The following is a 43,903-nucleotide window of genomic DNA, read 5'->3' as shown; positions in this document are numbered from 1 at the left end:
CGGCGAGAAGATGAAGGCGCAGGGCTACGGGCGCATCATCGCGATGTCCTCCGTCGCCGGTGAGCGGGTCAAGCGAGCCAACTTCGTGTACGGCTCCGCGAAGGCCGGGCTCGACGGCTTCTACCTGGGCCTCGGGGAGGCCCTGGCGCCGTTCGGTCCGCGGGTGACGGTGGTGCGTCCCGGACAGGTGCGCACCAAGTTCAGCGCCCACGTCGAGGAAGCGCCGCTGACGGTCGACAAGGAGGACGTCGCCGCGCTGGCCGTCGCCGCGTCCGCGAAGGGCAAGGAGATCGTCTGGGCTCCGGGCGCCTTCCGGTACGTGATGATGGTGCTGCGGCACATCCCGCGCGCGATCTTCCGGAAGCTGCCGATCTAGGCTGCGGGGGTGTCCGACCCAGTCGTATCCTCTTCCGACGTGGCCCCCTTCCGGCGAGCCCTCCGCACCGCCGGCGAGGGGGCCGCTGCGGTTGTCGTCGCGACGATCGTCGCCGCCGTGGGGCTGTTCGCGTTCGCGCGCGTGCAGTGGCCCGCATTCAACTCCTCGAACGTCACGCAGGCCGTCACGACGGTGCTGCAGGTGGGGGCGCTCGCCGTGCTCGCCGGCTCGGTCGTGCTGCTGCGCCGGAGGCGGTGGACGGCGTTCGCGCGGGTGCTGTCGTGGGCGGGTCTGTCGGGTCTGGTCACCGTCACCCTCGGGATGCCGTTGGCGGCGACGAAGCTCTATCTGCACGGCATCTCCGTCGACCAGGAGTTCCGCACCGAGTACCTGACGCGGCTCACCGACTCCCCCGCGCTGCGGGACATGACGTACGCGGACCTGCCGCCGTTCTACCCCGCCGGCTGGTTCTGGATGGGCGGCCGCTTCGCGAGCCTGCTCGGCCTGGACGGCTGGGAGGCGTTCAAGCCGTGGTCGATCGTGTCGCTGGCCGTCGCCGCCGTCGTCGGGCTCGTGCTGTGGACCGCGTTGGTGCGGGTCGACCTGGCCGTGCTGGTCGCCACCGCCACCACCGCCGTCGTCCTCGCCTACGGCTCTCCGGAGCCGTACGGCGCGTTCGTCGCGCTGCTGATCGCGCCTGCCCTCGTCATGGCGTGGGGGGCGCTGTCGCGCCCGGTGCGTCCTTTGGGCTGCCCCAGCCGCCCAAAGGACACACCGGGCGGCGGAGCCGTCGTCGGGACCGGGCTCTTCCTGGGCCTGGCCGCGACGTTCTACTCCCTCTACCTCGGGATCGCGGCGTTCGCGGTGACGGTGATGGCCGTCGTCGCCGCGGTACTCGCGCGACGCGCGGCGGGCACCTGGCGCGCCGCGCTCCCCGTGCTGGTACGGCTGGGCGTGATCGCGGGGATCGCCGTCGCCGTCGCGCTGCTCGTGTGGGCGCCGTTCGTGCTCGAGGTGCTGCGGGGCGGGTCCACCGCCGGATCCGGCACGGCGACGCACTACCTGCCCGAGACCGGGGCGCGGCTGCCCCTGCCGATGTTCCACGGTTCCCTGATCGGGCTGCTGTGCCTGCTCGGCACGGTGTGGCTGGTCGGGCGGGCCACGTCGTCGCGGCGTGCGCAGGCCCTCGGGCTCGGCGTGGTGTCCGTGTACCTGTGGTACCTGGCGTCGATGGCGCTGACCGCGCTGGGCAACACTTTGCTGGCCTTCCGCCTCGAGGTGATCCTGCTCGTGCTGCTCGCGGCGGCCGGCACGTTCGCGTTCGTCGACTTCACCCGCTGGATCGTGCTGGCCACCAGCGAGAACCAGCGGGTGCGGTGGTCGCTCATCGCGGTCGGCGTGCTGGGTGCGCTCGCGTTCACCCAGAACATCCCCCAGGTCCTCGCGAACGAGATCACCGTCGCCTACACCGACACCGACGGCAACGGTGAACGCGCCGATCAGCGTCCGCCCGGCGCGGGCGCCTACTACGCCGAGCTGGACGAGACGATCACCGTGGCGCTGGGCCGGCCGCGCGACGAGATCGTCGTCCTCACCGCCGACACCGCCTTCCTCGCCTACTACCCGTATCTCGGGTTCCAGGCGCTGACGTCGCACTACGCGAACCCGTTGGCGGACTTCGAGGGACGCGCCGCCGCGATCGAGGACTGGGCGTCGGTCGAGACGACCGACGAGCTGCTCGCCGCGTGGGACGAGTCCCCGTGGCGGGGACCCGATGCGATCGTGTTCCGGCAGGGCGCCGAGGGTTACACCCTCCGGCTCGCCGAGGACGTGTACCCCAACGACCCCAACGTCCGTCGCTACACGGTGACGTATCCGAAGTCGCTGTTCGACGATCCGCGGTTCACGGTCTCGGAGATCGGACCGTTCGTCGTCGTCGCCCGCACGGGATAGCGGGCACGCGACGGTCCGCGAACACCGTTCGCGGACCGTCGTGACGTGGGCGTGCTATCCGCGGCGCAGCGGCATCACCGACCGCACCACCGGATCACGCAGATACAGTCCGGCCCAGACGAACACACCGACGTAGACCGGGAACAGGATGGTGCTGAAGAGCGGCATCTCGTTGAGCATGTTGGTGGCCACGGCGCCGCCGAGATACCCGGTCAGCAGCACCGCCCCGAGGATCGAGGTGGCCGGGACCAGGTACAGCGCCAGGCACACGAGCATGACGACGCCGATGACGTAGTTGAGGTTCGGATCGAAGCCCAGATCGATCATCGCCTGCCGCGCCTGGTCGACGTTGAGGACGTGGATCGCGGCGTCGAACAGCAGGAACAGCACGACGAGGCCGGTGATCACCAGGCCGGCGATGCGGAATTTCCGGTCGGTGGGACGCTCGGCGGGGCGGGTGGTGGTCGAGATCATGGCAGGCTCCTCGGTCGGGGTGGCGGTCTCGCTACGGACTGACCAGCCGGCCCCGGAAAACTCATCGCACCGCACCGCACCGCACCGCACCGCACCGTGCCGATCCGGCGACCCGAGCCCGGCCCGGCCCGGTCCCGACACCCGGAACCGAGCCCCGGCTCACAACCGGGACGCCAGCAACTCGGCGAGGTGGACGCCGCGACGCTCGGTGAGATCGGCGATCTGGGTGCGGCAGGAGTAGCCGTCGGCGAGCACGACGTCGTCGGGACCCGCCGCGGCGATCGCGGGCAACAGCTGGTGCCCGGCGACGGCGACCGAGACGTCGTAGTGCGCCGGCACCACCCCGAAGTTGCCGGCGAGACCGCAGCATCCGCCGAGCCGGGTGACCGTTGCACCGGCCCGGCGCAGCAGCGCGGCGTCGGCGCCCCAGCCCATCACGGCGTGGTGGTGGCAGTGCGGCTGGGCCACCACCGACGTCCCGGACAGTGACGGCGGTTCCCAGTCGCCGAGCAGTTCGGCCAGCGTCACCGTCGAGTCGGCGACGGCGCGTGCCGGTTCGAACCCGAGCAGCTCCACGGCGTCGGAGCGCAGGACCGCCGTGCACGACGGCTCGAGGCCCACGATCGGCATGCCGGCCGGGAACAGTGCGGAGATGGTGCGGCCCAGGATCTTCCGGGCCGTATCCAGCTGGCCGGTGGTGATCCACGTCAGCCCGCAGCACTGTTGCTTTTCGGTCACGCACACCCGTCGGCCGGCCGCCTCGAGGACCCGCACCGCGGCGATCGCCACCTCCGGCGTGAAGTACTCGGTGAAGGTGTCGACGAACAGCAGGACGGGCTCGCCGTCCGTACGACGTTCGGCCGCCGTGTCCGCGAACCAGCGACGGAACGTGCGGGGCGCGAACTCGGGCACGCGGCGACGCCGGTCGACGCCGGCGAGGGTCAGTCCGGCGGACGCCACCCCCGGCAGCTTGGCGAGGGTGTTCACGACGCGTGGTGCGCGACCGGCCAGCGCCGCCCAGCGCGGGAGCCGTCCCAGCGTGTAGTGCGTGGCGGGACGGAGCCGACCCTGGTAACTCTGGTGCAGCACTTCGGATTTGAACGTCGCCATGTCTACACCGGTCGGACAGTCGGAGGCACAGCCCTTGCATGCCAGGCACAGTTCGAGGGCCTCGTGCACCTCCGGTGAGCGCCAGGACCCGGTGACGAGCGTGCCGTTGAGCATCTCCTGCAGGACCCGGGCCCGGCCGCGGGTGGAGTCCTTCTCCTCCCGGGTCGCCAGGTAGGACGGGCACATCACCCCGCCGAGGCCGGCGGTGTCGGCGCGGCACTTGCCGACGCCGGTGCAGCGGTGCACGGCCTGCCTGAAGTCGCCGTCGTCGCCCGCGTACCGGAAGGCGAGCAGGTCCCGGACCCGGTGCGCGGCCGGGATCCGAAGGTCCCGGTCCACGGGAGCCGGGTCGACGAGCACACCGGGATTGAGCAGGCCCTCGGGGTCGAACACCGCCTTGACGGCGCCGAACAGTCGCAGCGCGGTCGGCGAGTACATCAGGGGCAGCAGTTCGCTTCGCACCCGGCCGTCGCCGTGCTCGCCCGACATCGACCCCCCGAACGACGCCACGAGTTCCCCTGCTGCGAAAAGGAATTCACGGAACATTCCGGGCATCTCGAGCGGCACGTCGAGGCGGATGTGGATGCAGCCGTCGGCGAAGTGACCGTACGGATAGCCGGTCACGCCGTACCGGGACAGCAGCGACTCGAACTCGCGCAGGTACTCCCCCATCCGTTCCGGCGGGACGGCGGCGTCCTCCCAGCCGGAGTGGGCGGGCCGCCCGGCGGGGCTGCGCCCGGCCAGTCCCGCCCCGTCCTCGCGGATGCGCCACAGCTGCGCGGCCTTGCCGGGGTCGGTCACGATCAGTGAATCCACCGCCACCGCAGCGTGTTCGACGGATCGCGCCCGTGCCAGGACCTCGTCGGCGTCGTCGCCGGACAGTTCGACGAACAACCACGCCGCCCCCCGCGGCAGCGGAGGCACCGCCGCCGCGCCGCGCCGCGCGCGCACGACGTCGACGATCCGCGAGTCGAGCCCCTCGCACGCGGTCGGACCGAAGCCGAGCAACGTGTGCGCGGCGTCGCCCGCCGTCGCGATGTCGGGGTAGCCGAGGGCCACCAGGACGCGGACCGCGGGGTCGGCGACGAGCCGCACCGTCGCCTCGGTGACGACACCGAGCGTGCCCTCGCTGCCGACGAAGAAGCGCAGGACGTCGAACCCGTTCTCGGGCAACAGGTGTTCGAGGGCGTAGCCGGAAGCCTGTCGGCCGAACCGCCCGAACTCGGTGCGGATGGTGGCGAGGTGGTCGAGGGTGATCCGGCGCAGTGATTCGAGAACGGGCGCGTCGTCGGGCAGCGACAGGTGCCGGCCCGCGCCGGTGAGCACCTCGAGACCGAGAACGTTGTCGGATGTGCGTCCGTAGCCGAGGGTGCGGGCACCGCAGGCGTTGTTGCCGATCATCCCGCCGACGGTGCAGCGGTTGTGGGTGGACGGGTCGGGTCCGAAGCGCAGTCCGTACGGGGCGGCGGCGCGCTTCAGTTCGGACTGGACGACGCCGGGCTGCACGGTCGCCGTGCACGCCTCGGGGTCGATCCGCAGGACCCGGCCGAGGTGGCGGGCGAAGTCGAGTACGACGCCGGGCCCGACGGCGTTGCCGGCGACGGAGGTCCCGCCGCCGCGTGAGGTGAGCGGAACGCCGTGCCGGCGGCACACCTCGAGCACGGTGCCGACCTCGTCGATCTCGCGGGGCCGCACCACCGCCTGCGGGGGCACCCGGTAGAGCGAGGCGTCGGACGAGTAGAGCGCGCGGGTGGTGGTGTCGTCGAACACCTCGGAGATGCCCGCGTCGCGCAGGGCCTCGCCGATCGTCCTCGCCCGGGCCATAGGCCGATGCTAGTGCCTGCAGGGGTCGCTTCGTCGCAGGTCGGACCGGCACGGCCGGGGTCGATGCGCCGTCAGCGGGAGGTGAGGACGACCGGTCCGTCCTCGGTGATCGCGACGGTGTGCTCACAGTGCGCGGCCCGGCTGCCGTCGGCGGTGCGCAGCGTCCATCCGTCCGGGTCGTGCCGGTAGGCGTCGCCGCCGCCGGCGTGCAGCATCGGCTCGACGGCCAGCACCAGTCCCGGCCGCAGCCGCATCCCCCGCCCCACCCGGCCCTCGTTGGGCACGTGCGGGTCCTCGTGCATGCGGCGGCCGATGCCGTGACCGCCGTGGTCGGCGAGCATGCCGTAGCCGCGGGAGCGGACGTATCCGCCGATCGCCGCGCCGATGTCGCCGAGACGGTTTCCCGGCACGGCCGCGGCGACGCCGCGCGCGAGGGCGTCCTCCGCCGCGGCGATCAGGGCGAGGTCCTCGGGGTCGGCGGTCCCGACGGTGAAGCTCACGGCGGCGTCCCCGCACCAGCCGTCGAGCACCGCCCCGCAGTCGATGCTCACCAGGTCACCGTCACGGAGCCGGTAGCTGCCGGGAATGCCGTGGACGACGGCGTCGCCGACGCTCGCGCACACGACACCGGGGAACGGCGACGGCGCCCAGTCGGGGTGGTAGCCCAGGAACGGGGAGGTCGCGCCGGCGGCTCGGAGGACCTCGGCGGCGACGTCGTCGAGGTCCTTCAGGCAGACCCCGATTCCCGCGTGGGCCCGCACGGTTGCCAGCGCCTCCGCGACCACGGCACCGGCGGCGCGCATCGCCTCGACCTCGCCGGGCGTCTTCAACTCGACCATCACACCTCCAATAGAAATACCGGTATTACTATACGGGAATGGTGCGCGAACCACTTACTCCGGCCCAACTCGAGCGAGGACGACGCCTGGGCGAACGCCTCCGCGCGGCACGCGGCGCCGCCGGGATGGCGACGGTCGCCGCCGAGGCCGGCATCTCCGTCGAGACCCTCCGGAAGATCGAGACCGGACGCATCGCCACGCCCGCCTTCTTCACCGTCACCGCGCTCGCCCGGGTCCTCGGACTCTCCCTCGACGACCTGGCCGGCGACCCGACGGACGATCCCGCCGAGCACGAGGCCGCCTCCTGACCGGAGGAGGCCACCCCCGCCTCCCCCGTCCCTCGCCTAGCATCGATCCTTGTGCCCGTCGATGTCCTTTCGCCCGAAACGCCCGCTTACGCCGATACGAAGGCGCGCGTGCGCACGGCCAGGATCGTCGCGACGGTCAGCGGACTGCTCGGCATGCTGCTCGCCCTGGCCGTGCCGTTCCTGCCGGTCCGGCAGGAGGCCGCCACCGTCAGCTGGCCGCAGGGCAGCGACCTGACCAACATCGAGGCGCCCCTCGTCTCCTACGCCCCCCTCGAACTGCGCGCGAGCGTGCCTTGCTCGGCCTTCCCGCTGCTCGGCGACGAGGGTGGCACCCTGATCTCGACCGTGCCGCCGGACGCCCCCGACGCCACCGAGAACGCCCTCGTGATCCGCACGGTCCCCGGCACCGACGGTGGGCCCGCCGCCATGGAGGTGGTGCTGCGCAACTCGGTGGTCGTGTCGGCACCGATCGACGACGAGCACCGCTGCACAGCCGTCACCGTCGCCACCAACGCCGACCGCACCGCCGCCGAGATCGTCGGCCTCGGGCAACACGACGACGGGCACCACATCGCCACGCTCGACGGCGATCATCGGCCGCAGATGGTCGGCGTCTACTCCGACCTGCAGGGATCGGCGCAGGCCCTCACCTCCGGCCCGGACGCCGAGCGGCTGTCCGTCCGTGCCGCCCTCGACTCGCGGTTCACCTCCACCCCGACGCTGGTCAAGTTCGTCGCGATGCTCGTGTGCATCCTCGCGACCCTGCTGTCACTCGTGGCGCTGCACCGCCTCGACGGCGTCGACAACCGCCGCGCCCGCCGGATCCTGCCCGCCCACTGGTGGCGGTTCACCGCGGTGGACGCGGTCGTCGTGGGCACACTGCTGCTGTGGCACGTCATCGGCGCCAATACCTCCGACGACGGCTACATCCTCACCATGGCCCGCGCCTCCGACGAGGCCGGCTACATGGCCAACTACTACCGGTGGTTCGGTGTCCCCGAGGCCCCGTTCGGCTGGTACTACGACGTGCTCGTCCTGCTCGCGAAGGTCTCCACCGCCAGCGTGTGGATGCGGCTGCCCGCCCTGCTCGCCGCGATCGCCTGCTGGATGGTCATCAGCCGCGAGGTCATTCCCCGGCTCGGTGTCGCCGTCCGCCGCAACCGCATCGCGCTGTGGACCGCGGGGCTGGTGTTCCTCGCCTTCTGGCTGCCGTACGACAACGGCCTGCGCCCCGAGCCCGTCATCGCGCTCGGCGCCCTGCTCACCTGGTGCTCGATCGAACGCGCCGTCGCCACCGGCCGGATGCTGCCCGCCGCGATCGCCGTGCTGCTCGCCGCCTTCTCCCTCGCCGCCGGACCCACGGGACTCATCGCGGTCGCCGCGCTCGTCGCCGGGGCGCGGCCCGTCCTCGTCCGGTTGGTCGGCCGCCGCCGGCTCGTCGGGGTGGTCCCGCCCCTCGCCGCCATCCTCGCCGCGGGCACCGTCGTCCTCGTCGTCGTCTTCGCCGACCAGACCCTCGCGTCGGTGCTCGAGGCGACCCGGGTGCGCTCGGCGGTCGGACCCAACGTGCCGTGGTTCGACGAACGGCTGCGCTGGGACGCCCTGCTGACCGTCTCCCCCGACGGCTCCCTCAGCCGCCGGTTCGGCGTGTTCGTCATGCTGCTGTGCCTGGTCGTGTGCGTGATGCTGATCCTGCGCAAGGGCCGCATCCCCGGCACGGCCCTCGGGCCGTCGCGCCGCATCCTCGGCATCGTCTTCGCGTCCCTGCTGCTGATGATGCTCACCCCGACCAAGTGGACCCACCACTTCGGCGTGTACGCCGGACTGGCCGGATCCGTCGCCGCACTCGCCGCGGTCGGGGTCGGCGCCGTCGGCATCCGCTCGGCCCGCAACCGCGCGCTCTTCACCGCCGGGGTGCTGTTCGTGCTGGCGCTGGCATTCACCGGCTCCAACGGCTGGTGGTACGTCTCGAGCTACGGGATTCCCTGGTGGGACAAGCCGCCGTCGATCTCCGGACGCGCCTTCTCCACCGGCCTGCTGGCGCTGGCCCTCGTCGCGCTGGGCGTCGCCGCCTGGTTCCACCTGCGCGAACCGTTCGCCACCCCGAGACCCGACCGCAACGGCCGCGTGAAGGCGATCGCCTCGGCGCCGCTGACCGTCGTCGCCGCGGGCGTCGTCCTGTTCGAGGTGCTCTCGCTCGTCAAGGGCGCGGTCGCGCAGTACCCGGCGTACTCGATCGCCCGGTCCAACGCCGCCGCCCTGACCGGCGGCAGCTGCGGCCTCGCCGACGACGTCCTCGTCGAGACCGACCCGAACGCCACCGCGCTGGCCCCCGTCGACGGCGACGTCGCCGGGGCCCTCGGCGCCGGCACCGCCGACGGCTTCACCCCGAACGGCGTCGCCCTCGACCTCACCGCCGACGAGGAGATCTCCACCACGGGCGGCGCCAACACGGTCGACACCGAGGAGGGCGGCACCACCACCTCCACGGGCGCCGGCACCGGCGGCGGCCGCGGTGCCGCCGGCATCAACGACAGCACCGTCGCGCTGCCGTTCGGCCTGGACCCCGCCCGCACCCCCGTGCTCGGCAGCTACCGCGCCGGCGCGCAGCAGGAAGCCGTGCTCGAGTCCGGCTGGTATGCGCTGCCCGACCGCACCGACGCCACGCCGCTGCTGGTGGTCACCGTCGCCGGCCGCGTGCACTACGTCGACCCCGACGGCGTCCTCATCCCCGGTGCGGACGTGCTGCTCGAGTTCGGCCGGACCGGCGACGGTTCGAGCGTCGAGCCGCTGACCCGCGTCGCGCCCATCGACATCGGACCGTCTCCGTCGTGGCGCAACCTGCGGGTGCCGGGCGACCGGATCCCCGCCGACGCCGACACCGTCCGCCTGGTGGTGACCGACGGCAACCTGGCCCCCGACCAGTGGGTGGCGGTCACGCCGCCGCGGATGCCGCGCCTCGAGACCCTGAACACCGTCGTCGGCTCCACGGCACCGGTCCTGCTCGACTGGTCGGTGGGGTTGGCGTTCCCCTGCCAGCGTCCGTTCGACCATCGCTACGGTGTCGCCGAGGTCCCCGAGTTCCGGATCCTGCCCGACCGGGTCGGGGCCGACTCCACCAACGGCTGGCAGGACGACATCGGGGGCGGCCCGCTCGGCTGGATACCGCTGCTGCTCACCGCCGAGACCGTTCCCACCTATCTGAACCACGACTGGGACCGCGACTGGGGCTCGCTGGAGCGATACTCACCCATCGATCCGAGCGCGAGGACTGCCGAGATCACCACCGAGGACGTCGTCCGCTGGGGCTGGTGGACACCCGGCCCGATCCGCGACGGTGTGCCCGTAATGCGTGAATGAGGTCCTACGCGTCGGTAGGGACGGTGCGTCCGCTCATCTGCGCCCGATACCATCGACAATCGTGCCCGACGACGTGACCACAGTTCCCGCCCCCTCCGCAGCCGTGCCCCGGCCGCCGGTTGCCCGGGATCTGCGGGCGCAGTACCGCACCGCCCGGCTCGTCGCCACGGTGGCGGGCCTGCTCGGTGTGCTCCTCGCCGTCGCGACCCCGTTCCTGCCCGTCAAGGTCACCGAAGCCACCGTCACCTGGCCGCAGAACGGCTCGACCGGGCCGGTCGAGGTGCCGCTCATGTCGCAGGTGCCGCTGCAGCTGAGCGCGACCGTGCCGTGCACCGCCGTCGCGAGCATGCCGCCCGGCGGTGGCATGCTCCTCGCGACCGCACCACCGAGCGGTGAGGGCGCCGCACTCAACGCGATGTTCGTGCGGGTGGGCGCCGCGAACGTGGACGTTCTCGACCGCAACGTCGTCGTGGCCACCGCCCCGCGCAGCGACGTCGAATCCGCCGCGTGCACCGAGATCAGCATCTTCTCCGACGTCGACCGCACGACCGCGGAGTTCGTCGGCCTGAGCGACGAGAACGGCAACCCGCGCGCCGGTGAGCTGACCGGCGACCTGCGCCCCCTCGTCGTCGGCGTGTTCAGCGACCTGGACACCACGGTGCCCGGCATGTCGGTGACCGTCGACGTCGACTCCCGGTTCTCGTCGTCGCCGACGGTGGTCAAGCTCCTCGCGATGATCCTGGCGGCCCTGTCGACCGCGCTGGCGATCGGTGCGCTCGCCAAACTCGACGGCACCGACGGCCGGGGGCATCGCCGCTTCCTGCCGTCGCACTGGTGGAAGTTCACCGGCGTCGACGCGGTCGTCGTCGGCACCCTCCTCGGGTGGCACTTCTTCGGGGCGAACACCTCCGACGACGGCTACCTGCTGACCATGGCCAGGGTCTCCGAGCACTCGGGCTACATGGCCAACTACTTCCGCTGGTTCGGCGTCCCCGAGGCCCCCTTCGGCTGGTACTACGACATGCTCGCCGCGTTCGCCGAGGTCTCCACCGCCAGCGTCTGGATGCGGCTGCCCGCCCTGCTCGCCGGCATCACCTGCTGGATGGTGATCAGCCGCGAGGTGGTGCCCCGCCTCGGCCGCGCCGTCCGGCACAACACCGTCGCGCTGTGGACCGGCGGCCTGGTGTTCCTCGCCTTCTGGCTGCCCTACAACAACGGCCTGCGCCCCGAGCCGATCGTCGCGCTCGGCGCCCTGCTGACCTGGTGCTCGATCGAACGGGCGATCGCCACGGGCCGGCTGCTGCCGGCCGCGACGGCGGTGGTGATCGGCGCGTTCACCCTCGCCGCCGCCCCCACCGGCCTGATGTGCGTCGCCGCCCTGCTCGCCGGCATCCGGCCCATGACCCGCATCGTGGTGCGCCGCCACCGCGAGGTCGGGACGCTGCCGCTGCTCGCCCCGATCGCCGCCGCCGGCACCCTCGTGCTCGTCGTCGTGTTCTCCGACCAGACCCTCGCCGCCGTGCTCGAGGCCACCCGCGTGCGCACGATCATCGGCCCGAACGAGGAGTGGTGGAACGACTTCCTCCGCTACTACTACCTGTTCGTGCAGACCGTCGACGGCTCGCTCGCCCGCCGGTTCGCGTTCCTCGTCATGCTGCTGTGCCTGTTCACGTCGCTGCTGGTGCTGCTGCGCCGGCGCCGGATCCCCGGCGTCGCGACGGGCCCGTCGTGGCGGCTGATCGGCATCGTCTTCGGCACGATCTTCTTCATGATGTTCAACCCCACGAAGTGGACCCACCACTTCGGGGCGTACGCGGGCATCGCGGGGTCCCTCGCCGCCCTCACCGCGGTCATCGTCTCCGCGAGCGCGCTGCGGTCGCGGCGCAACCGCACGATCTTCCTCGCCGGACTGCTGTTCGTGCTCGCAGTGTCGTTCGCAGGTATCAACGGCTGGTGGTACGTGTCGAGCTACGGCATCCCGTGGTTCGACAAGACCGTCTCCTTCAACGGCAACCAGTCCAGCTCGCTGTTCCTGATCCTCTTCGGGCTCGCCCTCGGGCTCGTCGCGTGGCAGTACCTGCGTGAGGGCTACGCGCCGCCGCAACCCAGACCCACGACCCGCAAGGGCCGCCGGATCCGCAAGTTCGCCGCGGCGCCCCTGACCGTCGTCGCCGGAGCAATGGTGCTCTTCGAGGTGCTGTCGCTGCTCAAGGGCGCGGTGTCGCAGTATCCGGCGTATTCGCTCGCCCGGTCCAACGTCGGCGCACTCGCAGGCCAGACCTGCGGGCTGGCCGACGACGTCCTCGTCGAATCCGACCCGAACTCCGGTCGGCTCGCACCCATCGTCGACCCGGACAACCCGCCCCGTGACGGTGACGCCCTCGCCGGCGCCGCCCCCGTGGGCTTCGGTCCCAACGGCATCCCGTCGGACCTGACGGCCGACTACGTCGAGGTCAAGCCCGGCCAGGGCAACACCGACAACCAGAGCGTCGGGCCGACGTTCGAGACCGGTGCCGGCGGCGGCACCACCGGCGGCACCGGGGCGCGCACCGTCAACGGCTCGGACGCCAAGCTGCCGTTCGGCCTCGACCCGGCCGTGACCCCCGTGCTCGGCAGCTACCAGGAGGGCGTGCAGGAACCGGCGTTGCTCACGTCGAGCTGGTACGGGTTACCCGAGCGCACCGACGACGCGCCGCTCGTCGTCATCTCGGCGGCCGGTCGCATCTGGTCCGTCGACGACACCGGCGCCACCACCTACGGCCAGTCGCTGCTTGTCGAGTACGGCAGGCGCCTGCCCGACGGCACCGTCGAACCGCAGGGCACCTACCTGCCGCGCGACATCGGGCCCGCGCCGTCGTGGCGGAACCTGCGCATCCCGCTGTCGGAGCTGCCCGCCGACACCGACGCCGTCCGCATCGTCGCCAACGACCCCAACCTCACGGGCGACCAGTGGCTGGCGTTCACACCGCCGCGCGTGCCGAAACTCGAGACGCTCGACACCGTGGTCGGCTCGGAGCAGCCGGTGCTGCTCGACTGGGCGGTGGGCCTGCAGTTCCCGTGCCAGCGTCCGTTCGACCACCGCTACGGCATCGCCGAGATGCCGAACTACCGCATCCTGCCGGACCGACCCCTGGCCGTGTCCTCCACCGATACGTGGCAGTCCGCGGACAACGGCGGACCGCTGGGCTTCACCGAGGCCCTCGCGCGCCCCGAGCAGATCCCCACGTACCTGAAGGACGACTGGGCCCGCGACTGGGGCTCGCTCGAGCGGTACGTGCGGTTCTACCCGGACGCGGTGCCGGCCGAGCCGCAGACCGAGACGGTCACCCGCTCCGGGCTGTGGAACCCGGGCACGCTGCGCGTGTACGAGTAGGCCATCCCGCTGCGGCCGCATGCGGTCCTCTCGCGCCTTTCGGACCGAATGTCACACCGGTTCGGCTCCATCGACCGAATGTGACATTCGGCCAGTCGCGCCGCCGGTAACGTCGTCCGTTTCGGGCGCGATGTCACGAATGTTCGATTCTGCTCGATCGCGAACTGTTCATCGGGCCAGCGGGGGTGGGCCGGCTACGGAAGGAACTGTATGTCGAAGAAGCGTGCATTCGGACTCGCGGCGGTTACCGCCGCGGTTCTCGGCGCCGGAGTGGCGACTGCCCCGGTAGCCGTCGCCGCTCCCGAAAATGCCACCACGCTCACGCGTGTCATCGGATCGGGCGAGTCCGGCTCGTTCGGTTACGGCGGAGCCTTGGTGAACGAGGCGGTCACGGTGCGCGTCGACCCCGACGAGCCCGGCATCAGCTGGTTCGGCGGCAGCATGTGGTGCTACTGCAAGATCTCCTGGACCAACATCACCACCGGGGCCAGCGGAACCAACGAACTCCCGTCCCGGCCGGTGCTCGGCGGAGGAATGACCGGTACGCCCCGCGCCGAGACCGGCTCCGGCCGAATCGTCGCCACCGTCACCGTCCCGAACGGCTTCACGTACCTGCCGGGAGTCGGGACCTGGGTCGTCCCCTGACCGTCCGGACCGAATGTCACATCGCTTCGATTGCATCGAACCCATGTGACATTCGGTCCGTCCGTCGGTCCGCCTCGGTCCGCCCGCGACGGGTAGTCCACAACCTCGCCGTTCATCCACAGATTTTGCCCACCCTCCCGTTGCACCCCTCGAGCGCGGCATTTCCCGGTGATCATGGGCGGCATGAGACGCGGAACGTGGGGGGACGACGTCGAACAGCTCGTCGGGCTGAGTGTCAACGGCATCATCCGCACCTCGACACTGTTGGGATGCGGGATGAGCAGCAGCACCATCTCCGGCCGTTGCCGGAAGGGTGGTCCGTGGCAGCGGATTCTGCCCGGTGTCGTTGCGCTGCACAGCGGCCCGCTCACGCAACTGCACAGACAGACGGCAGCGCAGATGTACGGAGGCGACGAGGCCGTCATCTCGGGCCACGCCGCGCTCGGCGTGCACGGATACGCCCCCTCGGCGACGAAGAGCGACATCCTGCTGCTCATCCCGCAGAATCGGCATCGCAGGAACTTCTCGTTCGTCACCGTCGAACGCAGCTGGCGTGTACCCGAACCCGTACGCAAGGGCACACTGCGGATCGCACCCGTCGCGCGCAGCCTGCTCGATGCCGGACGGCGGACGTCACGAACGGACGACTGCCGCGCCTTGTTCGCCGCCGCGCTCCAACGCGGCGATGTCACCGTGGACCACCTGGCACGCGAACTTGCAGAGGGCAGCAGTCGAGGAACCGCAGTGCCGCGCAAGGTGATCCAGGAACTGGTCGACGACGCGCATTCGGTCGCCGAGATCGAGGCCCAGAAGCTGTACTCCACCTCGGGTCTTCCCCCGATGGTGCACAACCGGGAGGTCGAGGACTCGAACGGAACTTGGATCGCCCGTCCGGACGGCTGGCTCGATGCCGTGGCACTGGCGTGGGAGATCGACTCGTTCGCACATCATCTCAGCGCAAGAGACCACGAGGCAACGATGCGGCGCCGGGCGGTCATGCAGCGGCACGGGATCATCGTCGTCACCCATCTGCCCAGACAGATCCGGCACGAACCGGCGATCGTGCTCGCCGATCTTGCGGCGGCCTACCGGCAGGGTCTCGAACGTCCACGACCCGACGTGCGGGTTCGGTAGCCCCGCGAGGCGAACCGAATGTCACATCGCGTCGATCGATCGACGCGATGTGACATTCGGCCCACCAGAAGGGCTAGAGCGGAAGCAAGTGGTGCTTGCGCGGATTCTTGAACACCTTCTTGTCGCGCAGCAACGTCAGCGCCTTGCGGATCTCCAGACGCGTCTTGTGCGGCTCGATCACCGCATCGATGTAGCCGCGCTCGGCCGCGATGTACGGCGTCGCGATGTGCTCGTTGTAGAAGTTGATCAGCTGCTGACGGACCGCCGGAGCGTTCTCGCCGGCCGCCTCGATCTGGCGACGGCCGATGACCGCCACCGCACTCTCGGCGCCCATCACCGCGATCCGCGCCGTGGGCCACGCGAAGTTCACATCCGCGCCGAGCTGCTTGGAGCCCATCACCGCGTAGCCACCGCCGTAGGACTTGCGTACCACCACGGTCACCTTCGGCACCGACGCCTCGACGAACGAGAACAGGAACCGGCCGCCGCGCTTGATGACCCCGATCTTCTCCTGCTCCACACCCGGCAGGAAGCCGGGGGTGTCGACGACGAACACCAGCGGAATGTCGTACGCGTCGCACACCCGCACGAAATGCGCGGCCTTGTCCGAACTCGCCGCGTCGAGCGCCCCGGACAGGTACAGCGGCTGGTTCGCCACCACCCCGACGGGCCGCCCGTCGACGCGGGCGAAGCCGGTGATGATGTTCGGGGCGACCTGCGAGCGGATCTCGAAGAAGTCGCCGTCGTCGAAGATCTTGAGCAGGACGTCGTGCATGTCGTAGCCGGAGTTGTCGGCGTCGGGCATGAACGTGTCGAGCTCGAGATCGTCCGGCGTGATCTCCGGTTCGAGGCCCGGATTGATCACCGGGGGCTTCTCCTGCGCGTTCGACGGCATGTAGCTCAGGTACTTGCGGGCCCACTCGAACGCGGCCTTCTCGTCCGGCGCGACGTGGTGCACGTTGCCGTACTCGGCCTGCTTACGGGCGCTGCCGAGTTCGTCGAGGCTGACGTCCTCCCCGGTGACGGACTTGATGACGTCCGGGCCGGTGACGAACATGTACGCCTCTTCGGTGGCGACGACCACGTCGGTGTTGATGGGCGCGTACACGGCGCCCCCGGCGCACTTGCCCAGGATGATCGACACCTGCGGGCACAACCCCGACAGCGGCTCGTGCCGCTTGCCCAGTTCCGCGTACCACGCCAGCGACGTCACCGCGTCCTGCACCCGGGCACCGCCGGAGTCGTTGATGCCGACCACCGGGCAGCCGATCTTCAGCGCGAAGTCGAGGATCGCGGCGACCTTGCGGCCGAACATCTCGCCGACGCTGCCACCGAACACGGTCTGATCGTGCGAGAACACCGCGACGGGCCGGCCGTCGACGGTGCCGTGACCGACGACGACGCCGTCACCGTAGAGCGCGTCGTCACGGCCGGGCGTCTTCATGAGCGCCCCGATCTCGACGAAGCTGCCCGGGTCGAGCAGCATGTCGATGCGCTGTCGCGCACTGGGGATGCCCTTGGCGGCGCGTTTGGCCACCGCGGCCTCCCCGGCCGGCTCCTTGGCGATCTCGAGATTCTTGCGCAGCTCGGCCAGCTTCTCGGCCGTCGTCGTGGTCACTACTCGATCAGCTCCTCGTGGCCTCGATGTCGGCCAGCTTGCGTGTCAGGTCGGCCCCCACCTTCCCGATGTACGGCTCGTCGACCACCTGGAGGTGATCGCCGCCGACACGGATGACCTCCAGATTACGGACCGACTCACCCCAGCCACCGTCGGGCTGCCTGGTCCCGAATGCGGGCTCGAGTTCGATGGCGTCGTCGTGGTAGCGGTCCGCCATGTACAGCACCACGTCGCCGTCGTACGGCTCGAGCTTCGCCGTCTGGATGGCCCGGTTGTCCAGCCACGACGTGCGCTGGTGCTCGATGATGCCGCCGGGGATCCTCGTACCGCTCATCTTGAGCAGGTCCATGAGGATGCGCACCTGCCCCTCGTCGTCCGTCGCGGCGAGCTTGTCGTACGGCAGCGGAGCGTCGACCCCGTAGGTCTTCTTCGCGAACTGCGCGTACCGCTGCCAGCGCTTGGTGATCTCCTCGGCAGTGTCCTCGACCTTCTCCCCGGCCATCACCGTGTCGATGAGGCCGACGAGCCGCACGTCCTTGCCCTCCGCGCGCAGCAGCCGGGCGACCGCGTAGGCGAGCACACCGCCCAGCGACCAGCCGTACAGCACATACGGACCGTCGCCCTGGATCTCCTTGATCTGCGGGAGGTACTCCTGGGCACGCTGCTCGATCGGGCCCTCGGTGCGTTCGAAGCCGTACATCGGGGTGCCCTCGGGCAACCGGCGCAGGAGCGGCTCGTACACGACGGTGGATCCGCCGGCGGGGTGGAACACGAACACCGGCACGGCGTCCGAGCCCTCGGGCCGCGGCCGCAGCGTACGGACGAGCCCGTCGATGCGATCCGCCGATTCGAGGTGCCGGCGCACGCTCTCGGCGAGCTGCTCGATGGTCTCGGCGTCGAGCACGTCGTCCACGGTGATCTCGCCGTTCGCCCGCTCGGTCAGCCGGGCGGCGAGGCGCTCGGCCGTCTCGTCGTCGAGGATCGGCAGGGTGTTGAAGATGCCCTTCGCCGACTGCCCGGTGATCACGGCCCACGTCGCGAACGTGAGCCGCTCGGCGGCGTCGCGCGGCGGCACGTCGGTGCCGGATGCCTCCGCGACCGCCTGCCGGTCGGTGACGTCGGTGGCCTTGTCCGCTTCGGTGCTCGCAGCGGTCTCACCGGTCTTGCCGGCCTCTGCGGTCTCCGCGGCCTCAGCGGTCTCGGCGGCCTCGGCGGCCTCAGTGGCCTCGAGTATCGCCTCCGCCTCGTGCACCACCCCGGTGTCCTCCACCGGCGAGACCGCAGGCAGCTCGAGCGACGCGTCCTCCCGAGCGGCGGTGTCGCGGTCGGCGGCCTGCTGGGCGGCGAGCGCGGCGACCTCCTCGCGGTTCTCCACGGCGTACCGCAGGTACTTCGCGACGTCGCGCAGGCTGGCGTCCTTCACCGCGGCGAGCTGCAGCTGCGGGATGTCGAACTCGTACTCGACGCGGTTCTTGATCCGCACCGCCATGAGCGAGTCCAGCCCCAGCTCGATCAGCGGAATCTCGACGGGCAGATCCTCGGGCGCGTACCCCATCGATTCGGCGACGATCAGCGCCAGCCGATCCTCGAGGGTCTGCGACCCGTTCGGATTCCACTTGTCGCCGAAGCTCTCCACCACCTCGGACAGCGTCTCGACCGGCCCGGTGGAGCGCTCGGCCGGCGCGGGCGTCGGGGCCGGCAGCGCGTCACCGGAGGCGACGACCGCATCGAACAGCAACCGGAACTCGCCGTCCGCCGCGTCCCGGCCGTGCACGTGCAGCGACGCGCCGCCGAGGTGCCGGGTCAGCGTGGTGGTGAGGGTGCCGGTGGCGGGGACGTCACCGTACGGCACGGACGCGGTGAGGGTGACGTCGGCGAGCACCTGCGACGCGGCGGCGACGGCGAGTTCACCGAGGTCGGTGACCGCGTCGGCGCGCACCTCCCACACGTGCCGGCCGTCGGGCAGCGCGACGTGCGCGCCGGGCACGCGGGCACTGCCGCCGGTCCCGATGCGGGTCTCGAGCCAGAACGGCTTGCGCAGGAACACCGTCCGCGGCAGGTCGGCGTACGCGCCGGCCGGGAGCAGGCTGTGCAGGTCCACGGTGTGGCCGTGCACGTACAGCTGCGCGAGGGCGGTGAGCACGCCCAGCGGCTCGTCCTCCTTGCGCTTGAGGGTCTGGATCAGCTGGGTGTCGATGACCCCGGCCGCGTACGCCGTCGCGGCCACGGACATCAGCGCGACCGGATTGGGGGCCAGCTCGACGAAGGTGGTGTGCCCGTCGGTGACGGCCAGCTTGACCGCATTGGTGAAGTAGACGCTGTGCCGCAGACCCTTGGTCCAGTACTCGACCTGGTGGATGCCCTCGTGCCCGGCGCGGTAGTGGGTGTCCTGGTCGACCGACGAGTACACGTCGACCTTCAACCGGTGCGGCTCGATGCCGGCGAGTTCGGCGGCGAGCTCGCCGAGGAGCGGATCCACCTGCGAGGTGTGGCTGGCGCCCTTGGTCTGCAGCACGCGGGCGAGCTTCTCCTCCGACTCCGCCCGCGCGACGATCGCGTTGACCTCGTCCTGCGGGCCGCCGATGACGGTGTGCGTCGGCGCCGCGTAGACGCAGACCTCGAGGTGCGGGTAGTCGGTGAGGACCTGCTCGATCTCCGCGGCACTGTACTCGACGAGCGCCATGAGCCGGATGTCGTCGCCCTCGAGCAGCGCCTCGGCCTCGCCCATCAGGCGCGAGCGCGCGCAGATGACGCGGACGGCGTCCTCGAGCGACAGCCCACCCGAGATGTATGCCGCGGCGGCCTCACCCATGGAGTGGCCGACGACGGCGGACGGCTCGGCGCCGTGGTGACGCAGCAGCTTCGCGAGGGCGACCTGGATGGTGAAGATGCCGACCTGCGAGGTCTCGACGTCGTAGTCCTGGGCGTCGTCGAGGAACTTCTCCTTCATGGAGTAGCCGGCCTCGTCCTCGATCAGCTCGTCGATCTCGTCGACGGCCGCCGCGAACACCGCGTTCTCGAGGTACAGCTGCTTGGCCATCTTGCGGTGCTGCGATCCGAACCCGGACAGCACCCACACCGACCCGTTGGCGGCGGGGGCGTCGGCGGAGAACACGCCCTGGGCGGGCTTTCCGGCGGCGACGGCGCGCAGCCCGGCGATGGCCTCGGCGCGGGTCGTCGCGATCACGACGGCGCGCGAGCGGCCGTGGTTGCGGCGGGAAAGGGTGCGGGCGACGTCGGCGAGCGGCGTGGTGCTGCCCGCCTCCGTCTCGAGCCAGTCGGCGAGGTCGGCGGCGGCCCGGCGACGGCGCGACGGCATCGCCGCGGACACCGCGAGCAGCACCGGGCGCTCGGCGTTCTCGTCCGAGCGAATGTGCCCCTCAGCTCCTTCAGCCGACGGAACGACACCTTCGCTCGGCTCTGCCACGGGCGCCTCGTCCGGCCCGGCCGGCGCCGCTTCGGGGCCGGTGTACTCGCGGACCACGACATGGGCGTTGGTGCCGCCGAAGCCGAACCCGGAGACGCCGGCGATCGCCTTGCCGGTGTAGCGCGGCCACTCGGCGCCCTCGGGGATGACCTTCAGGCGGGCCTGCTCGAACGGGATGTACGGGTTCGGCGCCGTGTAGTTCAGCGTCGCCGGCAGGTGGTTCTCCTGCATCGCGAGGACCACCTTGATCAGGCCCGCCGCGCCGGCGGCCGCCTCGAGGTGGCCGAAGTTGGTCTTCGCCGAGCCCAGCAGCACCGGCTTGTCGGCGTCGCGTCCGCGGCCGACGACACGGCCGAGGGCGTCCGCCTCGATCGGGTCGCCGAGCACGGTTCCGGTGCCGTGGGCCTCGACGTAGTCGACGCCGGACGGCAGGATGCGCGCGTCCCGGTAGGCGCGGCGCAGCACGTCGACCTGGGCCTCGGGGTTCGGCGCCGCCAGCCCGTTGGAGCGGCCGTCCTGGTTGACGGCGGAACCGGCGATGACGGCGAGCACGGTGTCGCCGTCACGCTCGGCGTCCTCGAGCCGCTTGAGCACGACGAGGCCGCCGCCCTCGGCGCGGACCATGCCGTCGGCGTCGGCCGAGAAGGCCTTGATGCGGCCGTCGGGGGCCTGCACGCCGAGCTGGTCGAAGCCGAGGGTCGCGGCGGGCGCGACGAGCATGTTCACGCCGCCGGCCAGCGCCACGTCGGCGTCGCCGTCGCGCAGGGCCCGCACCGCCTGGTGCACGGCCACGAGCGACGACGAGCACGCGGTGTCCAGGGCGACGGACGGTCCGCGGAAGTCGAAGAAGTACGAGACCCGGTTGGCGACGATGGACGTGGCCGTGCCGGTCAGCGCGTACGGATGCGCGGCGGACGGGTCGCTCACCGCGAGGAGCTGGTAGTCGTTGGCGGAGCTGCCGATGAACACGCCGACCGGGCGGCCCTTGAGGTCGCTGGCCGGAATGTGGGCGTGCTCGAGCGCCTCCCAGGTCAGTTCGAGGGCGAGGCGCTGCTGCGGATCGACCATCTCGACCTCGCGCGGCGACATCGCGAAGAACTCGGCGTCGAAGCCCTTGACGTCGTCGAGATACCCGCCGCGGGTGTTGGCCGCGGCGATGGCGGACGAGATCTGCGGGTCGTCGGCGAATTCGGACCACCGTCCCTCGGGGAGGTCGGTGATCCCGTCGCGGCCCTGTGCAAGCAGCTGCCACATCTCGGCGGGGGTGCTCACGTGCCCGGGCAGCCGCGTGGCGAGACCGACGATCGCGATGTCGTGTGCCCGGCCGGCCGGACCGGCGGCGTAGAAGGCGCTGTCGTCCCCCTCCGGGAGCTCGGGCTCGCCCTCGATGATGCGCGTGGCCAGCGACGCGATGGTCGGGTGCTGGTACGCGATCGTCGCGGTGAGGGTGACGCCGAGCAGTTCCTCGATCTCGCCGCTCAGCGCGACGGCGTCGCGGGACGAGAGACCGAACTCCTCCATCGGGCGATCGTCGGAGATCTGTGCCACCGGTTGCCCGGTGGCCTCGGCGATCCAGTTTCGCAGCCATTCGCGCAGCTGCGCGACGGTCATTTCAGTGTCAGCCATCAACCCACCACGCTACCCGGGAAAGAGAACAATGTTTAAACGCTATCGGGGAAGGCCTGCTGCGTGTAACCGCCGCGCAGGGTTCCCTCGATGTACGCGGCCTTGCACGCGCGCCGCGCGATCTTGCCACTCGACGTGCGCGGGATCGACCCGGCCGGAACGAGCAGGACGTCGCGTGCGGTCACACCGTGCCGTGCCGAGATCGCCGCCCGCACGGTGTCCGCAACCGGCTGCGGATCCGCCTTGCCCGCACCCGGCGCCCGCTCGGCGACGATGACCAGCTGCTCCGAGGCGTCGTCGGGGTCGAACTGCAGGCCCGAGTGCGAGTTCTCGAACACCACCTGCGGCAGCTGGTTGGCCGGCACGGCGAAGGCGGCCACGAAGCCGGGGCGCAGCGCGGAGCTGGCCTCCTGCGCCGAGAACTCCAGGTCCTGCGGGTAGTGGTTACGTCCATCCACGATGACCAGGTCCTTGACGCGGCCGGTGATGTACAGCTCGCCGTCGACGTACACGCCGTAGTCGCCGGTGCGCAGCCAGTGCGCGTCGGCCGGCGTGCCCTCGGCGTGGCTGCCGACGGTCAGGCGGTCGGCGATCGTGTTGCGGAAGGTCTCCGCGGTCTCCTGAGTGCGTCCCCAGTACCCGATGCCGATGTTCTCGCCGTGCAGCCAGATCTCCCCGACGTGCTCGTCCGGCACCTCGGTGGCGGTCTCGGCGTCGACGATCGCGGCCCACTGGCTGCGCGCGACGTATCCGCAGGAGACCTGCGCGATGGCGTTCGGCGCCTCCTTGTCGACCTTGACGATGCGGCCGGCGCCCAGCTGGTCGCGGTCGACGTAGATGACCTTGGCCTCGTCGGTGTGCCGGGTGGACGAGACGAACAGCGTCGCCTCCGCCATGCCGTACGACGGCTTGATCGCGGTCTTGGGCAGGCCGTACGGCGCGAACGCCTCGTTGAACTTGCGCATCGAGGACGTGGTCACCGGCTCGCTGCCGTTGATCAGGCCGATCACGTTGCTCAGGTCGAGGGTCTCACCCGGCTTCGGCAGTCCTCGCGCGGCCGCGTGCTCGAACGCGAAGTTCGGCGCGGCGGCGAACGTGCCGGCGCCGTCGGAGACGGCGGCGAGTTCCTTGATCCACCGGCCCGGCCGCTGCACGAAGGCGCGCGGGCTCATGATGGTGATGTACTTGCCGCCGATCGCGGGCAGGATGATCGTGAGCAGGCCCATGTCGTGGAACAGCGGCAGCCACGTCACACCGCGCGAACCCTCGTTGAGTTCGATGGAGTCGGCCATCTGGATGCAGTTGGTGAGGACACCGCGGTGGGTGATCTCGACGCCCGCGGGCACGCGGGTCGATCCGGAGGTGTACTGCAGGTAGGCGATGTCGTCGGTGCCGATCCGGGGTCGCGTCCACGAGTCGGCGACGGTGTCGGGGATCGCGTCGACCGCGATGATGCGGGGGCGCTGCGCGGCGGGCAGCGGCCGGAAGAACTGCCGGACCCCGGCCGCGGAGGTGGTGGCGGTGAGGATGGCGCTGGGTGTGCAGTCGCCGAGGACGGCATGCAGCCGGTCGGTGTGGCCGGGCTCGTCGGGATCGAACAGCGGGACGGCGATGGTGCCGGCATAGATGGCCGCAAAGAAGGAGACGACGTAGTCCAGGCCCTGCGGGGCAAGGATCGCGACGCGGTCGCCGGGCTCGGTGACCTGCTGCAGCCGGGCCGCGATCGCGCGCAGACGTACCCCGAACTGCTGCCAGGTCAGCTCGTGGACCTCGCCGTCACGTTCCCGCGAGTAATCGATGTAACGGTACGCAAGATCGTCGCCGTTCTCGGCGAAATGCTGCTCGAGGTGGTCGAGCAGAGTGTTGCCCTCGGGCAACACGATCTGTCCGTTCTCATCGATGAACTCTTCGAACCCGACGCTCATTCCTTCTCCCTGTCGAAGCGATCCCACAACCACTCGACATGGTTGCGCCCCGTCCTTGTCCTCGCGCTAGCGGATCGTCGTACCTGTACAGCTCAACAGCATCCGGCGGTGCATCTCACGAATCTGTCCATCGATCCGAAATCACGATTATGTTACAGATCCGCATCGGTCATTCCCCCGCCAACAGCGGAATCACCGGTGCGAACGCCTCCATCTGGGTGGGGAAGACCCCCACATAGGACATCCCCGTCTTCGCCCGCACGTTACGGATCTGTTCGGCGATCTCCTCGTAGGAACCGATTGCGAGATACGGCGATTCGAGGATCTCGTCCACGGTGAGCCGGACGTCCACCTCGATGTTCGGGGGGAAGCCCTGGTCGAGGGCAGCCAGCGCCATCTCGGCAGTCTGCTCCCGATCATCCGTGACGAGAATCATCGTGATGGTCCAGTTCAGCTCGATGTCATCGAACCGATCCCCCGCTGCGCGACGGATCACGTCCACCCGCTCCACAGTCTTGCCCATCGTGATCCCCGACAGCAACAAACGGCCGTCCCGATTCGTGGGGGTGGCCACCGAGATGATGTCGGCGTACTTCGCCGCCAGCGCGAGCATCTTCGGTCCCCCGCCGCCGACCGCGATGGGCGGACGCGGGCCCTGCCGCGGGCGCGGACTGCCCTTGAGGCCGTCGATGCGGTAGTGCTTGCCCTCGAAGTTGCATTCCCGGCCCCGCAGGAGCACGTCCAGAATCTGCAGGCTCTCCTCGAGCTTCTCGATCCGGACGCCGGGACGTTCGTAGGCGATGCCCGCCTTGTCGAACTCCTCCTTCATCCACCCTGCGCCGATCCCGAGCTCGAGCCGGCCACCCGAAAGGACGTCGACGGTCGCGGCGTCCTTGGCCAGGATCGCGGGATGCCGGAAGCCGTTCGCGAGGACGGCGGTGCCGAGGCGGATCTTGTCGGTGGCGACGGCGAGCGCACCGAGGGCGGCCATGGGCCCGACCTGGTTGCCCAGGTGGTCCGGGATCATGAAGCTGTCGTAGCCGAGCTCCTCCGCCTTGCGCGCCAGCTCGACGAAGCGCCGGGCACCGCCCTCCTCGGCGTTGCCCTCGCCACCCGCGGCGAAACGAAACTTCCGCGGTTGCGTGACAGCCGAGCCGTCGGTGGCGCTCATCGAACCTCTTCTCGTGTGGCGGTGGTCGCGCGTCACGGGCCCGGAAGGATTTCCCGGGTCATGACCGAAGGTCGAGTCTAAGCGCCGACCGACCAGTGAGTGTATCGGGTGGTGATCCCCGACACTACCGACCGGTAACAACGAGGAGAGTTCACTCCTCGCGAGGGGTCGGCGCCTCCTCGATCTTCTCGATCGCCCAGTTCGCCACCCACTGCGTCGCCGTCGTACCCGAATCGTCCACGACGAAGGTGTTGTACAACGCGTGCACGGGGTTGTTCATGTACTCGAGCAACCGCGGCGCGCTGGCGAGCCAGTTGCCGGGATTCAGCGCATTCGGCGGGGCGTCGCAGATCCCGTCCGTCGGTGCACAGATGTCCACCACCTTGTCCTCGAGCTCGCCGAACCCACCCGGTCGCGCGCCGGTCATGGTGATCCCCGGTAACCGCAACCCGTTCAGCGACAGCTCGGCGCCGACGCCCGCGACGGGCGGTCCGATCGTCTCGACCGTCCCCGGGTCGCGACGGCCGTCGGCGATGAGGGCCACTCCGAGCACGCGATCCGCCGGAACGGGCCCGTCACCGGCACCGATGCGCGACGCAACGTCGCCCGCGATGACCGCGCCCTGCGAGAAGCCGGTCAGCACGTAGTTGGTCAGCGGGCACTCGGCGAACCGTCGCTCGAGGATGTCCTCGGTCGCTGCGGTGCCGGCCGTCCGGCTGTTGTTGTACGACTGCTGGCCGTCCGGCGGGAGCGCCACCGGATTCGAGAACTGGGCCACGTACGGAACGGTGTACACGTCGGCACGCTGGGCGTCGAAGCGCTCCTGCAGCGGACGCGTGACGTTCAGCATCAGCGACAGCGGATTGAACGTCGGGTTGTACGGGTCGTCCCAGGCGGCCGACTCCCACGTGCCCGGCACCGCCACCACCTGGACGTCCGGGCACGAGGCGGGCTGCGCCTCCGGCTTCTCGGGTCCGAGAGGCCCCGGCGGCCCAGGCACCGGGAGCCGGCCCGCGAGGATGTACCAGAGCGCCAGCACGGCCGCCAGGACGACCAGGATCCCGAGTACGAGGATTCCCCGCCTCCGGCGTCGTTGCTTCGCTCGGGCCGTCATGGTGGTCGCTCCTAGCAGAAGGTGTCGCGGGCGACGGTGATGTAGACGTCGGCGGTCGTCGCGGCGTCGGCGTCGGAGATCTCCTTGCCGGCGGCCGCGGCCTCGCTGCCCACCGCCGCGGTGACGATCGTCTTGATCTCCTCGGGCGAGCTGCCCTGTGCGGTCGCCGCGCAGATGTAGTTGGCCGTGTTGATGGCGATGCTGCCGTCGGCGGCGGGCTCCACGCCCTGCTCCCGCAACCCGTCCAGGAACGCCTGGCCGCGGTCGTCCACCGGCACCTCGGCCGGGCCGGGGAATCCGGGTTCGGTCTCCGGCTGCGCCGGCGGCGCGGTGGCGGCCTCGCCCGGACTCGTGGTGGGCGTGTCCTCGGGCGCGGTCGTGGTCGCCTTGGCGGCGGTGGTCTCGGCGGCGGAGGTCGAGGTGGTCGCCGACACGGACGTCGACGGGGTGTTCGTCGCCGTGGAATCGTCGCTTCCACAGGCGCCCAGGAGGGCGGTGGCGGCGAGCGCCGCGGCGCCGGCGCCCAGGACGCGGGTCAGGCTCGAACGGGTCCGTGCAGGCATGTGGTGGTGTCCTCGCATCCAATCGTCGGAAATGGGCAGTGCCCAGGCTACAGATGCGAACCGGGCGGTGACCGCGACCCGTGCGTCGCGGTCACCGCCCGATCCGGCGGTTGCGGGCCGCCGCGGCGGCACCGGAACCGCGGGTGACGATCCTAGGGGCGGACGGTGGCCACGTTGTCGACCACCGTGACGAATCCACCCTGGAAGTTCTGCTGGACACCGCCGGGGATGGGGAACTCGTCGCCGACGGGGAAACCGAGGCGACCGTTCTCGTATCCGGCGCTCTTCCATGCGTCGAACACAGGCCCGGTCCGAACGGACCAGGCGCCGCTGAGCGGACTCCAGTAGATGTTGCCGCCCTCGAACTCGTTGAACCGGCCGCCGTCCTTGACGGGGATCTCGCTGGTCTTCGGGAATCCGAGCCAGCCGTTCTCGTAGCCGAGTTCGGCGTACTTGCCCATGATCATCCCCTGCACGGCGTGGGCGCCGAGCGGTTCGGTCCAGTAGAGGGCGCCGATCTCGAAGCCCTGCACCACGCCGGGCTTGTTCGGGGTGGCCACCTCGTCGGCCACCGGGTAGCCGAGCGGACCGCCCTCCCAGCCCTGGCGTGCCCACTCGTCTCGGATGGCGCCGCGCACGGCGTGCGCCCCGGTCTGCGGGGTCCAGTAGATCGAGCCGTGCTGGAAGTGGTTGAACCGGCCGCGGCCGTCGGGGGTGCCGCGTTCCTCCGTGGTCGGGTAGCCGAGCGGACCGGCCGGCCCGCCGGCGGCCTGGTAGGCCCCGCCGATGGCGCCCGCCACCGGGCGGGCACCGCCCTCGGTGGAGGAGAAGATCCGGCCGAAGCGGAAGTCCTGGACGCGCCCGCCCGCGACGGCGTACTCCGGGGTGAGGCAGTCGCCGATCCACGGGGCGGCCGCGTCGCCGATCGCACCGGATGCACTGCAGTTCGGCTTCGTGACCTCCACGCCGAGGGCGTTGGCGAGCTGCGGCCACAGCTGGTGCAACTCGAATTCCCAGTACGGCCACGAATGGGTGCCCGACGGCCGGTAGACGACCTGGGCGGGGATGCCGACCTTGTTCAGCTTGGTGGCGAACGCCTGCGAGGTGAGCCGCGACAGGATCTCGAGGCCCATGCCGGCGTAGTTCGTGCTCACGCCCGGGATACCCGACGGCTGGTCGTACGGCCCGGTGCTACCGCTGCCGCTCGAGACGTACAGGCTCACGCCCTCGAGCTTGTCCGCAAGCAGGTACGGATCGTGGGCGGCCCACTGCTCACCGCCGGGGGTGCCCCACATGGCCGACGAGTCGAACCCGCCGGCATCCTGCATCGCGTACTGGATGGCCTGCGGCATGCCCAGGGTGGTGGTGGTCAGGATGCCGGAGAGCGACCCCGCGAACTTGAAGAAGCCGGGGTTGCGCGCGGGCAGGAACATCGCGGCGGTGCCGCCCATCGACAGGCCGACGACGCCGCGGTCCTTCGTGGTGCGCCAGTTGCCCTCGAGGATCGGGGGAAGTTCCTTGGTGAGAAACGTCTCCCACTGGTAGTTGCGCCCGTTGTTCTGGTCCACCCAGTCGGCATAGAAGCTGGACTGTCCGCCCACCGGCAGGACGACGTTGACGTTCTTGTCCGCGAAGAAGGCCTCGGCGTCCGTCTCGATCGTCCAGCCGTTCTCGTCGTCGCGGGCGCGCAGGCCGTCGAGCATGTAGACGGCGGGGAACCGGGCATCCGGTGCGATGTTCCAGTCCCGGGCCAGCAGCAACTGCACCTGGATGGGGCTGCCCATGGCCGGCGAATTCACCCACAGGGCCACGCGCCGGTCGGTCAGCCAGTCCACCCGCTGCACCGTCACCCCGGACGGGGCCTGCGCGGCGGTGGGTTCGCTGCGATCCACCGGCTCCGCGTACGCGGCGCCGACGGCGAGGGTTCCGGCGACGAGGGGCGCGACGAGGGCCGCGGCGACCACCCCGAGGATCCGCCGGCCCCGTCGCGTGGGCGGCACCGGAGGCCGGGCGCGCACGGTTCGACCTCCGCCAAGCACAGTTCGCATCGGCATCGCTCACTTTCTGCGTTGCTGGGGCGTCGGCGGGCGACCGGGCCCCGCGTCTCGAAGACTGTTTCTACACGTGAACGGGCGCCGGGTGGGGGTGCCGCGCTGTGACGGCTGTGGTTTTTGTCAACTATCCGGGGTTTTTGTCAACTGTCCGGGGTTTTCGTCAACTATCCGGGAAACGGCGCATGCCGCCCCTCGACCCTCTCGGGATCGTGGGGCGGCATGCGGACCGTCAGTGTGCGCCGGGTGGTGCGGCGCGATCAGTAGGCGTTCAGAGCCTCGAGGATCTGGGGGCGAGCCTTCCACAGCTCCTCTTCCCAGTACTTCCAGGAGTGCGTGCCGCGCGCCGGGAAGTCGAAGCGGGCCTGGACGCCGAGGGTGGCCAGCTTGATCTGGAAGGCACGGGTCTGGGCGAGGGCGAGCGCCTCGAGGCCCATGGCGTTGGCGGTGTTGTAGACACCCACCAGGCCCTGCGGGTTGTCGTGCTGACCGGGCAGGCCGCTGGCCGCCGAGATGTACATCGACAGGCCGGCGAGCTTCGGCGCGAACACGAACGGGTCGTTGCGCAGCCAGGCCGGGCTCCACGGCGGGCCCCACATGGAGTCGACGTTGAAGCGGCCGGCGTCGAGCATCGCGACGCGGATGGCCTCGCGCATGCCGGGGGCCGACAGGTTCAGGTAGCCGGAGAGCGACGACGCGAACTTGAACTGGTCGCGGTGGTAGGCGGCCAGGGTCAGCGCGGCGCTGCCGCCCATCGACAGGCCCAGGATGCCGTTGTTGCTGCGGGAGACGCCGCGGGTGGCGAGGTAGTCCGGCAGGTTCTGGGTCAGGAACGTCTCCCACTTGTAGGTGACGTCCTGGCCGTTGAGGTTGCTGGGCGCGTACCAGTCGGTGTAGAAGCTCGACTGGCCGCCGACCGGCATCACCAGGGTGACGTTGTCGTTGGCGAACTGGTCGCGCGCGTTGGTCTCGAAGCTCCACGCGTTCGCGTCGTCCCGGGCGCGCAGGCCGTCGAGCAGGTACAGCGCCGCGTCACCGCCGCGGGCGGCCCACTGGATCTGCACCTTGATCGGGCCCATGTCGGAGTCGACGAAGACTTCCTCGAACCCACCGGCCGGTGCCCGGTGCGAGATCGGGGCGGCGGCTGCGGGAGCGGCGAGCGCGGCGGTGCTTCCGGCGACGCCGGCGGCAACCGGCAGAACGAGGGCTGCGGCGCCCACGCCGAGCACGCGCCTGCGGAGGCGCTGCGACAACCTCGGGACAAAACGCATGAACAATGCTCTCTTTCTCCATCTGCGGCGTCCGCGTGCGCGTCCCCCGTCGGATACCGGCGGCGACGACCGAGCGGGCCGTCACAAGTCACACTGCGGTCAAGACTGTAAAGGACACCGTGGGCTCTGACAAACCCCCGGTAACCCAGGTCAACGAACCGTGTGTCGGCTTCGATATCGGCCCACACTGCCGATGCGTTACTCGTCCGTTATCGGCTGTGATCATACCGAGATATGCCCGGCGGGTCGCACGGGGCCGCCCGGAAGGAAAACGACACCGATGTAATTCGCTGGCCGGACGCCTGCGTTCAGCCCCCGTCACGTGGGGGCGGAAGCTCGAGGTCGCACCGCTGGATCTCGTATTTCGGCACCCGCTCGAATCGGTAATCCGCATATTCGAACGAATTGCGAAGATTGCGCTTGAACAGCGGCCACGTCAATTCCGCGCGGGAGGACGCGAGCAGTTCCTGCGTCTGCGGGCACGTCAGCGCCACCTGCGCCTGCGCCACCCAGTCCTCGTCCAGGTAGGCAGGCAGCCACGGGTGCACATCCACCATCCCCGTGTCGGCGACGACCCAGTCGGAGTAGAGCAGCTTGTCGTGCCCGATGCGCCCGTCCTCGAGCCGCTCGGTGTGCGCCGCCAACGGGTATGCCAGTCCCATCTGGTCGAGCACCTGCACGTCGAGCCCGACGTTCATGCTGGTCATCCCGAGGTTGAGGAAGTAGACGGTGTGGCCGGCACCACCCGGCGGGACCGGCCCCGGCGGCGGGACGACATCCCAGGCGTCGAACGACGGTGTCGGCAGCAGCAGTCCGCCGTCGGGGGTGTTCGAGATCGCCTCGACCATCGCCCGCATGCGCGGATAGTCGAGGTAGTCCTCGGCCCGGACGGGATGCAGGTGGCCGGTGTTGAGGGCGTAGAACGCCCGCTCGTCGACGATCCCGGAACGGCCCACCACCGCCCCCTCGGGCATTCCGGTGGTGTTCGCCGCGATCGCCGACCACACCACCACACCGAGCCACAACACGCCTGCCGCACCCGCGACGGCCGTCGTGCGAGTGCGGCCGATCTCGGTGGGAACACGCAACGGAATCACGGCGACGGGAACGAGCAGACAGAACAGCGGCGGCAGCAGCACCCGGCCGTGCATGAAATCACCGCCGACACGAAGGGCGTAGAGCGTGAGCAACACCCCGGCGCCGAGCATGAAGACGACCACGGCGGACGGAGTGCGCAACGCCCGCTGCGCGCGGACCGCGAACGAGGCTTCCGTGTGACGGATTTCACGTTTCGATGCACCCGGTGCGAGCGGTGTCCGGTCGCGCCACGCGAGCGCGGCACCGAGCAGCAGCAACAGCAACGGCAGCCACAACAGGTACGGGCTCACCAGGTTCCCGAGATACTCGAAGCCCTGCGCCCACTTCGCGCCGCCCGCATCCTTGGCCACCGCCGTGTTCGGGTAGGGCAGCCCGTAGTAGCCCATCCGCCAGATCTGATAGGCCACCGGCACGGCACCGGCCACCGCCACCATCGCGATCCGCACCCGCCACGTGAGGCCCGCGGCGAGGAAGAGCATGAGCAGGGCCGGAAGCGCGAGAAGTGCCAGTTCGGGACGCACGAGCGGGCCGAGGCCGGCCACGAACGCCGTCGCCAGCACCGACGGCGCCGACGGGGTCCCCGGCGCCGTCGCCCACCGCACGAGCAGCAGCCACAACAGGGCGATCCAGCAGATCACCAGCCCGCTCTCGAGGCCGGAGGTGGCGAAGTCCCGCGCCGGGGGCACCGCGATGTAGACGAACATGCCGGCGGGAACCAGCAGGAAGGTGGCGCCGCCGCCCCGCAGCCGCCACCGGTACAGCCGGCCCGTGCCGAGCATCGCCAGCGCCACCGCCGCGGTCGACAGCACGAGCGCCGTGGCCAGGACCACGTACTCGAGTCGCACCCCGGTGAGCCAGCCCATCGCGTACACGAGATACGTCCACAGGGTGGACGTGTTCGCCTCGACGCGGTCGCCGGCGTTGAACACCGGGCCGTTGCCGGCCAGCAGATTGCGCACGGTGCGCAGCACGATGAGGCCGTCGTCGGCGATCCAGCGGCGCTCCCACGCGCCCCAGAACATCAGCAGGGCCGCCAGCGCGACTCCACCGGAGAACACCGCGGTCGGCACCCACGGCCGCATGCCGTCCCGACGGGCCGGCCGGGCCCGGCGGGCCGGGGTGTCGAGATCCTCGTCGAGGTCAGAAGAGGTAGACAGCACCGCCGACCGCCCCGATCCAGGCCACCGCGAGGAGTTGCAGCACCCGGTCCTTCAGGGCGATCTCCTCCGGTTCGCCGGCCTCCCCGCCGTCCACGTCGACCGCGTACCGCAGGATCGCGATCACGAACGGAACCATCGAGATCGCGAACCAGTTGGTGTCGTTGGCCTGGTCGCGTTCGAACGCCCACAGGCCGTAGCAGATGACGACCGCCGTCGCCGACAACGTCCACACGAACCGCAGGTAGGTGCCCGTGTAGTACTCGAGCGACTTGCGGATCTTCGCGCCCGTCCGCTCCGCGAGACGCAGCTCCGCGTACCGCTTGCCCGCCGCCATGAACAGCGAACCGAACGCCATGATCAGCAGGAACCACTGCGACAGGAGGATCTCCGCGGCCACACCACCGGCGATCGCGCGGAGGAGGAACCCGGACGAGACGATGGCGATGTCCAGCACCGGCTGGTGCTTGAGCCCGAAGCAGTAGGCCAGCTGGACGGTGATGTAGACGGCCATCACCACCGCGAGCTGCCAGTTCGCCAGGAACGACAGTGCGATCGAGCCGACCAGCAGCACCACCGCCATGCCGTAGGCCAGGTTCACCGGCAGCACGCCGGCGGCGATCGGCCGGAACCGCTTGGTCGGGTGGGCGCGGTCGGCCTCGACGTCCATCGCGTCGTTGACCAGGTAGATGCCCGAGGCGGCCATGCAGAACACCACGAAGGCCAGGGCGACCGGGATCAGGACGTCCACCTCGGTCGCCGAGCCGGCCGCGAGCGGCGCCGCCAGCACCAGCACGTTCTTCACCCACTGCCGGGGGCGGACCGCCTTGACGATGCCCTCGGCCAGATTCTTCGGAGGTGCCGCGACGGCTACCGGTTCCTCGCTCATCTCTCTCCAAACTTCTTCTCGGCCCGCACGACGGCCGCGGCGGACGCGGCGCCGAGCGCAGCCCCCGCCAGCACGTCCGTCGGATAGTGGACGCCGAGCACGAGGCGGGACAGCAACATCGGCGGGACCAACACCGCCGGTAAGGGTAGCCCGGTCAGCCGGCCGAGCAGCACGGCAGCGGCCGTCGTCGAGGTGGCGTGCGAGGACGGGAAGCTGAGCCGGCTCGGCGTGGACACGTTGACCTGGACGGTGGGGTCCACGGGCCGCGGCCGCCGCACCACCCGCTTGACCACGATGGACGCGGCGTGCGCACCGACGGCGCCGACCGCGACACCGGCCCAGCGGCGCCGGCGCGGGCGGTCGACCAGTGCCCCGACACCGCCGATCACCGCCCAGCCGAAGGCGTGCTCACCGAAGTGCGACAACCCCCGGGCCGCCGCGAGCGCCCCGGGACGCGAACCGACCGTGGACTGCACGGCCTGCAGCACCTGGATCTCGGCCTCGGTGGTCGGCCATTCACGATTCGAAGACACGCTCCCACTCCTCCTTGCTCGTCAGGGCGGGAACCGCGGCCTGGTACTCGTCCTTCAACTCGGGGAACCTGCGGGCAAGCTCCCGGCGCAGCCGCACAGCCTCGGACAACAACGCCTGCGCCTGCCGCGGGTCGCGCTTACGGTAGACGACGCCGCGCCCGTCCGCGGTGGTCACGGTCACACCGTCGACCTGCGAGAGCAGGAACCAGCGGGCGTCGAGGGTGGGCACGTTCAGCTGCGGGCGCTCGTGGTGTTCCGGATGCGCCGGCCGCACGTTGTGCACCAGGCCCTTGGCGAGCCGCACCATCTTGCCGACGGCGCCGCGCGGCTCGCCGACCGCCCCGACCTCGGCACCCGACGGCAGCGGCAGCTCGGTCGACGACGGCAGCACCACGGCGTCGGAGAACCGCCTGCGCAGCGCGTGCACCTCCCCGAGCGCGGTGGGCAGCAGTTCGAACAGACGGTCCGGGCCGGCCAGGAAGTCCTCGATCGCCTTGTTCTGGATCGCCACCGTCGAGTACTCGAGGCACAGCAGGTGCTTGAGCGTGGCCTTGACGGTGTCGAGGACCAGGCCACGTCCGTCGCCCGGCATGTGCAGCGCCGCCACGACGAGACGGTTGCGCAGGTGGAAGTACGCCTGCCAGTCGATGGCGTCGTCCTTGTCGCTCCACGCCATGTGCCAGATCGCGACGCCCGGCATGGTGACGGTCGGGTAACCGGCGGCACGCGCCCGCAGGCCGTACTCGGCGTCGTCCCACTTGATGAACAGCGGCAGCGGCTGACCGATCTCCTCGGCCACCTGCCGCGGGATCATGCACATCCACCAGCCGTTGTAGTCGACGTCGATGCGCCGGTGCAGCAGCTTCGACTGCTCGCGGTCGCGCAGCGGCTTGGTGGAGAAGTCGTGGTCGTACTCGACGTTCGGCGCCGCCGTCCACATGAAGTTCGCCCGGTCGATCACCTCGCCCATCGTGTGCAGGTGGCTGCGTTCCTGGAGGTTGAGCATCTGACCGCCGACGAGCATCGGGCTCTTGGCGAACCGGGACAACGCGAGAGCGCGCAGGATCGAGTCGGGCTCGAGCTCGATGTCGTCGTCCATGAACAGGATGTACGGGCAGTCGGTCGTCTTCAGCGCCTCGTACATGATGCGGCTGTAACCGCCCGAGCCGCCGAGGTTGCCCTGGTCGTGGATGGCGAGCCGGTTGCCGAGCGCGGCCGCCGCCTCGGTGAAGCCGGGCTCGTCCCGAACCTTGCGGGTGCCCTGGTCCGGAATGATCACGGCGTCGACGACGTCGAGGACCAGCGGATCGGAGGCGAGGGCGACGAGGGCCTTCACGCAGTCCGTCGGGCGGTTGAAGGTGGGGATGCCCACGGCGACGGAGGCCTCGCCGGGCGCCTCGACCGGCGCGTACCACCCCGCCGAGCGCAACGTGACGTCGGAGTCGGTGGTGATGTCGAACCAGATCCAGCCGCCGTCCTCGAAGGGGCCGAGGTCGATCTCGAACTCGACCGTCGCGGCGTCGTGCGCGGCGGAGAACTCGCGGCCCTCGACGTGGATGCGGCTCGAGTCGGCCTTCGAGCGGTACACGTCGGCCCGGCCGTGCCCGGTGAGTTCGAGTCGCAGCACCACGGAGGTGAGGGTGCTCCAGCGTCGCCAGTAGCTCGCCGGGAAGGCGTTGAAGTAGGTGCACATCGACACCTCGGACTCGGCGCCGATGTTCAGCGACGTCCGGCCGACGGCGTGGGCGCGCCGCGCGTTGGTGGGCGATTCCTCCAGGTAGAGGGTGCGCACGTCGAGCGGTTCACCCGGACGCGGCAGGATCACCCGCTGCAGCAGCGCCTTGCCGAGCCGCTCGTCCACGGGTGCGTCGGGCTCGACGAGCAGGTGCCGGGCGCTCACGAGGCGTCCCCCGCCAGCGGGGTGCCCGAATCGAAGTACGGCGCGAGGGCGTTGTCGAACATGCTCAGGGCGCTCGCGATGGCCATGTGCATGTCGAGGTACTGGTAGGTGCCGAGCCGGCCGCCGAACAGCACCTTGTTCTCCGTGGCCTCCCGCTTGGCCCGCTCCCGGTAGGCCGTCAGCTTGGCGCGGTCCTCCGGGGTGTTGATCGGGTAGTACGGCTCGTCGTCGTTACCGGCGAAGCGCGAGTACTCGCGCATGATCACGGTCTTGTCGGCGGGGTAGCTGTCCCGCTCGGGGTGGAAGTGCCGGAACTCGTGGATGCGGGTGTAGGGCACGTCGGCGTCGTTGTAGTTCATCACCGGGGTGCCCTGGAAGTCCGCGGTGGGCAGCACCTCGGTCTCGAAGTCGAGGGTGCGCCAGCCGAGCCGGCCCTCGGAGTAGTCGAAGTAGCGGTCGAGCGGGCCGGTGTAGACCACCGGGGCCTCGGGGCTCGCGGCGCGGATCTCGTCGCGCACCTCGAACCAGTCGGTGTCGAGCCGCACCTCGATCTTCTCGTCCTTCGCCATGTTCTCGAGCCACGCGGTGTAGCCGTCGACGGGCAGGCCCTCGTAGGTGTCGTTGAAGTACCGGTTGTCGAAGGTGTAGCGGACCGGCAACCGGGTGATGTTGCCGGCGGGCAGTTCCTTCGGGTCGGTCTGCCACTGCTTGGCGGTGTAGTCGCGCACGAACGCCTCGTAGAGCGGCCGGCCGATCAGGGAGATGGCCTTCTCCTCGAGGTTCTGCGCCTGTGCGGTGTCGATCTCGGCGGCCTGCTCCCTGATCAGGGCCCGGGCTTCCTCCGGGCTGAAGTACCGGCCGAAGAACTGGGACACCAGCCCCAGCCCCATGGGGAACTGGTAGGCCTGGCCCTTGTGCATCGCGAACACGCGGTGCTGGTAGTTCGTGAAGTCGGTGAACCGGTTCACGTAGTCCCACACCCGCTTGTTGGAGGTGTGGAAGAGGTGGGCACCGTACTTGTGGATCTCGATGCCCGTCTCGGGTTCGGGCTCGGAGTAGGCGTTGCCGCCGAGGTGGTGGCGGCGCTCGACGACGAGCACGCGTTTGCCGAGTTGCGTGGCGGCACGCTCGGCGATCGTCAGTCCGAAGAACCCGGAGCCGACGACGATCAGGTCGTACTCACCGGTGGCAGGCTGGGGCGAGGGTGCAGCGGTCACGGAAGACCAGGGTAGGCGACCCGCGCGCCCGTGCGCGTTTCCGGTAGCGGGAGCGACCGGAAACACACACGGGTCAGGCGAGGTGGGCCCGCAGGGCAGACCGGACGAACGTCGCACCGTCCGGGCCGCCGTAGTTCGCGGCGAACCGCTCGTCGGCGACGTACATGTCGGCCAGGCCCAGGACGTAGTCCCGGTTCGGCTGCGCCCCGTACCCGGGGGTGCCGGGGATGCTGCCGAGCCACGCGATGTGGCGACGGGCCAGGTCCTGTCCTTCCGGGCCGGCGGGGTCGAGGCCGGCGGCCGCGGCGGCCGTCCAGTCCGCGCCCAGGCGGGCGGCGACGGTCTTCCAGTCCGCCCGCTCGTCGTCGCTCATGCCCCGCCACCAGCGGTCGCTGCTCTCGTAGGCGTCCTCGCCCCAGCGTTCGATCACCTCGTCGCGGTACTGCGTGTGGTCGAACCCGTCGAACACTTCGTCCGCCATCAGTTCCTCACCTCTCTCTGTTCTGCGGATGGTGGTGCGCACCGACTCGATCTGCCGGGCCAGCCGCCGCTGCTCGTGCTCGAGCAGTTCCAGGTGCACGCGCAGCGCCGCGGTGGCGTCGCGGTGTCCCTCGAGCACCTCCGCGATGGCGGGCAGGCTCAGGCCCAGGTCACGCAGCAGCAGGATGCGCTGCAGCCGGACCAGGGCGTCGGCGTCGTAGAACCGCATGCCGCCCGGGCCGGTGCGGCTGGGCTCGAGCACGCCGACGTCGCCGTAGTGACGCAGCGTGCGGCTGGTGACTCCGGCCGCGCGGGCCAGTTCCTGGATGGACCATTCGCCCTTCATTCGCGGGCCTCTCTCGTCGGGTATCCCCAGGATGCGTCTTGACGCTGCGTCAACGTCAAGCGCGTTCGGGTCCCGTTCGTCCGGATCCCCGCCTACGGTTTCCCTGATGCTCCGGCCGGAAGGAAAGACGGTATGACGCTGATCAGCGGACTGCCCGCCCACCCCCTGCTCGTGCACGGGGTCGTCGTTCTGGTGCCCCTGGTGTCGCTGGGACTGGTCCTGTGCGCGCTGTGGCCGGCCGCGCGGCGACGCCTGCTGTGGCCGGTCGTGGTGCTCGCGGCCGCGGCGCTGGTCCTGACCCCGATCACCGCCGAGACCGGCGAGCAGCTCGCCGGTGTCCTGGGCCCGTCCCCGCTGATCGAGACGCACGAGGAACTCGGCGAGACGATGACCCTCGTCGTCGCGCTGTTGTTCGCCGCGACGATGCTGCTCGCGGGTGCGCACGTGCTGCGCGGCCGCGACGACGGCGGCGGGCGACGAGCCCTGACCGTCGTCGCGGCCGCGCTGGCCGTCGTCGCCGCGGTGGGTGCGACGGTGCAGACCGTCCGGGTCGGCGAGTCCGGCGCCGAGGCCGTGTGGACCGGACGGCTGCCGTAGCGACAGTGCGTCAGACCGCTGCCGGTGCCCCTGTGTCCGGCGCCGCTGCGTCCGGGGCCGCGACCGGGGTGCGTGCCGGTCGCAGCAGCAACAGCGCCACCGCGGCCAGGACGACCACGCCGGCGACGGCGAAGTACAGCTGCGCCGGTGACCAGCCCGCGTCGAGCAGCATGCCCGCGGCGGTGGGGGCGAGGATCGCGCCGGCGCGGCCGACGCCGATGGCCCAGCCGACGCCGGTGCTGCGCACCCGCGGGCCGTAGAGGGACGGAGCGAGGGTGTACAGACCGGCGATGCAGCCGTTGATCAGACCGCCGATCACGATTCCCAGCGCGAACGCGACGGCGAGCACCGAGATCGAGGCGATGAACACGGCCATGGCCGCAGCCGACAGGCCGGTGAAGGTGATCAGGACGGACCGAGTCGACCACCGGCTGGCCAGGACGCCGAACAGCACGGAGCCGGCCGTGCCGCCGAGGGTGAGCATCATGCCGGCGGTCGCGCTCTGATCCTTGGTCAGGCCGGCCGTCTCGAGCAGCGACGGGGTCCAGGAATTGACGAAGTAGAAGCCGAACATGGTGGTGAAGAACGCCGCCCACAGCAGGAGGGTCGGACGGGCGCGGCTTCCGGTGAAGAGGTCCGCGATGCGACCGGCCCCCGCCCCGGCGTCGCGGCTGGAGCCGTCGAGCGAGTGGATCGGGTCCTGGCCGATACGACGGGCGATCCGGTTGATCGACGCGAGGTCGCCGTCTCGGCCGCGGGCCCCGAGGAACTCGATCGATTCCGGCAGCAGCGCGGCCAGCAGCACCAGCACCGTTCCGGTCAGCACCGCACCGACGACGAACACTGCCCGCCAACCGTATTCGGTCTGCAGGCCCACCGCGGCCAATCCGCCGAGAGTGGCACCGACGCCGTACCCGGCGGTGTAGATGCTGATGGCCAGGCCGCGCCACCGCGCCGAGGAGTATTCGCTGGCGATGACGGTGGTGCAGGCGAGCACTCCGCCGATGCCGAGACCGGTGAGCACACGCCAGGTACCGAGCTGCCATGCCGATCCTGCGGTGGCGGACAGCGCCATTCCGGCGGTGGCGAGTGCGACCGACAGGAGGATGAGCGGCCGGCGGCCGATCCGGTCGGCGACCGGGGCGAGGGTGATCGCGCCTACGGCCATGCCGATCAACCCGGCGCTGAGGAGCACACCGATCGCCGAGCCGCCGAGCGCGAAGTCGGCGCCGATGCTCTTGGCCGTGAAGGCCAGGGCCATGACGTCGTAGCCGTCGAGGATGTTGAGCACCACACACAGGGCGACGATCAGCCACTGGTAGGGGCGCATCGGCGACGTGTCGATGCGAGCACGAAGGTCCATGCCGAATTCCTTTGAGGGAGGGTGTATCCGATGACCAGGCCGTCAGCGGACGGCGAGGGTGACGGTGCCGGGCACGGCGGGAGCGCCGGGACGGCGCACCACCCGCGACACGCAGGCACACAACTTCGTCGCGGCCGCCTTCTGCTCTTCGCTGTAGAAGACGTCACGGTGGTCGACGGCGCCGTCGACCGCGGCGATGCCGACCTGGCACAGACCGCATTCGCCCTTGCGGCAGTCGAACATCATGTCGACGCCGGCGCGTTCGAGTGCGTCGAGCAGGGACTCGTCGGTTCCGACGGTGGTTTCGACGCCGAGGTCGGGAACCTTGACGACGAACTCCTCGGCGTCGAACCAGCCGCTGTTGCCGAAGGTTTCGTACCTGAGGTTCGGCAGGGGCAGCTCGCGGTCCACCCAGGCGCGACGGACCGCGTCCATCAGCCGGATCGGCCCGCACATGTACAACTCGGTGTGGGCATCGACGCCGTCGACCAGGGTGCCCACGTCGAGGCCGGTCCCTTCGTCGTCGAGGTGCAGTTCGAGCCGGTCTCCGTGGAGCGCGGCCAGTTCGGCGAGGAAGGCCGTCGCCGAGCGGGTGCGGGCGACGTAGACGAGGCGGTAGTCGGCGCCGACCCGCTTCAGTGCCGTGCCCATCGCGGAGATCGCCGTGATGCCGATGCCACCGGCGAGCAGGACGTAGCGCCGCGCGCCGATCCGCAACGGGAAGTTCTGCAGCGGTGCGGTGACGTCGAGTTCGTCGCCGGGGCGCAGCGCGTGCATGAATCGCGATCCGCCCCGCGAGGTCGGGGACAGGTGCACACCGAGGGTGACGGTCCGGCCGTCGGCGCCGGCGGAGACGACGGTGCCGGCGGTGCCGGTGGAGACGACGGAGTAGGACCGCACCTCGCCGGTGTCGAGGCGCACGTCGACGTGGGATCCCGGTTCCGCTCGGACCGGTGTGTCGAGGGCGAGGACGATCCGGGCGATCGCGTCGGCCGCAGGGTCGGTCGAGACGACACGGCCGCGCTGCCAGGAGGGCTGGTTGAAGGCACTCATCTCAGCGCACCGCCTCGGGGATCGAGGTGCCGGTGGCGACGATCCGTTCGGCCTCGATCATGCGCTGGATGATCCTGCGCACCCACATGCCGCCGGCGTCGATGTTGAGGTTGTAGAACTCGTGGCCGGGGTTCGCCTCGATCGCCTTCTGCTGGGCGGTGAGCATCGCCTCGTCCTCCCCGAAGACGCCGTGGACGCCGTCGCGGGTCTGGGTGGTGATCAGCTGGCTGTCGAGGCAGTAGTTGCGCATGAACGCCCAGAAGTAGAGCGCGGTCTTCTCGTCGACCGGGGAGATGGTGTTCATCACGAATCCGTTGACGCCCTGGCTGCGGTCCCCCTCGGGGGCGCCGGTGCCGGCCTTGGCGACACCGACGTCGATGCGGATGGTCGACGGCGCCTGGAACTCGATGATCTGCCAGCGGTCGACCTTGCCGCTGAAGCCGGGGAACTTGTCGCGCATGTTCTTCTGCCAGAACGGGGGCGCGTCGATGTCGAGCATCCACCGGGTGACGGTGACGGTGCGGTCGTCGTGGGTGACGGTGAAGTCGGACTCGCTGAGTTCGTCCTGCCCGATCGACGACGAGTGCACGAACTCCTCGTGGGTGAGGTCCATGAGGTTGTCGAGCACGAGCTGGTAGTTGGCCTGCACGTCGATGGTGCGTCCGTCGCCGGCCCAGTCGGGTGAATCCATCTGGAACATGTCGGGGATGGTGTCGGGGTCGGCGAGCATCGGATCCCCGGGCCACACCCACACGAAGCGGTGCCGCTCGACGACCGGGTACGAGGCCACCATCGCGGACGGGTTGATCGTCTGCTGGGCGGGCATGTGGGTGCACCGGCCGGCGGAGTTGAACTGCAGGCCGTGGTAGGGGCACCGGATTCCGTCGGCGCCGACGAGGGTGCCCATCGAGAGCGGGGCGAGGCGGTGCCAGCACGCGTCGGCGAGGGCCACCGGCCGGCCGTCCTCGGTGCGGTAGAGCGCGAGCGGCTTGCCCGCGATGGTGCGGGCCAGGATCTCGCGTCTGCCGACCTCGTGGTCCCAGGCCGCGACGTACCAGGCGTCGAGCGGGTAGGCCATGTTCTTCGCGGTCGCCCCGGCGGGCCCCAGATCGGTCATGTCGTTCCTTCGGGAAGATCGGCGAGACTACCTATCGACATAGATAGTCAGTGACGTGAACCACACACTAACTATCGATATAGTGGTTGGCAAGACCGGTCCCCGAAACGAGAGGTGAGGACGAGATGAGCCTCCGCTATGCCCTGCTGGCGCTGCTCACGGCCGAACCCCTCACCGGGTACGACGCCGCCAAACGCTTCGGCGGCTCCGTCGGTTTCGTCTGGCACGCCCCCGACTCGCAGATCTATCCCGAACTCCGCCGGATGGAGAAGGAAGGCCTGATCGAAGGCGAGCAGGTCCGCTGGGGGCCGAACAGCACCAAGACCCGCTACTCGATCACCGACGACGGCATCCGCGCCTTCCGGGACTGGATGAACGCCCCGGTGGACTACGGGCCGATCCGCGACGCCCCGCACATGCGAGCGGCCTACTTCGAGTGGGCCGACCCCGACCGCGTCCGCGAGAACCTACAGCGGCACATCGACTACTACACCGAACAGCGGGCCCGATGGGCCGCGATGCGCGCCTCGATCCTCGACGCCTCCCACCCCACGATCGCCACCCGCATCGAGAAATACCCCGCGCAGGAACACGAACGGATCATCGCCTACAAGGCATTCGCCTACCAGGGACTCGTCGACCGTGCGACCGCCGAGATCGAATGGGCGCGCGACGGCCTGGATCTCGTGGACAAGCTGTCCCCTCCGTCGCCCTGATCCCGGCCACGGCGGAACGTCGCGGGGTGCAGGCACCGCCGCGGATGCGACGCCTGCGGCGATCGGGAGGTTCCGCGGGCGTTCACCGCGGCGCCCGGCGTCGTTGGCGCGCCCGTCGCCGCGGTCCGGCTCACTGAGACCGGTGCGCATCGTTCAGCTCGCCAACTTCTACGGGCCCCGGTCCGGCGGCCTGCGCACCGCCCTGCACCAGTGGGGCGGCGGGTACGTCGCGCGCGGGCACGACGTCGCACTGGTGGTGCCCGGCGCCCGGCGCGGCGAGGAACTGCTCGGGAACGGGGTCCTGCGGATCACCGTTCCGGCGCCGGTCGTGCCGTGGACCGGCGGATACCGGGTGGCCGACCCGCGACGCGTCGCGGACGTGCTGCGCGGCCTGCGGCCCGACGCGGTGGAGGTGTCGGACCGGCTGACCCTGCGCGGGTTCGGGCGATGGGCGCGACGGCGCGACGTCCGCAGCGTCGTCGTCTCCCACGAGCGGCTCGATCGCCTGCTCGGCCAGGCGCTGCCGGCACCGGCCGCACGCCGGGCCGCCGACCTGGCCAACCGCCGGATGGCTGCGGACTACGACACGGTGGTGTGCACGACGGAGTTCGCGGGTGCGGAGTTCACCCGCATCGGGACGCCGAACCTCGTGCGGGTGCCGCTCGGCGTCGACCTCGACCGCTTCCATCCCGCCCGTCGCGATCGGGGCCTGCGCGAGCGGTTCGTGCCGGGCTCGGTGCGGCTGCTGCTGCACTGCGGCCGGCTGTCCGTCGAGAAGAAGGTCGAGCGCAGCATCGACGCGACCCGGCTGCTGCGTCGTCGCGGGCACGACGTGCACCTCGTCGTCGCCGGCGACGGGCCGAGACGACATGCCCTGGAACACAGAGCCAGAGGGCTCCCGGTGACGTTCACCGGGTACATCGGGGACGCCCGCCGGCTCGCCGCGCTGTTCGCCACCGCCGACGTGTCGCTGGCCCCGGGCCCGCACGAGACGTTCTGCCTGTCGGCGCTCGAATCGCTCGCGGCCGGCACGCCGGTGGTGGCGTCGCGCTCGTCGGCGTTGACGGAGATCCTCACACCCGAGTGCGGCGCCCTGTCGGCCGACCGCGGAACGGCGTTCGCCGAGGCGGTCGACGAGATACTCCGCGGCCCCGACGACGTCCTGCGCCGCTCCGCCCGTCGTCGCGCCGAGCAGTTCGGCTGGGCGGCATCGGTCGACGGGATGCTCGCGGTACTCGGCGCCTCCGGATAGCGGTTCACCGACGCGGGGCTCCC

The 43,903-nt window shown here is 70.5% G+C and carries 30 protein-coding genes; 10 read left to right on the top strand and 20 right to left on the bottom strand.

All coding sequences use genetic code 11. The features are described from left to right. Both RR3_RS23025 and RR3_RS23020 read left to right on the top strand, forming a co-directional pair. Positions 1-376, top strand: a 376-nt coding sequence (locus RR3_RS23025; RefSeq protein WP_139278886.1) for an SDR family NAD(P)-dependent oxidoreductase, incomplete at its 5' end; no start/stop codon positions are given. 39 nt (positions 377-415) lie between these two features. Then, entirely contained in the window at positions 416-2,329 is a 1,914-nt protein-coding gene (locus RR3_RS23020) for a galactan 5-O-arabinofuranosyltransferase (protein WP_064066428.1), read from the top strand. A 54-nt stretch (positions 2,330-2,383) separates the two neighbouring features. Here the strand turns inward: RR3_RS23020 and RR3_RS23015 are convergent, their stop codons facing one another. The 3 genes from RR3_RS23015 to map form a co-directional block, all read right to left on the bottom strand. Then, positions 2,384-2,803, bottom strand: a complete 420-nt coding sequence (locus RR3_RS23015) for a DoxX family protein (protein ID WP_010596175.1) — start codon at positions 2,801-2,803, stop codon at positions 2,384-2,386. Between the two features lie 159 nt (positions 2,804-2,962). Further along, a complete protein-coding gene (locus RR3_RS23010) occupies positions 2,963-5,737 on the bottom strand; it encodes an FAD-binding and (Fe-S)-binding domain-containing protein (protein WP_064066429.1) in 2,775 nt (924 codons plus the stop codon). A 71-nt stretch (positions 5,738-5,808) separates the two neighbouring features. After that, on the bottom strand, positions 5,809-6,576 hold the full coding sequence (gene map, locus RR3_RS23005) for a type I methionyl aminopeptidase (protein ID WP_040270436.1): 768 nt from the start codon (positions 6,574-6,576) through the stop codon (positions 5,809-5,811). Positions 6,577-6,614: 38 nt separating this feature from the next. On the opposite strand from map, the gene RR3_RS23000 reads away from it, so the two are divergent. The 5 genes from RR3_RS23000 (at position 6,615) to RR3_RS22980 (ending at position 15,396) form a co-directional block, all read left to right on the top strand. Next, positions 6,615-6,884 carry a helix-turn-helix domain-containing protein gene (locus RR3_RS23000; protein ID WP_026137866.1) on the top strand — a complete coding sequence of 90 codons (270 nt, stop codon included), beginning with the start codon at positions 6,615-6,617 and terminating at the stop codon, positions 6,882-6,884. Positions 6,885-6,992: 108 nt separating this feature from the next. Then, positions 6,993-10,244 (top strand): arabinosyltransferase domain-containing protein, encoded by a 3,252-nt coding sequence (locus tag RR3_RS22995; RefSeq protein ID WP_064066430.1) that lies wholly within the window; start codon positions 6,993-6,995, stop codon positions 10,242-10,244. A 61-nt stretch (positions 10,245-10,305) separates the two neighbouring features. Then, a complete protein-coding gene (locus tag RR3_RS22990; protein WP_064066431.1) occupies positions 10,306-13,617 on the top strand; it encodes an arabinosyltransferase domain-containing protein in 3,312 nt (1,103 codons plus the stop codon). 210 nt (positions 13,618-13,827) lie between these two features. Next, the gene (locus tag RR3_RS22985) at positions 13,828-14,262 is read left to right on the top strand and encodes a hypothetical protein (RefSeq protein WP_010596183.1); all 435 of its coding nucleotides are present in this window, start codon (positions 13,828-13,830) and stop codon (positions 14,260-14,262) included. A gap of 183 nt (positions 14,263-14,445) precedes the next feature. Then, the gene (locus RR3_RS22980) at positions 14,446-15,396 is read left to right on the top strand and encodes a hypothetical protein (protein WP_040270441.1); all 951 of its coding nucleotides are present in this window, start codon (positions 14,446-14,448) and stop codon (positions 15,394-15,396) included. A gap of 73 nt (positions 15,397-15,469) precedes the next feature. On the opposite strand, the gene RR3_RS22975 is transcribed toward RR3_RS22980, so the two are convergent. From RR3_RS22975 to RR3_RS22910, 14 genes are all read right to left on the bottom strand, one after another. Next, positions 15,470-17,014, bottom strand: coding sequence for an acyl-CoA carboxylase subunit beta (locus RR3_RS22975; protein WP_010596185.1), 1,545 nt, complete (start codon positions 17,012-17,014; stop codon positions 15,470-15,472). A 7-nt stretch (positions 17,015-17,021) separates the two neighbouring features. Beyond that, the gene (gene pks13 / locus RR3_RS22970) at positions 17,022-22,052 is read right to left on the bottom strand and encodes a polyketide synthase Pks13 (protein ID WP_064066432.1); all 5,031 of its coding nucleotides are present in this window, start codon (positions 22,050-22,052) and stop codon (positions 17,022-17,024) included. A 50-nt stretch (positions 22,053-22,102) separates the two neighbouring features. Further along, positions 22,103-23,992, bottom strand: a complete 1,890-nt coding sequence (gene fadD32, locus RR3_RS22965) for a long-chain-fatty-acid--AMP ligase FadD32 (protein WP_040270427.1) — start codon at positions 23,990-23,992, stop codon at positions 22,103-22,105. Between the two features lie 169 nt (positions 23,993-24,161). Then, complete coding sequence (locus RR3_RS22960) at positions 24,162-25,163, bottom strand: LLM class F420-dependent oxidoreductase (RefSeq protein WP_064066433.1); 1,002 nt, start codon at positions 25,161-25,163, stop codon at positions 24,162-24,164. A gap of 151 nt (positions 25,164-25,314) precedes the next feature. After that, positions 25,315-26,277, bottom strand: coding sequence for a cutinase family protein (locus tag RR3_RS22955; protein ID WP_017681176.1), 963 nt, complete (start codon positions 26,275-26,277; stop codon positions 25,315-25,317). Positions 26,278-26,288: 11 nt separating this feature from the next. Next, positions 26,289-26,840, bottom strand: a complete 552-nt coding sequence (locus tag RR3_RS22950; protein ID WP_017681175.1) for a DUF732 domain-containing protein — start codon at positions 26,838-26,840, stop codon at positions 26,289-26,291. A 152-nt stretch (positions 26,841-26,992) separates the two neighbouring features. Further along, entirely contained in the window at positions 26,993-28,858 is a 1,866-nt protein-coding gene (locus RR3_RS22945) for an alpha/beta hydrolase-fold protein (RefSeq protein WP_043822787.1), read from the bottom strand. A 293-nt stretch (positions 28,859-29,151) separates the two neighbouring features. After that, the gene (locus RR3_RS22940) at positions 29,152-30,162 is read right to left on the bottom strand and encodes an alpha/beta hydrolase (protein ID WP_026137863.1); all 1,011 of its coding nucleotides are present in this window, start codon (positions 30,160-30,162) and stop codon (positions 29,152-29,154) included. A gap of 308 nt (positions 30,163-30,470) precedes the next feature. Next, on the bottom strand, positions 30,471-32,342 hold the full coding sequence (locus RR3_RS22935; RefSeq protein ID WP_059175051.1) for an arabinofuranosyltransferase AftB family protein: 1,872 nt from the start codon (positions 32,340-32,342) through the stop codon (positions 30,471-30,473). Between the two features lie 58 nt (positions 32,343-32,400). Further along, complete coding sequence (locus tag RR3_RS22930) at positions 32,401-33,306, bottom strand: decaprenyl-phosphate phosphoribosyltransferase (protein ID WP_064066434.1); 906 nt, start codon at positions 33,304-33,306, stop codon at positions 32,401-32,403. Further along, complete coding sequence (locus RR3_RS22925) at positions 33,303-33,839, bottom strand: phosphatase PAP2 family protein (RefSeq protein ID WP_017681171.1); 537 nt, start codon at positions 33,837-33,839, stop codon at positions 33,303-33,305. Before RR3_RS22925 ends, RR3_RS22930 begins: the two co-directional genes overlap by 4 nt. Then, positions 33,823-35,739 carry a glycosyltransferase gene (locus RR3_RS22920; RefSeq protein ID WP_064066435.1) on the bottom strand — a complete coding sequence of 639 codons (1,917 nt, stop codon included), beginning with the start codon at positions 35,737-35,739 and terminating at the stop codon, positions 33,823-33,825. Before RR3_RS22920 ends, RR3_RS22925 begins: the two co-directional genes overlap by 17 nt. Further along, positions 35,736-36,956 carry a UDP-galactopyranose mutase gene (gene glf / locus RR3_RS22915; protein WP_017681169.1) on the bottom strand — a complete coding sequence of 407 codons (1,221 nt, stop codon included), beginning with the start codon at positions 36,954-36,956 and terminating at the stop codon, positions 35,736-35,738. The genes RR3_RS22920 and glf overlap by 4 nt, the downstream gene beginning before the upstream one ends. A 73-nt stretch (positions 36,957-37,029) precedes the next feature. Continuing rightward, positions 37,030-37,782, bottom strand: a complete 753-nt coding sequence (locus tag RR3_RS22910) for a MerR family transcriptional regulator (protein WP_064066436.1) — start codon at positions 37,780-37,782, stop codon at positions 37,030-37,032. A 132-nt stretch (positions 37,783-37,914) separates the two neighbouring features. Between RR3_RS22910 and RR3_RS22905 the strand changes: the two genes are divergently transcribed. Continuing rightward, entirely contained in the window at positions 37,915-38,379 is a 465-nt protein-coding gene (locus RR3_RS22905; RefSeq protein WP_017681167.1) for a DUF2231 domain-containing protein, read from the top strand. A gap of 10 nt (positions 38,380-38,389) precedes the next feature. Here RR3_RS22905 and RR3_RS22900 read toward each other — a convergent pair whose 3' ends face one another. From RR3_RS22900 to RR3_RS22890, 3 genes are read right to left on the bottom strand one after another with little or no spacing between them, the layout of a single operon-like run. Further along, positions 38,390-39,742 (bottom strand): MFS transporter, encoded by a 1,353-nt coding sequence (locus RR3_RS22900; RefSeq protein WP_064066437.1) that lies wholly within the window; start codon positions 39,740-39,742, stop codon positions 38,390-38,392. Positions 39,743-39,784: 42 nt separating this feature from the next. Continuing rightward, positions 39,785-40,795, bottom strand: coding sequence for a PDR/VanB family oxidoreductase (locus tag RR3_RS22895; protein ID WP_064066438.1), 1,011 nt, complete (start codon positions 40,793-40,795; stop codon positions 39,785-39,787). Position 40,796: 1 nt separating this feature from the next. Continuing rightward, on the bottom strand, positions 40,797-41,912 hold the full coding sequence (locus tag RR3_RS22890; protein ID WP_017681164.1) for an aromatic ring-hydroxylating dioxygenase subunit alpha: 1,116 nt from the start codon (positions 41,910-41,912) through the stop codon (positions 40,797-40,799). 125 nt (positions 41,913-42,037) lie between these two features. On the opposite strand from RR3_RS22890, the gene RR3_RS22885 reads away from it, so the two are divergent. Together RR3_RS22885 and RR3_RS22880 are read left to right on the top strand one after the other, a co-directional pair. Next, positions 42,038-42,628, top strand: coding sequence for a PadR family transcriptional regulator (locus RR3_RS22885; protein ID WP_010596201.1), 591 nt, complete (start codon positions 42,038-42,040; stop codon positions 42,626-42,628). A gap of 142 nt (positions 42,629-42,770) precedes the next feature. After that, complete coding sequence (locus RR3_RS22880; protein WP_010596202.1) at positions 42,771-43,880, top strand: glycosyltransferase; 1,110 nt, start codon at positions 42,771-42,773, stop codon at positions 43,878-43,880. The last annotated feature ends 23 nt before the right edge of the window (positions 43,881-43,903 follow it).

The sequence above is a fragment of the Rhodococcus ruber NBRC 15591 genome (assembly GCF_001894945.1).
Lineage (GTDB): Bacteria > Actinomycetota > Actinomycetes > Mycobacteriales > Mycobacteriaceae > Rhodococcus > Rhodococcus ruber.
This window is presented reverse-complemented; position numbering and strand designations above follow the sequence as displayed.

Coding starts and splice junctions, on each gene's coding strand:
- map (WP_040270436.1), bottom strand. CDS start 6,576: ATGGTCGAGTTGAAGACGCCCGGCGAGGTCGAGGCGATGCGCGCCGCC.
- RR3_RS23000 (WP_026137866.1), top strand. CDS start 6,615: ATGGTGCGCGAACCACTTACTCCGGCCCAACTCGAGCGAGGACGACGC.
- RR3_RS22940 (WP_026137863.1), bottom strand. CDS start 30,162: ATGCGTTTTGTCCCGAGGTTGTCGCAGCGCCTCCGCAGGCGCGTGCTC.
- RR3_RS22960 (WP_064066433.1), bottom strand. CDS start 25,163: ATGAGCGCCACCGACGGCTCGGCTGTCACGCAACCGCGGAAGTTTCGT.
- RR3_RS22950 (WP_017681175.1), bottom strand. CDS start 26,840: ATGCCTGCACGGACCCGTTCGAGCCTGACCCGCGTCCTGGGCGCCGGC.
- RR3_RS22895 (WP_064066438.1), bottom strand. CDS start 40,795: ATGAGTGCCTTCAACCAGCCCTCCTGGCAGCGCGGCCGTGTCGTCTCG.
- RR3_RS22905 (WP_017681167.1), top strand. CDS start 37,915: ATGACGCTGATCAGCGGACTGCCCGCCCACCCCCTGCTCGTGCACGGG.
- RR3_RS23015 (WP_010596175.1), bottom strand. CDS start 2,803: ATGATCTCGACCACCACCCGCCCCGCCGAGCGTCCCACCGACCGGAAA.
- RR3_RS22885 (WP_010596201.1), top strand. CDS start 42,038: ATGAGCCTCCGCTATGCCCTGCTGGCGCTGCTCACGGCCGAACCCCTC.
- pks13 (WP_064066432.1), bottom strand. CDS start 22,052: ATGACCGTCGCGCAGCTGCGCGAATGGCTGCGAAACTGGATCGCCGAG.
- RR3_RS22930 (WP_064066434.1), bottom strand. CDS start 33,306: ATGAGCGAGGAACCGGTAGCCGTCGCGGCACCTCCGAAGAATCTGGCC.
- RR3_RS22985 (WP_010596183.1), top strand. CDS start 13,828: ATGTCGAAGAAGCGTGCATTCGGACTCGCGGCGGTTACCGCCGCGGTT.
- RR3_RS22890 (WP_017681164.1), bottom strand. CDS start 41,912: ATGACCGATCTGGGGCCCGCCGGGGCGACCGCGAAGAACATGGCCTAC.
- RR3_RS22910 (WP_064066436.1), bottom strand. CDS start 37,782: ATGAAGGGCGAATGGTCCATCCAGGAACTGGCCCGCGCGGCCGGAGTC.
- RR3_RS22955 (WP_017681176.1), bottom strand. CDS start 26,277: ATGACGGCCCGAGCGAAGCAACGACGCCGGAGGCGGGGAATCCTCGTA.
- RR3_RS22980 (WP_040270441.1), top strand. CDS start 14,446: ATGAGACGCGGAACGTGGGGGGACGACGTCGAACAGCTCGTCGGGCTG.
- fadD32 (WP_040270427.1), bottom strand. CDS start 23,992: ATGAGCGTCGGGTTCGAAGAGTTCATCGATGAGAACGGACAGATCGTG.
- RR3_RS23010 (WP_064066429.1), bottom strand. CDS start 5,737: ATGGCCCGGGCGAGGACGATCGGCGAGGCCCTGCGCGACGCGGGCATC.
- RR3_RS22935 (WP_059175051.1), bottom strand. CDS start 32,342: ATGCGGCCGTGGGTGCCGACCGCGGTGTTCTCCGGTGGAGTCGCGCTG.
- RR3_RS22900 (WP_064066437.1), bottom strand. CDS start 39,742: ATGGACCTTCGTGCTCGCATCGACACGTCGCCGATGCGCCCCTACCAG.